The sequence below is a fragment of the Pseudomonas sp. UBA4617 genome, assembly GCF_002386445.1.
In the GTDB taxonomy this organism is placed as follows: domain Bacteria; phylum Pseudomonadota; class Gammaproteobacteria; order Pseudomonadales; family Pseudomonadaceae; genus Aquipseudomonas.
Genome location: NZ_DGIR01000039.1, coordinates 109,173 through 166,843 on the forward strand (window position 1 = coordinate 109,173; position 57,671 = coordinate 166,843).

A 57,671-nucleotide genomic window follows, 5' to 3' on the forward strand; every position below is an offset into this window, starting at 1 on the left:
CCGCTGGGCGGGTTCTTCTTCGAAGGTGCGCTGAAGCTCGACGCCAAACTGTTCGAAAGCAAGAAACTGTCGGCCGACCAGGTGCGCCAGGTGATCCAGCTGATCCTGTGGAAGCTCGAAAGCCTGCGCCAATGGGAAAAGGAGCGCATCACCGGTTGCATCCAGGCGGTAGTCGACGCGCTGGAACTGAAGCTGCGTGACGCCATGCCGCTGATGTTCGCCGCCATCACCGGCCAGGCCAGCTCGGTGTCGGTGCTCGATGCCATGGAAATCCTTGGCCCGGACCTGACCCGCTACCGCCTGCGCCAGGCCCTGGACCTGCTGGGTGGCGTGTCGAAGAAAGAAAACAAGGAATGGGAAAAGCTTCTGGCGTCCATCGCCTGAGCGCCTTTTGAAGGCACTGGCCGAACCCTGTAGGAGCTCCTTGGGTCGCGAAAGGGCCGCGAAGCGGCCACGGCATTTTTTGCCCTGGCGGCGAAATTCCCGGATCGCTTTGCGGCCCTTTCGCGACACGAGGCCGCTCCTGCACGGGCGCGGCGCTTCGATTTACCGGGGTAGGGTGGTAAGTGATTGTTATCTGTGAAAATTTTTTTGAATATTTTGAAAAATTAGTTTGACAGCCCTGCAATCCGATCTTAATATGCGCCCCGTCCACAGCGATGAACGAAAACGAAACGCCAGGCACCCAGTCAGCGCTTCGGTTCAGAGCGACATTGTGGGGCTATAGCTCAGCTGGGAGAGCGCCTGCATGGCATGCAGGAGGTCAGCGGTTCGATCCCGCTTAGCTCCACCAAATTCCGTTTGACAGCCAAGGCTGTCGAGCAAGATCGGGTCCAGCAGCCGGGTCTTGAAGGTAAGAAGGTTCGTCCCCTTCGTCTAGTGGCCTAGGACACCGCCCTTTCACGGCGGTAACAGGGGTTCGAGTCCCCTAGGGGACGCCAGTTTTGCACAAGCGATGTTTCAGGATGTCGCTGGGCCGAGAGGCTAGAAATCCGGGGCTATAGCTCAGCTGGGAGAGCGCCTGCATGGCATGCAGGAGGTCAGCGGTTCGATCCCGCTTAGCTCCACCATTTATGCCAGGGTCCACGTACGTGGGTCTTCGCGAAGGTTACGTCCCCTTCGTCTAGTGGCCTAGGACACCGCCCTTTCACGGCGGTAACAGGGGTTCGAGTCCCCTAGGGGACGCCACTTTTCCTGCGTTTTGCAGGGCTTAAAAAGGCTCGTCGATTATTGATGAGCCTTTTGTTTCGGGGCTATAGCTCAGCTGGGAGAGCGCCTGCATGGCATGCAGGAGGTCAGCGGTTCGATCCCGCTTAGCTCCACCATTTATGCCAGGGTCCACGCACGTGGATCTTCGCGAAGGTTACGTCCCCTTCGTCTAGTGGCCTAGGACACCGCCCTTTCACGGCGGTAACAGGGGTTCGAGTCCCCTAGGGGACGCCACTTTTACCCGCGTATTGCGGGACTTTTAAGGCTCATTCGCTTATTGAATGGGCCTTTTGTTTTTCTCCCCCCTAAAAAAAGCCTGGCCGACAAATGGCAGTTGAATCCACTTGCGGAAAAATATGATGAGAATAATATTACGGTCATCATATCCCATCGGCGAGTCTCTGATGAGCGACAAGAAAAACAGAACTCGTGAACGCATTCTCGAAGCGGCGCGCAGTGCCTTGATCCAGCATGGCCCGGCTGAGCCCAGCGTCAGCCAGGTGATGGGGGCGGCAGGGCTGACTGTCGGTGGTTTCTATGCCCATTTCGACAGCAAGGACGAAATGATGCTCGAGGCGTTCCGCCAGTTGCTGGTCGAGCGCCGGGCGTTGCTGGCCCAGCTCGATCCCGGCCTGGAAGGTGCCGAGCGACGGGCATTGGCCGGCGCCTTCTACCTGTCGCGCAAACATCGCGATGCCGAGGTGCATGCCTGCCCGTTGCCCAACTCACTGGGCGAAATGCAGCGCCTGCCGGAGGCTTTTCGCGAAGTGCTGGCCGAACACATCGAGTTGATGACAGCCGCCATGGTCGACCGCCCTGAAGACGCCGACAAGGCCCTGGCCGACCTGGCCCTGATGATAGGCGGCCTGGCCCTGGCCCGTGCCCTGGGCACCAGCGAGCTGTCTGACCGCATTCTACGCGCTGCCAAATCGGCGGTGCTCTGACGGGAGCATGGCGATGACGACCCTGAGCTGGATTCGTGGTGTCAATGGCACCTTGGGCCACCTGGCCCCGGAGCACGTTGCGGGCAAGATGCGCCGTGCATTCATGACCCCCCGCAACCTGCCGCCAAGGCAGTGGGAGCTGCCTGTGCTGGCCAGCGCCGAGCGCATTACCCTGCGCTTCGGCTTGTCCGCGTTGCGATGGGGCAACGGGCCCACCGTGCTGTTGATGCATGGTTGGGAAGGGCGCCCGAGCCAGTTTGCCGCCTTGATCGAGACCTTGGTCAAGGCCGGGCACACCGTGGTCTCGCTGGAAGGGCCGGGGCATGGTCGTTCACCTGGCGAGCAGGCGCATGTGGTGCTGTTTGCCCGGGCATTGCTGGAGGCTGCCGCCGAATTGCCGCCGCTGCGCGCGGTGATTGGCCATTCCATGGGCGGTGCCAGTGTGTTGCTGGCGTTGCAGATGGGCCTGCGCGCCGAAGCGGCGGTGAGTATCGCTGCGCCGGCGCAACTGCTCGGCGTACTGCGTGGTTTTGCCCATCGCCTGGGGTTGCCTGCACGGGCGCGGGCCGCGTTCATTCGCCAGGTGGAGCGCGACGTCGGCATGCAGATTGCGCGGCTCGATGTCAGTGGTTATCAGCTGGAGCTGCCGGGGCTGGTGGTGCATGCCGCCGATGACGAGCTGGTGCCTGTCAGCGAAGCCCAGGCCATTCACAAGGCCTGGTTCGACAGCCGGCTGTTGCTGCTGGAGGAGGGCGGGCACCAGCGCGTGCTGGCTGACCCGCGCCTGGGTGAAGCGGTGCTCGAACTGCTGGCCCAGGCAGCTGCGCCAGCGCGGCAAAGTGCTTGATCGACGCGCCGGGCTCCGAGGCAGGCACAGAAGCTCTGGACATTCCCCCGCAGGTCGCTGCTAAATCCACTTTTGCGTCAAGGAAGCGAACATGAGCTGGGACCTGGCAACACCATTCGTCATCGATCTGCGCGTCGGTGGCGAGGATATCGATGGCCTCGGCCACGCCAACAACGCCGTTTACGTGACCTGGCTGGAGCGCTGCGCCTGGCGCCACTCGCAACGCCTGGGCCTGGACCTGGCCGAATACCGCCGGCTGGATCGGGCCATGGCCGTGGTCCGCCACGAGATCGACTATCTGGCCGCCGCCTATGAAGACGACGAGTTGCAGCTGGCCACCTGGATCGTCGACTGGGACCAGCGCCTGCGCATGACCCGGCGCTTTCAGCTCAAGCGCCCGCGCGACGGCGTGACCCTGCTGCGCGCCCAGACCACCTTCGCCTGCATCGAACTCTCCAGTGGCAAGCCCAGGCGCATGCCGGCGGAATTCCTCGACGGTTACGGCCCGGCGCTGATCGGCGCCTGAAACGCCGGCAATCTTTGCTAGACTGCCGGCTTTTTCCGCTGAGACCCCGACATGCAAATTGCCCTGGCCCCCATGGAGGGGCTGGTCGACAACATCCTGCGCGACGTGCTGACCCGCGTCGGCGGTATCGACTGGTGCGTCACCGAGTTCATTCGCGTGTGCGACCGCCTGCTGCCGCCTGCTTCGTTCGACAAGCTGGCGCCCGAGTTGCGCAACGGCGCCCGGACTGCCGCCGGGGTACCCATGCGCGTGCAATTGCTGGGCTCCGACCCGGTGTGCCTGGCGGAAAACGCCGCGCTGGCGTGCGAGCTGGGGGCGCCGGTGATCGACCTGAACTTCGGTTGCCCGGCCAAGACTGTGAACAAGTCGCGCGGCGGCGCGGTGCTGCTCAAGGAGCCGGAATTGTTGCACGCCATTGTGCGCGAGGTACGCAGCGCCGTGCCGGCGCATATCCCGGTGACGGCGAAGATGCGCCTGGGCTTCGACAGCCCCGACGGCGCGCTGGACTGCGCCACCGCTCTGGCCGAGGGGGGGGCGGCGCATCTGGTGGTGCATGCGCGGACCAAGGTCGAAGGTTACAAGCCGCCGGCCCATTGGGAGTGGGTGGCGCGGGTACAGGATGTGGTCAAGGTGCCGGTGTTCGCCAATGGCGAGATCTGGACCGTGGACGACTGGCGGCGCTGCCGTGAAGTCAGTGGTGCCGACCACATCATGCTCGGCCGCGGGCTGGTCTCGCGTCCCGACCTTGGCCTGCAGATAGCCGCAGCGTGGGATGGGCGAGAATACCTGCCGATGGCCTGGAGCGACCTGCTGCCGTTGCTGCGCGAATTCTGGCGCCAGGCCCAGGCCAAGCTGTCGCCGCGTTATGCGCCGGGACGGATGAAGCAGTGGTTGGCGATGCTGACCCGCAGTTACCCCGAGGCGGTGGTGCTTTTCGCCGAATTGCGTCGGGAAGACGACTGCGCACGTATCAGTCGCCTGCTGGGGGGTGAAGCGCAAGCGGTGACGGCCTGCGTTGCCTGATCCGGCGCTTGCACGGGCACTGATTCAAGATTTTTTTGCTGTGCCTCTTGAAAGCCGTTCTCCCGACCCTATCTCTTGAGTACGCGATGCCGAAGTCGGGTCGCGTAGTGACTTTACTTGCTGAATCTCAGGAGTTAATGACCATGAACACTGCTTTCTCTCTCGCTCCACTGTTCCGCCATTCCGTAGGGTTCGACCGTTTCAACGACCTGTTCGAATCTGCGGCGCGCAACGAGGCCGGTAGCAGCTACCCGCCCTACAACGTGGAAAAGCATGGCGATGACCAGTACCGCATCGTGGTAGCCGCAGCCGGCTTCCAGGAGCAGGACCTCGATCTGCAGGTCGAGAAAGGTGTCCTGACCGTGTCCGGTGGCAAGCGCGACAACGGCGCCGAAGAGGTGACCTACCTGCATCAGGGTATTGCGCAACGTGCCTTCAAGCTGTCCTTCCGCCTGGCCGACCATATTGAAGTCAAGGCTGCCGGCCTGGCCAATGGCCTGCTCAGCATCGACCTGCTGCGCATCGTGCCTGAAGAAGCCAAGGCCAAGCGCATCCCGATCAACGGCGAACAGCCAGCGCTGAACTGATCGCACCGATGTGAAAAAGGGCGCCCCCTTGAGGGTGCCCTTTTTTTGTTCCACTGTTGTAAGCCTTGCGCGCAGCGTCGCGTAGGGGCGGCCATGTCAGTTTCAGTAATTTGCCGGCGCCTCCAGCAACATCTGCCGAAACTCCGGCAATGGTAACGGCCGGCTGTGCAGGTATCCCTGGTACAAGTGGCACCCCAACCGTTCCAGAAACTCCAGCTGCTCGCTCAACTCCACCCCTTCGGCAATCACTGCCAGGTCCAGGCTGCGCGCCATGGCGACGATGGCGCGGACGATTTCGGCGTCGTTGGGGTCCATCGGCGCATCGCGTACGAAGGTCTGGTCGATCTTCAGGGCGTCCACCGGCAGGCGCTTCAGGTAGGTCAGCGAAGAATAGCCGGTGCCGAAGTCGTCCATCGCGAAACTCACCCCGTGGCGCTTCAGCTCGCGCATCTTGCTGATGGTGTCCTCCAGGTTCTGGATGACGATGCCTTCGGTAATCTCCAGTTTCAGCATCTGCCGAGGCAAACGGTAGTCGTCCAGGCTGCGCAGCACCCGTCCGACAAAGTCGTTCTGGCGAAACTGTCGTGGGCTGATGTTCACGCACAGGCTGAAACTGTCTGCCTCGACCAGCCCGTCGGCCAGCATGCGGGCACAGGCGTCGCAGGCTTCATCGAGAATCCAGCTGCCGACTTCCAGGATCAGGCCGCTTTCTTCCAATACCTGAATGAATTGTGCCGGTGGCTGCTGGCCCAGTTGCGGGTGGTGCCAGCGTAGCAATACCTCGGCCCCGATGATGCGGTTGTCACGTGCATCGACTTGCGGCTGGAAGTGCAGCGCCAGTTCGCCGCGGGCCAGGGCCAGGCGCAGGTCGTTCTCCATGCGCAGGCGTTCGCTGGCGGCCTTCTGCATGGTGGTGTGGAACATTTGGGTGGTGTTGCGCCCGGAATCCTTGGCCCGGTACAGGGCGATATCGGCACGCTTGAGCAGGTCGGCCGGTGTGGCGCCGTGGTCAGGGATCAGCGCGACGCCGATGCTGGGCGTCACCTGCAGGCGCTGGCCGTCCAGTGACATCGGTTCGGCCAGCAGTTCACGCAGGGTATCGGCCAGTTCACGAACTTTTTCTTCGACCGCATCACGGCTGCCCTCCAGGCCGCTCAGCAACACCACGAATTCGTCACCACCCAGGCGTGCCACGGTGTCTTCCAGGCGTACGCTGGCTTCCAGCCGCGCGGTGATGATCTTCAGCACCGTGTCGCCCACCGGGTGGCCCAGCGAGTCGTTGATGTGCTTGAAATGGTCGAGGTCGAGGAACAGCAGCGCGCCGCGCAGGTTGTGGCGCTTGAGCAGGGCGATCTGTTGGCTCAGGCGGTCCATCAGCAAGGCGCGGTTGGGCAGGTTGGTCAACGGGTCGTGGTAGGCCAGGTGGCGAATCTGCGCTTGTGCGTTCTTCAACTGACTGACATCGCGGGCGTTCAGCAGCAGGCAGTCGACCTCGTTGAGGGTGATGGGCTCGACCGACACCTCCACGGTGAGGATATCGCCACGCTTGTTGCGCCCGAGCATCTCGCGGTGGTGCACCCGGCCGCGCTCGCGCAGTTCTGCCAGCAGGGCGCTGCGTTGCTTGTCGTCAGCCCAGATGCCCACCTCGTACACCGTGCGGCCGACCACTTCGGCGGCGCTGTAGCCAGTCAGCCGGCAGAAGCCGTCGTTGATTTCCAGGTAACGGCCGCTGTAGCGTTCGGTGATGGTGATCGCGTCGGGGCTGGAGTGGAAGGCCTTGGCGAACTTCTCCTCGCTGGACTTGAGCGCTGCCTCGGCCCGCTGCTGCTGGGTGATATCGCGCAGGGTCGTCACGCTGCAGGGCTGGCCATCGACAGTGATGAGGCGGCTGGAAATCACGCAGGTCAACGGTGCACCGTTGCGGTGGTTGACCACCACGGCTACGTTGCTCAGGGCCTGCTCACGGATCACTCGCTCGATGCGTTGCGCACGCTCGAAGGTCTCGGCCCACAAGCCGATTTCCTCGGCGGTGCGGCCAATGACCTGGTCTGCGCCCCAGCCGAAGGTCTGGGTGAACGCCGGGTTGATCTCGATGAACTGGCCGGTGTCCTGGCGGTTGACGCAGATGGGGTCGGGGCTGACCTGGAACAGGCTGGCGAACTTCTCTTCCGAAGCGCTCAGGCGCTGCTCGCGTTCCACCTGGTCGGTGATGTCGAGCAAGGTGCCGGCCATGCGCAGCGGGTTGCCCTGCTCGTCGCGGTACAGCCGGGCGCGGCTTTCGATATAGCGCGAAACGCCGTTTTCCAGTTGAACCTGGTAGGTGATCTGGTAATTGCCGGCGGGCCCTTCGCGCAGGCTGCGGTAGGCCTGGCGCATCACGTTGCGCTCCTGCTCCGGCACACCTTCGAAAAACGCGTCGAACGATTCGTGAAAGGGGATCGGCGGCAAGCCGTGCAGCTGTGCGGCGCGGGCAGAGCCATAGAGCATGCCGCTGGGGATATGCCAGTCCCAGGTACCCAGCTGTGCCGAGTCCAGGGCCAGATCGAGGCGCTCCTGGCTGTCCTTCAGGGCCTGCTCGGCGCGTTTGCGCTCGGTGGTGTCCATGAAGGTACTGAGGAGATAGGTCACACCCTCCAGCTCAATGCCCTGGGTGCAGAGGATGCCGTCATGTATCTTGCCGCCGACGGCGCGGAACTGGACTTCCAGGCTCAGCGGGCCGCTGTTGTGACGGGCCAATTCCAGCAGTTGGTGGCGCTGTTCGGGGTTGGCCCACAAGCCCAGTTCCAGGCTGGTCTTGCCGATCACCTGGCTGCCGGGCCAGCCGAACATGTTTTCGAAGTGCTGGTTGACCTCGAAAATCATGCCGTCGTCGCGACGGGTCAGCAGGATGGCGTTGGGGCTGAGGTGAAACAGGGTGGCGAAGCGCTTTTCCGAGTTGATCAGTGCCGTTTCCCGTTCGCGCTGGCGGGTGATTTCACGAATGACCCCGATCATCTGCGGGCGACCTTGCCGGTCGTGGGTCAGGCTGCCGTTGATTTCCAGCCAGTGCAGGCTGCCATCGGGCCAGCGGATGCGGTGGCGCATGGCTTTTTCTGCCGGCTCGCCGTTGACCACGGCCTGGAACAGTTGGCGGGTACGGGCGCGGTCCTCCTCCGGCAGCAGGTCGAGGTAGTCGATATCGCTGGGTAGTGGCTTGTGCGGGTCGAAGCCGAACAGCGCCTGGGTGCCACGCGACCAGCTCACCCGGCCGGTCTGTATGTCCCACAGCCAGGCGCCCAGCCGGGCCCCGTTGAGTGCGGCCAGCAGTTGCGGGGCGTTCTGCCAGGCCTGTTCCGACTCTTGGGGATCGACCGCCGGGATACGCGGCAGGCGCGGAAAACGGTTCGCTGATTTGGGCATCGGTACCAGACCTTTGGCGTATGACGCGTCCTTGGGATGAAAAAACCGGGCTGACGACCGGTCAGGCGGGCCCCGCGTGGCTGTCGAGCAAGGCCATGAAAGCCCTCGCTGCGTTCGATAGCGTACGCTCCGTGTGCAAAATGTAGCCTAGCTGGCGCGACAGCTGTATGCCCGGCAAAGCGATGGGTGCAACCTGTTCGTCGAGCATGGTGCGCGGCAGCACGCTCCAGGCCAGGCCGATCGACACCATCATCTTGATGGTTTCCAGATAATTGGTGCTCATGGCGATATTCGGGGTCAGGCCCTGGCTTTCGAACAGGCGCTGGACGATATGGTGGGTGAAGGTGTTGCCGCCCGGGAACACCGCCGGGTGACGGGCGACGTCGGCCAGGCTGACCGCCTGGTTGGCGGCCAGTGTGTGCTCAGGAGCGGCCACGAAGTCCAGGGCGTCGTCCCACACCGGGATGGCCTTGACCAGGTGGTGTGGCTCGGGCGCAAGCGTGATCACGGCAATCTCGGCGCGGCCATGCAGAATTTCATCGTAGGCCTGTTCCGAATCCATGAACTGGATATCCAGTGCCACGGCCGGGTATTGGCGGGTAAACGCCCGCAACAGCGGCGGCAGCCGGTGCAGGCCGATGTGATGGCTGGTGGCCAGGGTCAGGCGACCGCTGACTTCGCCAGTCAGGTTGGTCAGCGCACGGCGGGTATCATCGAGGACATTGAGGATCTGGTAGGCGCGGGGCAGCAAGGCGCGGCCAGCCTCGGTCAGGGTCACCTCGCGGCCCAGCCGGTCGAACAGGCGAACGTCCAGTTGCTGTTCCAGGCCGGCGATGCGCTTGCTGACCGCCGGCTGGGTCAGGAACAGGCGTTCCGCTGCCCCGGAAAAGCTGCCGGTCTCGGCAATCGCGATGAAGGCGCTCAGGTTGGCGAGGTCCATGGGCAGAATTCCTGTTGGTTATCCAAAGCATAAAAATTATGAATTTGAGTTATTCAATCTAACGCCCTAGCATCGACCGCACAAGCCAAGGGGTCTTTGGCATAGAAAGACGCTGATGAGGAACAGTCTGATGGCTGGCAAAACGCTCTACGACAAACTCTGGGAAGCCCATGAGGTCAAGCGCCGTGATGACGGCTCGTCCCTGATCTACATCGATCGCCACATCATTCACGAAGTGACGTCGCCCCAGGCCTTCGAAGGCCTGCGCCTGGCCAACCGCAAGCCCTGGCGCATCGATGCCAATATCGCCACGCCGGACCACAACGTGCCGACCACGCCGGAGCGCAAGGGCGGTATCGAAGCCATCGTCGACCAAGTGTCGCGCCTGCAGGTGCAGACCCTCGACGAAAACTGTGACGAATACGGCATCGTCGAATTCAAGATGAACGACGAGCGCCAGGGCATCGTCCACGTCATCAGCCCGGAGCAGGGCGCCACCTTGCCGGGCATGACCGTGGTCTGCGGCGACTCGCACACCTCCACCCACGGCGCCTTCGGTGCCCTGGCTCATGGCATCGGTACCTCCGAGGTCGAGCACGTGCTCGCGACCCAGTGCCTGGTCGCCAAGAAAATGAAGAACATGCTGGTGCGCGTGGAAGGCCAGTTGTCTGCCGGCGTTACTGCCAAGGACATCGTCCTGGCGGTGATCGGCAAGATCGGCACCGCCGGTGGCAATGGCCACGCCATGGAGTTTGCCGGCAGCGCCATTCGCGAATTGTCGATGGAAGGCCGCATGACCATCTGCAACATGTCCATCGAAGCCGGTGCCCGCGTAGGCCTGGTGGCGGTGGACGATACCACCGTCGCCTATGTCGAAGGCCGCCCGTACGCGCCCAAGGGCGAGCAGTGGAAGCAGGCGGTCGCAGCCTGGAAAGGTCTGGTTTCCGACGCTGACGCGGTGTTCGACACCGTGGTCGAACTCGACGCTGGGCAAATCAAGCCGCAGGTCAGCTGGGGTACCTCGCCGGAAATGGTCCTGGCCGTCGATCAGCGCGTGCCGGACCCGGCTGCCGAGCCTGACCTGATCAAGCGTGGTTCGATCGAGCGAGCCCTCAAGTACATGGGCCTGGCCGCCAATCAAGCGATCACCGACATCAAGCTTGACCGCGTGTTCATCGGCTCGTGCACCAACTCGCGCATCGAAGACTTGCGCGCCGCGGCCGCGATCGCCAAGGGCCGCAAGGTCGCTGCCAACGTCAAGCAGGCGCTGGTGGTGCCGGGCTCGGGCCTGGTCAAGGCCCAGGCCGAGCGCGAAGGCCTGGACAAGATCTTCCTCGAAGCCGGTTTCGAATGGCGTGAACCAGGCTGCTCGATGTGCCTGGCGATGAACCCGGACCGCCTGGAGAGCGGCGAGCACTGCGCGTCCACCTCCAACCGCAACTTCGAAGGCCGCCAGGGCGCCGGTGGCCGTACCCACCTGGTCAGCCCGGCCATGGCCGCCGCCGCCGCGGTGACCGGCCACTTCATCGATGTCCGCGAGTTGATCCAAGGGAGCGCAGCATGAAAGCCTTTACCCAGCACACTGGCCTCGTCGCTCCGTTGGACCGTGCCAACGTCGACACCGACCAGATCATCCCGAAGCAGTTCCTCAAGTCGATCAAGCGCACCGGTTTCGGCCCCAACCTGTTCGACGAGTGGCGCTACCTGGACGTGGGCCAACCCTACCAGGACAACAGCAAGCGCCCGCTGAACAAGGAGTTCGTACTCAACCACGAACGTTACCAGGGTGCCAGCGTGTTGCTGGCGCGGGAGAACTTCGGTTGCGGTTCCAGCCGTGAACACGCGCCGTGGGCGCTGGACGAGTACGGCTTCCGCAGCGTGATCGCGCCGAGCTTTGCCGACATCTTCTTCAATAACAGCTTCAAGAACGGCTTGCTGCCAATCATTCTCAGCGATGAGGAAGTCGACGAGCTGTTCAAGCAGGTCGAAGCCAACCCGGGCTACCAGCTGGTCATCGACCTGCAGGCGCAGGCGGTGACCCGTCCGGATGGCAAGGTGCTGCACTTCGAGATCGACGCGTTCCGCAAGCACTGCCTGCTCAACGGCCTGGATGACATCGGCCTGACCCTGCAGGACAGCGACGCGATCAAGGCCTTCGAAGGTAGCCACCGCGCAGCGCAGCCCTGGTTGTTCCGGGATGCCTGAATGATGGCGTTGGGTTTGCTGGCCTCATCGCCGGCAAGCCAGCGGCCACAGGACTACCGCAGGTTTGGATACTGTGGGTTTCCTGTGGTAGCTGGCTTGCCGGCGATAGAGGCAGTGAAGCAACCCGCAACCAAAAGGATCGAGACATGACCAGCAGTCAACACACCGATGTGGTCCAACGCCAGTTCGGCGAACAGGCCAGTGCCTACCTCAGCAGCGCCGTGCACGCCCAGGGCAGTGAATTCGCCCTGCTGCAGGCCGAACTGGCCGGGCAGGGCCACGCCCGCGTGCTGGACCTGGGCTGTGGTGCCGGTCATGTCAGTTTCCAGGTCGCCCCGCTGGTGGCGGAGGTGGTCGCCTACGACCTCTCGCAGGCCATGCTTGAGGTGGTCGCCAGTGCTGCTGCCGAGCGCGGCCTGGCCAATATCACCACCGAGCGCGGTGCTGCCGAACGCCTGCCGTTCGCCGATGCTGCGTTCGACTACGTCTTCAGCCGCTACTCCGCCCATCACTGGAGCGACCTGGGCCTGGCCCTGCGCGAAGTGCGCCGGGTGCTCAAGCCGGGCGGCGTGGCAGCCTTCATCGACGTCATGTCGCCGGGGAGCCCGTTGCTCGACACCTACCTGCAAACGGTGGAAGTGCTGCGCGATACCAGCCACGTACGTGACTACTCCGCCGCCGAATGGCAGCGCCAGGTCAGCGAGGCCGGCCTGCACGTGCGCAGCCACACCCGCCAGCCGCTGCGCCTGGAGTTCGGCAGTTGGGTCGAGCGCATGCGCACCCCCGAGCCGATGCGTGTGGCCATCCGCCAGTTGCAGCAAGCCATGGGCGAGGAAGTACGGCAGTATTACCAGATCGAGGCCGATGGTTCGTTCAGCACGGATGTGCTGGTGTTGTGGGCCGAGCGTTGAGAACTTTTCGGTGCGGCCCGCTTGGCCGCACCGCGTGAATGGATAGAGGAAAGCATGAGCAAGCAGATTCTGATTCTCCCAGGTGACGGTATCGGCCCGGAAATCATGGCCGAGGCGGTCAAGGTACTGGAACTGGCCAACGACAAGTTCCAGCTCGGTTTCAGCCTGGCCCACGACCTGATCGGTGGCGCCGCCATCGACAAGCACGGCGTGCCGCTGGCCGACGAAACGCTGGAGCGTGCGCGCAAGGCCGACGCCGTGCTGCTGGGCGCCGTGGGCGGGCCGAAGTGGGACAAGATCGAGCGTGACATCCGCCCCGAGCGCGGCTTGCTGAAGATCCGTTCGCAACTGGGGCTGTTCGCCAACCTGCGCCCGGCCATCCTCTATCCGCAACTGGCTGATGCCTCGTCGCTCAAGCCGGAGATCGTCTTGGGCCTGGACATCCTCATCGTCCGTGAACTGACCGGTGGTATCTACTTCGGTGCGCCGCGTGGCCAGCGCGAGCTGGAGGGCGGCGAACGCCAGGCCTACGACACCCTGCCATACAGCGAAAGCGAAGTGCGTCGCATTGCCCGGGTCGGCTTCGACATGGCCCGCGTGCGGGGCAAGAAGCTGTGCTCGGTGGACAAGGCCAACGTCCTGGCGTCCAGCCAGCTGTGGCGTGAAGTGGTCGAGGACGTGGCCAAGGACTACCCGGATGTCGAACTGAGCCACATGTACGTCGACAACGCTGCCATGCAGCTGGTGCGGGCGCCCAAGCAGTTCGACGTGATGGTGACCGACAACATGTTCGGTGACATTCTGTCGGATGAAGCTTCCATGCTGACCGGTTCCATCGGCATGCTGCCTTCGGCGTCGCTGGATGCCGACAACAAGGGCATGTACGAGCCGTGCCACGGCTCGGCGCCGGACATCGCCGGCCTGGGTATCGCCAACCCGTTGGCGACCATCCTGTCGGTGTCGATGATGCTGCGCTACAGCTTCAACCAGGCGGTTGCCGCCGAAGCGATCGAGAAGGCCGTGAGCGTGGTCCTGGACCAGGGCCTGCGCACCGGCGACATCTTCTCGGAAGGCTGCCGCAAGGTGGGTACGCAGGAAATGGGCGACGCAGTAGTCGCAGCGCTGCGGAATCTGTAATCTCTCTGGCCCGCCACCCCAAATTCCTGGTGGCGGCCCACTTTTAGCAAAGGTGTAGTTGCGATGAAACGTGTAGGTCTGATCGGTTGGCGCGGTATGGTCGGTTCCGTGCTCATGCAGCGGATGCTGGAGGAGCAGGACTTCGACCTTATCGAGCCGGTGTTCTTCACTACCTCCAACGTCGGTGGCCAAGGCCCGAACGTGGGCAAGGATACTGCTCCCCTCAAGGACGCTTATTCGATCGAAGAGCTCAAGACCCTCGACGTGATCCTGACCTGCCAGGGCGGCGACTACACCAACGAGGTCTTCCCCAAGCTGCGTGAAGCCGGCTGGCAGGGTTACTGGATCGATGCCGCTTCGTCCCTGCGCATGCAGGATGACGCGGTGATCATCCTCGACCCGGTCAACCGCAAGGTCATCGACCAGCAGCTGGATGCCGGTACCAGGAACTACATCGGCGGCAACTGCACCGTCAGCCTGATGCTGATGGGCCTGGGTGGGCTGTTCGAAGCCGGCCTGGTCGAGTGGATGAGCGCCATGACCTACCAGGCGGCCTCGGGTGCCGGCGCGCAGAACATGCGTGAGCTGATCAAGCAGATGGGCGCAACCCACGCTGCCGTGGCCGATGACCTGGCCAACCCGGCCAGCGCCATCCTCGACATTGACCGCAAGGTTGCCGAAACCATGCGCAGCGAAGCGTTCCCGACCGAGAACTTCGGTGTGCCGCTGGCTGGCAGCCTGATCCCGTGGATCGACAAGGAACTGCCGAACGGCCAGAGCCGCGAAGAGTGGAAGGCCCAGGCCGAGACCAACAAGATTCTCGGCCGCTTCAAGAGCCCGATCCCGGTGGACGGCATCTGCGTGCGCATCGGCGCCATGCGTTGCCACAGCCAGGCGCTGACCATCAAGCTGAACAAGGACGTGCCGCTCGCCGACATCGAAGGCATGATCAGCCAGCACAACCCCTGGGTGAAGCTGGTGCCGAACCAGCGTGAAATCAGCATGCAGGAGCTGAGCCCGACCAAGGTGACCGGCACCCTGAACATTCCGGTTGGCCGTTTGCGCAAGCTGAACATGGGGTCGCAGTACCTCGGCGCGTTCACCGTGGGTGACCAGCTGCTGTGGGGCGCTGCCGAACCGCTGCGCCGCATGCTGCGGATTCTGCTGGAGCGCTGATCGTTCCGGTTTGACCGAAAACCCGTGCTGGCGACAGTACGGGTTTTTTTATGCCTGCATTTGTGCAGCCCCTGTCAGGCTTCCGCGAAGCGGCCAGCACAGACAAAACACTACAATCCAAGTAAAGTGCCGCCCCCGCCGTTTCAGCAAAAGGATCTCCTCCATGACTGCACCTCTGGACATCGCCGTCGTAGGCGCTACTGGCAGCGTTGGTGAAGCCCTCGTACAAATCCTCGAAGAACTGGCCTTCCCGGTCGGCACGCTACACCTGCTGGCCAGCATGGAATCGGCCGGTAGCAGCGTGATGTTCGCCGGCAAGAAGCTGAAAGTACGCGAAGTGGACAGCTTCGACTTCGCCCAGGTCAAGCTGGCCTTCTTCGCCACCGGCGCCGCTGTCAGCCGCAGCTTTGCCGGCAAGGCGTTGCAGGCGGGTTGCACGGTCATCGACCTGTCCGGCGGCCTGGACGATGCCCTGGCCCTGGTGCCCGAAGCCAACGCCGATCGCCTCGCCGGTCTCGCGCTGCCTGCGCGCATCGTCAGCCCGTGCTCGGCCGCGGTGGCCGTGGCCGTTGCGCTGGCGCCGCTCAAGGGCCTGCTGGATATCGAGCGGGTGCAGGTGATGGCGGCGCTGGCGGTATCCGCGCAAGGCCGTGAAGCAGTCACCGAACTGGCCCGGCAAACCGCCGAGCTGCTCAATGCCCGGCCGCTGGAGCCGCGCTTCTTCGACCGCCAGGTGGCTTTCAACCTGCTGGCCCAGGTCGGTGCCGCCGATGAACAGGGCCATACGGCGCTGGAGCGGCGCCTGGTCAACGAATTGCGCGTGCTGCTGGGCATGCCTGAACTGAAGATTTCCGTGAGCTGTGTTCAAGTCCCGGTGTTTTTTGGCGATAGCTTCAGTGTGGCGGTGCAGAGCCGCCGCCCGGTCGATCTGGAGGCGATTCAACAGGTACTCGAGGAGGCTGACAGTGTCGAACTGGTGGAGCGCGATGATTATCCGACCCCGGTTGGTGACGCAGTGGGCCAAGACGTGGTCTATGTTGGTCGTGTACGGCACGGTGTTGATGAGCAGCAGCAGCTCAACCTCTGGCTGACCACCGACAATGTGCGCAAAGGTGCCGCGCTAAACGCTGTGCAAGTGGCGCAATTGTTGATTAAACACATGCCGTAAAAGATACTGGCGAGCACTTTTGTCCTGCTCCGCATGCAGGTTTCAGGACGCTTCATACAAGGGAAGAGGTCATGCTTCGAATTCGCAAACTGGTTCTGGCCATGGCTGCAGCATCGGCGCTGTCGTCGGGCATGGCGAATGCCCTGGGCCTGGGGGAGCTGACTCTCAAGTCGGCACAGAACCAGCCGCTGGACGCCGAGATCGAGCTGCTGGACGTGCGCGACCTTACCGCCGCCGAAGTGGCGCCCAGCCTGGCGCCGCCGGAAGAGTTCAGCAAGGCCGGGCTGGCGCTGCCACCTTACCTCGAAGACCTGACCTTCACGCCGGTGATCAACCCTAACGGCAGGAGCGTGTTGCGGGTTACCTCCAGCCAGCCGCTGCCGGGCCCGGTAGTCAAGTTCCTGGTTCAGGTGATGTGGCCGCAGGGCCGCCTGCTGCGTGACTACAGCGTGCTGCTCGACCAGGCCAAGGCCCAGGGCGACGCGCCAGCGGCGGGCAATGTCGCCCCGGCAGTGACCGCCGCCGGCAGCTACACCACCCAGCGACGCGACACCTTGTGGCAGATTGCCGCGCGCAACACCCACGGCGGCTCGATCCAGCAGACCATGATCGCGATCCAGGCGCTGAACCCGGACGCCTTCATCGGCAACAACATCAACCAGCTGAAGGTGGGGCAGGTGCTGCGCCTGCCTGATCAGCAGCAGATCCAGAGCATCCCGCAGGGCGAAGCGATCAGCGAAGTAGCCGAACAGTATGCCGCCTGGCGTGACGGCCGCCGCCTGGGGCCGCGTGCCCGACAGCTGGATGCTACCCGTCGTGGAGCCGCCGAGGCGGCACCGGCGCGTATCGCCCAGGGCGACAACCTGCGCCTGGTCAGCCCGGGCAACGCCGGTGCCGACCAGGCCAAGGCACTCAGCGACAAGCTGGCCGTGGCCGAGGAAAGCCTGGACACCAGTCGTCGCGACAACGAAGAACTCAAAAGCCGCATGGCCGACCTGCAGAGCCAGCTGGACAAGCTGCAGCGTCTGATCGAACTGAAGAACAACCAGTTGGCTCGCCTGGAGGCCCAGGGCGCAGTTGCCCCGGCCCAGCCCGCCGCCGATGCTCAACTGGTGGTCAAGCCGGCGCCAGCCGCCGTGGCTACCGCACCCGAGCCGGCGCCCGCCGCCGAGCCCGCGGCCGGCGAACAGCCTGGCAGTGTACTGGATGAAATCACCGCCAACCCGCTGCTGCTGGGGCTGATTGCCGGCAGTGCGTTCCTCGTGCTGCTGCTTCTGCTGTTGCTGCTGGCGCGCAAGCGCAAGGCCCAGCAGGAAGCCGAAAAGCACCTGCGCATGGCGCGCGCGCTGGAAGAAGAGCAGGGCCCAGGCTTCGACAACGACAGCGCCAGCCTCGATGGTGTCGACGTTTCGGCCCCGACCGTGACCCTTTCGCCAGCCGTGGTCGCCGCTTCGGCCGCCGCTGCCGCAGCAGCAGAAAAGCCGCTGGCACCCGCCGTCGAAGCGCAGCCCGAGGCACAGGCCGACCCATACGCCGCGCTGCTGGAAGAGGTCGGGCAATGCCTGGCCGCAGGCCGTCTGAACCGCGCTGCCGACCTGCTGGAGCCGGCCGTGGCTGCTGCCCCGGAGCGTGATGACCTGCGCCTGCAACTGATGGACGTGTACGCCCGCCAGGGAGACCAGAGCGCGTTCATCGAGCAGGAGCGCAAACTGCCCGCCAGCGAGCAGAACAGCGCCGCGGTCGCCGGGTTGAAAGAACGCTACCCGGCCATGCTCGGCCTGGCCGCTGCTGGCCTGGGGGCTGCGGCCCTGGCTGCCGAGATGGATGAACAGTACGTGCAAGGGTTGCTGCAGGACCAGCCCGAAAGCCCGGCAGTTACCGAGGTCGAACCTGACGATGTGTCAGCCCCCGGGCCGCAGGCGGAGAATGAACCGCAGGCTGTCGAGCCAGCGCAGCCCGAAGCAGTAGGCGAGCCGGAAGCAGGGCTGGATGCCTTCGATGAAGTGCCGACCCTCGACGTACCGGGCCTGGACGAGCAGGACCTGGACAGTACCTTCGACCTGAGCCTGGCTGATGACCTGCCGGAGGAAGGCTCGTTGGCCGCGCCGGTGCTGGACGAGCCGGTACTCGACGAGCCCTTGCCGCAAGTGGCGCAGGAAGAACAACAACCGTTTGCCGTCGATGCCGAGCTGCAGGCCGACGCCGACGCCGATTTCGAGGCCATGCTGGCCCAGGCCGAAGCACAACCCGCTGTCGACCTGTCCGATTACGACCTCGATGTCAGCGAGCCGGTTGCCCCGGCTGCCCCGGCTGCCGACGAAAACCCGGTGGATGTCGCCGCGGAACTGGCTGCTTTTGACAGCGTGCCGGCGTTCGACCCGTTGTCCGAGTTCGACCTGCCATCCGACTTCGACCTGTCGTTGTCACTGGAAGATGATTCGCCTGCGGCGAAGAACTTCGCCTCCGAACTGGACGATGTCAACGCCGAGCTGGACAAGCTGTCGCAGAGCCTCGAGTCGCCCTCGCTGGAGCCGCATTTCACCAGCGAAGACGCCGTGGCCCAGCCAGAGCCCGAGCCACTGGACGACCTGGACTTCGACTTCTTCTCCGGCAGCGACGAAGTGGCCACCAAGCTTGACCTGGCGCGTGCCTATATCGACATGGGCGACAACCAGGGGGCGCGGGACATCCTCGATGAAGTGGTCAAGGATGGCGATGAAAGCCAGCGCCAGGAAGCCGAGGACATGCTTTCCCGTCTGGTTTGAGGCAGACAAGGCTGGCCTCTTCGTGAAGTCCGCGAAGAGGTCATCAGAGGCAATGCGGATCCGACGGCAGCCCAACACGGCTGCCGTTGTCGTTATAATCCCCGCCATTCCGTACACCCACAGGTTTCCTGCTCTTGGACATCATCGACACCGCTGCCGCCGAGTCTGCGGCCGAAGGCTACTCTCGCATCGCCCTGGGCGTGGAATACAAGGGCGCGCGCTACCGCGGCTGGCAGCGCCAGGCCAGCGGCGTGCCAAGTGTCCAGCAAGCGCTCGAGCAAGCGTTGTCCAAGGTGGCCAACGAGCCGATCTCGGTCATTTGCGCCGGGCGCACCGACGCCGGCGTACACGGCTGCGGGCAGGTCGTGCATTTCGACACCCGCGCCGTGCGCGACGAGCGCGCCTGGACCATGGGCACCAACTTCAACCTGCCGCATGACATCAGTGTGGTCTGGTCGCGGCCGATGCCGGCCGACTTCCATGCCCGTTTCAAGGCCTGCGCCCGGCGTTACCGCTACGTCATCTACAACGACCCGATCCGCCCGGCGCACCTGGCCGAGGAGGTCACCTGGAACCATCGCCCGCTGGATGTCGAGCGCATGGCCGAAGCCGCGCAGTACCTGCTCGGCACCCACGACTTCAGTGCCTTCCGTGCCAGCCAGTGCCAGGCCAAGTCGCCGATCAAGCACATCTACCACCTGCGCGTTACCCGGCATGGCCAGATGATCGTGCTGGACGTACGCGCCACGGCATTCCTGCACCACATGGTGCGCAACATCGCTGGTGTGCTGATGACCATCGGCGCCGGCGAACGCCCGGTGGCCTGGGCGCGTGAGGTGCTGGAAGGGCGCAACCGCCGCGAAGGCGGGGTCACGGCGCACCCGTATGGGCTTTACCTGGTGCAGGTGGAGTACCCCGAAGAATATGCATTGCCCAGCCGTTACATCGGCCCACACTTTTTGACCGGCTACGAAGCATTGGCTGACTGACGGGCCAAACGTCATTTGTTAACATCCGGCCTTTCACTGCAACCGGCAGGGTTCGCTGTCCATGAGCAACGTTCGCAGCAAGATCTGTGGTATTACCCGCATCGAAGACGCACTGGCCGCTGCCGAGGCGGGGGCCGACGCCATCGGCCTGGTGTTCTACGCCAGGAGCCCGCGGGCAGTGGACGTGCGGCAGGCGCGGGCGATCATCGCCGCGCTGCCGCCGTTCGTGACCACGGTGGGGTTGTTCGTCAACGCCACGCGCTGCGAGCTGAACGAGATTCTCGAAGCGGTGCCGCTGGACCTGCTACAGTTCCACGGCGATGAAACGCCGCAGGACTGCGAAGGCTACCAGCGTCCCTGGATCAAGGCCCTGCGCGTGCGCCCGGGCGACGACCTGGAGGCGGCCTGCCAATTGTATGCGGGGGCCCGTGGCATTCTGCTGGACACCTATGTGGCTGGCGTACCCGGGGGTACCGGTGAGGCGTTCGACTGGTCGCTGGTGCCGGCGCGGCTGAGCAAACCGGTGATCCTGGCCGGAGGGTTGTCTGCCGACAATGTCGGCCAGGCCATCGCCCAGGTGCGGCCTTACGCGGTAGATGTCAGTGGCGGCGTGGAGCAAGCCAAGGGCATCAAGGATGCGGCGAAGATTGAGACCTTCCTGCAGGCGGTGAAACAGGCGTGATGGCAGATGTGACGGCTGGCTGCGCGCCATCGTCCATAGCTTTCGCAGCCCTGTAGGGCAGCCGTCAGCGTCTGTGGCGGCAGTACATACATTAGCGGTGGAGCGGCGCGCCGGAAGCCCCGGCGGTCGGTCCATCATCGTTCCATGAAAGATTGTGAGCTCAAGGGCAGGGCCGGCGCTAGCGGGCCCGCCTGCCGATACTGGAGAAAGAAAGCATGAGCAACTGGTTAGTCGACAAACTGATCCCTTCGATCATGCGTTCCGAGGTGAAGAAGAGCTCGGTGCCTGAAGGCCTGTGGCACAAATGCCCGGCCTGCGAGGCCGTGCTGTATCGTCCGGAGCTGGAAAAGACCCTGGATGTCTGCCCCAAGTGCAACCACCACATGCGCATTGGCGCACGTGCGCGTATCGACATCTTCCTCGACGCCGATGGCCGTGCCGAACTGGGTGCCGAGCTGGAACCGGTCGACCGCCTGAAGTTCCGTGATGGCAAGAAGTACAAGGATCGCCTGGCCGGCGCGCAGAAGCAGACCGGCGAGAAGGACGCGCTGATCTCCATGAGCGGCACCCTGATGGGCATGCCGATCGTGGTCAGTGCCTTCGAGTTCTCGTTCATGGGGGGCTCCATGGGCGCGATCGTCGGCGAGCGTTTCGTGCGCGCCGCCAACTACGCCCTGGAACACCGCTGCCCGATGGTGTGCTTCTCCGCCTCCGGCGGCGCGCGCATGCAGGAAGCGCTGATCTCGCTGATGCAGATGGCCAAGACCTCGGCCGTGCTGGCGCGCCTGCGTGAAGAAGGCATCCCGTTCATCTCGGTACTGACCGACCCGGTGTACGGTGGCGTTTCCGCCAGCCTGGCGATGCTCGGTGATGTGATCGTCGGCGAGCCGAAGGCGCTGATCGGTTTCGCCGGCCCGCGGGTGATCGAGCAGACCGTGCGCGAGAAACTGCCGGAAGGCTTCCAGCGCAGCGAGTTCCTGCTGGAGCATGGTGCCATCGACCTGATCATCCCGCGTGGTGAACTGCGCCCGCGCCTGGCTCGCCTGCTGGCGCAGATGACTGGCCAGGAAACCCCGGCGCAGGCGCGTGAGGCGGCTGCCGTCGCGTGATGACACAACGATCCCTGGGCGAATGGCTCGCCTACCTCGAGCAGTTGCACCCCACGGCCATCGACATGGGCCTGGAGCGGTCGCAGAAGGTGCTTGCCCGGCTGGCGCTGGGCAAGCTGGCGCCGCGCGTGGTAACGGTGACCGGCACCAACGGCAAGGGCTCGACCTGCGCCTTCGTGGCTTCGCTGCTGCGTGCCCAGGGGTTGAAGGTCGGCGTGTACAGCTCGCCGCACCTGTTGCGTTATAACGAGCGGGTGCTGATCGACGGCCAGGAAGCCAGCGATGAGCGCCTGTGTGCAGCCTTCGCTGCCGTCGAGGCGGCGCGGGGCGACATTTCGCTGACCTATTTCGAAATGGGTACGCTGGCCGCGTTCTGGTTGTTCTACCAATCGCAGCTGGACGCTGTGGTGCTGGAAGTGGGCCTGGGTGGCCGCCTGGATACCGTGAACGTGGTGGATGCCGACCTGGCCCTGGTGACCAGCATCGGCGTCGACCATGTCGACTACCTGGGCGATACCCGCGAGCAGGTGGCCTTCGAAAAGGCCGGCATCTTCCGTCAAGGCAAACCTGCCCTTTGTGGTGACCTGGATCCGCCCCAGCCGCTACTGGACAAGGCCGCCGAGCTGGCTGCGCCTTTGTTCCTGCGCGGGCGGGATTTCGACCTGGCCGATGCCGATGGCCACTGGAGCTGGCGCGGTACGGCCGCGACGGGTGAGCCGGTAGCGTTGCCCGACCTGCCTTTGCTCGACCTGCCGATGGAGAACGCCGCGCTTGCCCTGCAGGCCTACCTGCTGATGGGGCTGCCGTGGAGCACCGGGCAGATTCGCCAGGCGCTGCTGGATACCCGTATCACCGGGCGCCTCGATCGCCGGCAGCTGAGCTGGCAGGGCCGGCCGGTGGAGCTGTTGCTGGATGTGGGGCACAACCCGCATGCTGCCGAATACCTGGCGCGGCGCCTGGCAGCGCGACCGCTGAACGGGCGTCGCCTGGCGGTCTTCGGGCTGCTCGCGGACAAGGACCTGCACGGCGTTGTCGCGCCGCTGCAAGGCCTGGTCGACGACTGGGCGGTGGCGCCATTGGACACCCCGCGCAGCCGCCCGGCTGCGGAGTTGGTCGCGGCCTTGACGAACCTCGGCGCCGCGGTGAAGTCTTATGCCAGCGTCGACGCCGCCCTTGAAGGGCAATGCGCGCAGGCGACGGCGGATGACCAGATCTTGCTGTTCGGTTCGTTTTTCTGTGTTGCCCAGGCGCTGGAATGGCTGGAGCGGCACGCCCAGGAGGGTGGAGTAGATGGCAGTGCTGGATAAAGGGATGAAACAGCGCATGGTGGGTGCGTTGGTGCTGGTGGCGCTGGCGGTGATTTTCCTGCCGATGCTGTTCACCCGCGAGGACGAGATGCGCCAGGTGCACGTCGAGGCCCCGCAGGCACCGGCCATGCCAAGCCTGCCGGAAGTGAAGGTGGAGCCGGTCACCGTGCCGGAGCCGCAGGCCATTACGCAAGAGCCACAACAGCCACCGGTGGTGGTGGAGGAGTCCACCGCACCGGCGAGCCCGCCCAGCCAGCCAATCACCCCGTCGCCGCAGGTGCAGGTGCAGCCGCCCAAGGCGCAGGCTCCTGCGCCCAAGGTCGAGCCCAGGCCGACAGCTGCCCCAGCGCCGGCCGCAGCCGTGGCCAAGCCGGAAGCACCATCGAAGATCGACGTCAATGGCCTGCCGGTCAGTTGGTCGATCCAGCTGGCCAGCCTGTCCAACCGCGCCGGTGCCGAGAAGCTGCAGCAAACCTTGCGTAGCCAGGGCTACAACGCCTACATCCGCTCGGCGGGTGGCATGAACCGGGTGTACGTGGGGCCGTTGATCGAGCGCGCCGAGGCCGAGCGCATGCGCGATGCGATCAACCGCCAGAACAGCCTCAAGGGCTTTGTGGTGCGCTTCCAGCCCGAGCGCAGCTGATCCCGGTTGACTCGCTCCTGGGTCAACCGCGCATTTCTCTTCTGTGCGCGATCCCTGTGGGGGCGGGTTTGTCCGCGAATGATCCAGCCCCAATCAACCTGACATTCCGCTTACTCCCAGCCCGCTGCTCTGGTAAAATGCGCCGCCTCAAACGTCTGCAGGCAGCACCGTGGCATTTACCCTGGTTGATTGGGCGATCATCGCGATCATCGCCGTCTCCACACTGATCAGTCTCAAGCGCGGCTTCGTCAAGGAAGCCATGTCCCTGCTCATCTGGATCATTGCCGGTGCGGTTGCCTGGATGTTCGGCGGTTCGCTGGCGGTGTATCTTGAAAGCTACATCCAGACGCCGTCGATGCGTGTCATCGCCGGCTGCGCCATTCTTTTCGTCGCTACCTTGCTGGTAGGCGCCATGATCAACTTCCTCATCGGCGAGCTGATCCGCGTGACCGGGCTCTCCGGCACCGATCGTTTCCTGGGCATGGCCTTCGGTGCCGCGCGCGGGGCCTTGCTGGTGGTAGTGGCCATCGGGCTGATCAGCCTGGGGCCGGTTCAACAGGACACCTGGTGGCAGGAATCACGCCTGATACCACAATTTCTCTTGGTCGCCGACTGGTCGAAAAACCTGATCCTGGGGTTTACCGGCCAGTGGACACCCAGTGGGCTGATCGGCACTCCGGCTGATCTTCCGTTCAAGGAACAGTTGCTCGGGCCGGCAAAGCCCTGAGCGCTATTCACTCAAGTTTCGTCAAAGTAGGGGTTGCGTCGCATGTGTGGCATCGTCGGTATCGTCGGTAAGTCGAACGTCAATCAGGCGCTGTATGACGCGCTTACGGTCCTCCAGCACCGCGGCCAGGACGCTGCCGGTATCGTGACCAGCCATGACGGCCGGTTGTTCCTGCGCAAGGATAATGGCCTGGTGCGCGATGTCTTCCAGCAGCGCCACATGCAGCGCCTGGTCGGCAATATCGGCATCGGCCACGTGCGCTACCCGACAGCGGGCAGCTCGACCTCGGCCGAGGCCCAGCCGTTCTACGTCAACTCGCCTTATGGCATCACCCTGGCACACAACGGCAACCTGACCAATGTCGAGCAGCTGGCCAAGGAGATCTACGAGTCCGACCTGCGCCACGTCAACACCAACTCCGACTCGGAAGTGCTGCTGAACGTGTTCGCCCATGAGCTGGCCGTACGCGGCAAGCTGCAGCCGACCGAAGAGGACGTGTTCGCCGCGGTGTCCCACGTGCACAGCCGCTGTGTCGGCGGTTACGCCGTGGTGGCGATGATCACCGGCTACGGCATCGTCGGTTTCCGCGACCCCAACGGCATCCGCCCGGTGGTGTTCGGCCAGCGTCACACCGACGAAGGCGTGGAATACATGATCGCCTCGGAAAGCGTGGCCCTGGACGTGCTCGGCTTCACCCTGATCCGCGACCTGGCACCCGGCGAAGCGGTCTACATCACCGAAGAAGGCCAGCTGTACACCAAGCAGTGCGCCGACGCACCGAAACTGCAGCCGTGCATCTTCGAGCACGTCTACCTGGCTCGCCCGGACTCGATCATGGACGGCGTGTCGGTGTACAAGGCACGCCTGCGCATGGGTGAGAAGCTGGCCGAGAAGATCCAGCGCGAGCGCCCGGACCACGACATCGACGTGGTCATCCCGATCCCGGACACCAGCCGCACCGCGGCCCTGGAGCTGGCCAACCACCTGGGCGTGAAATTCCGCGAAGGTTTTGTCAAGAACCGCTACATCGGCCGTACCTTCATCATGCCCGGCCAGGCCGCGCGCAAGAAGTCGGTACGCCAGAAGCTCAACGCCATCGAGCTGGAGTTCCGCGGCAAGAACGTGATGTTGGTGGACGACTCGATCGTGCGCGGCACCACCTGCAAACAGATCATCCAGATGGCCCGCGAAGCCGGGGCCAAGAACGTCTACTTCTGCTCCGCAGCCCCTGCAGTGCGCTACCCCAACGTCTACGGCATCGATATGCCGAGCGCTCACGAACTGATCGCCCACAACCGCACCACCGAACAGGTGGCCGAGTTGATCGGCGCCGACTGGCTGGTCTACCAGGACCTGCCGGACCTGATCGAATCGGTCGGTGGCGGCAAGATCAAGATCGAGCACTTCGACTGCGCGGTGTTCAACGGTGAATATGTCACCGGCGACATCGACGAGGCCTACCTCGACCGCATCGAGCAAGCCCGCAATGACCTGGCCAAGGTCAAGAACCAGGCAGTCAGCGCGATCATCGACCTGTACAACAACTGATTCGGGAGCGACGGCATGACGGATCAATGGGATGCCGGGCGGCTGGACAGCGACCTCGAGGGTGTCGGTTTCGACACCCTGGCGGTGCGCGCCGGCCAGCACCGTACACCGGAGGCCGAGCACAGCGAAGCGCTGTTCCTGACCTCCAGCTACGTGTTCCGCACGGCAGCAGACGCCGCCGCGCGCTTTGCCGGCGAAACGCCGGGCAACGTCTATTCGCGTTACACCAACCCGTCGGTGCGCGCCTTCGAGGAGCGCCTGGCGGCCATGGAAGGCGCCGAACAGGCCGTGGGCACGTCCACCGGCATGGCCGCGATCCTCGCCGTGGTGATGTCGCTGTGCAGCGCCGGTGACCACGTGCTGGTGTCGCAAAGCGTGTTCGGTTCGACCATCAGCCTGTTCGAGAAGTATTTCAAGCGCTTTGGCGTGCAGGTGGACTACGTGCCACTGGTCGACCTGGGCGGCTGGGAAAAGGCCATCAAGGCCAATACCAAGCTGCTGATCGTCGAGTCGCCGTCCAATCCGCTGGCCGAGCTGGTCGATATCACTGCCCTCAGTGAAATCGCCCACGCCCACGGTGCCATGCTGGTGGTGGATAACTGCTTCAGCACCCCGGCGCTGCAGCAACCGCTGAAGCTGGGTGCCGACATCGTGTTCCACTCGGCCACCAAGTTCATCGATGGCCAGGGCCGCTGCATGGGCGGCGTGGTTGCCGGGCGTGCCGAACAGATGAAGGAAGTGGTCGGTTTCCTGCGTACCGCAGGCCCGACCCTCAGTCCGTTCAACGCCTGGATCTTCACCAAGGGCCTGGAAACCCTGCGCCTGCGCATGCGTGCGCACTGCGAAAGCGCCCAGCTGCTGGCCGAATGGCTGGAGCAGCAGGAGGGCGTGGAGAAGGTGCATTACGCTGGCCTGCCGAGCCACCCGCAGCACGAGCTGGCCAAACGCCAGATGAGTGGCTTCGGTGCGGTGGTCAGCTTCGAGGTCAAGGGCGGCAAAGAGGGCGCCTGGCGCTTCATCGACGCCACCCGGGTGATCTCCATCACCACCAACCTCGGTGACAGCAAGACCACCATCGCCCACCCGGCCACCACCTCCCACGGCCGTCTGACACCGCAGGAGCGTGAAGCCGCGGGTATCCGCGACAGCCTGATCCGCGTTGCCGTGGGCCTGGAAGACGTGGCTGACCTGCAGGCCGACCTGGCGCGCGGGCTGGCAGCACTGTGATCGAGATCGGCGGTGCTGCGCCCGGCCACAACGGCCGGGTTGCCCTGGTCACGGGTGCCGCCCGCGGCATCGGCCTGGGCATTGCCGCCTGGCTGATCTGCGAAGGCTGGCAGGTGGTGCTCAGTGACCTCGACCGCCAGCGTGGTGCCAAGGTGGCCAAGGCACTGGGTGACAACGCCTGGTTCATTACCATGGACGTTGCCGACGAGGCCCAGGTCAGTGCCGGGGTGTCCGAGGTGCTGGGGCAGTTTGGCCGCCTGGACGCGCTGGTGTGCAACGCGGCCATCGCCAACCCGCACAACCACACCCTGGAAAGCCTGAGCCTGGCGCAGTGGAACCGCGTGCTGGCGGTCAACCTCAGTGGCCCGATGCTGCTCGCCAAGCACTGTGCGCCGTACCTGCGCGCGCACAACGGGGCGATCGTCAACCTGACGTCGACCCGGGCGCGGCAGTCCGAACCCGACACCGAAGCCTACGCAGCAAGCAAGGGCGGCCTGGTGGCCTTGACCCATGCGCTGGCCATGAGCCTCGGCCCGGAGATCCGCGTCAATGCGGTGAGTCCGGGCTGGATCGACGCCCGCGACCCGTCGCAGCGCCGTGCCGAACCGTTGACCGAGGCCGACCACGCCCAGCATCCGACGGGCAGGGTAGGGACAGTGGAAGACGTAGCGGCCATGGTGGCCTGGCTGTTGTCGCGCCAGGCGGCATTCGTCACCGGCCAGGAGTTCGTGGTCGATGGCGGCATGACCCGCAAGATGATCTACACCTGAGCGCTTTGCCCGGGCAGTGCGGTTTTTGCCATTTTTTGAAAAAAATCCAACGGGGCTATTGACTTAGCTCCACCACCTGCGTAAATTTCGCGGCCTCAGCGAAGCAAACGCAACAAGCAACATCGCGAGGGTGATTAGCTCAGCCGGGAGAGCATCTGCCTTACAAGCAGAGGGTCGGCGGTTCGATCCCGTCATCACCCACCACTTCCTGAGAAGTTCCTGGTGCTCAAGGTTTCGCAAGAAGCCGATAGCCAGAGAGGAGCGCACTGCGCAGCGGTAGTTCAGTCGGTTAGAATACCGGCCTGTCACGCCGGGGGTCGCGGGTTCGAGTCCCGTCCGCTGCGCCATTTTTCAGTAACAGATGGGTGCCTGGCACCGGTCTGAGTCGCAAGGCAAGCTGCCTTGGGCTGATCCCAGTTTCAATCGGGCGCAAGCCTGAACGATACGCAGCGGTAGTTCAGTCGGTTAGAATACCGGCCTGTCACGCCGGGGGTCGCGGGTTCGAGTCCCGTCCGCTGCGCCATCTTCGTTTCAAGGTCCCTTGAACACCTTGAAGCAAACACAAGAGAAGCGATCCAGTCATCGCTTTTTTTGTGCCTGTCCTGAGGCCATCGAGCCGGAAGGGTAGACCCAGGTTTCAATCGGGCGCAAGCCTGAATGATACGCAGCGGTAGTTCAGTCGGTTAGAATACCGGCCTGTCACGCCGGGGGTCGCGGGTTCGAGTCCCGTCCGCTGCGCCATCTTCGCCTCGAGGCCCCTTGAACGCTTCGAAGCACGAAAAAGCGACCTCAGGGTCGCTTTTTTCGTTTCTGCACTTGGCCGTCACCGGCCTTGGCCCAGATTTACACGAATCTGACAGACTCTTCACCGATCAGCGGTTCCTGTGCCTGCCTGCTGTGTTGCACAATAGGCACCTTTCTGACTTACCCGGAATACGCAATGACCAGATCTACCGTCTTTGGTGCGCTCGGGCTGGCCCTGGTGCTGGCGGGCGTGACCGGTTGTTCCTCGAAGAAAGCCGCCGTCTACGAGCATGAAAATTTCGATGACTCGGGCACCTTCTCGCGCAGCTTCCCGGTGAGCGATGCCGGCTCTTGCGAGGCCGCCCGGCGCGCCTTGCTCAGCCAGGGCTACATCATCACCAGCAGCGGTGCCAACCAGGTGGTGGGCAACAAGAGCTTCCAGCAGAACAGCGAGAATCACCTGCAGATCAGCTTCAACGTCACCTGTGCACCGGACGTGAGCGACGAGCAGCGCTCGACCATGTTCGCCAATGCGCTGCAGGATCGTTATGCCCTGAAAAAGTCCAACACCTCGGCCAGCCTGGGCGTTGGCGTGCTGGGTTCGGTGTCGATGCCGATCGGCTCCAGCGACGACTCCATGGTCAAGGTGGCCAGCGAGACGGTGACGGCGGCGCAGTTCTATGATCGCTATTTCGCCTTGGTGGAGAGTTATCTGCCCAAGCCCAAGCCGAAGCAGGCGAGCAAGGCCGAGGCCGAGGCGCCCGTGCAGAAGGTCGAAAAGCCTGCGGCGGACCTGGGGTTGCCGGAACAGGCGGCTGTCAACCCGGCGCCTGCCCCGGCAACTGCACCTGTTACTGAGGTTGCACCAGCGCCTGCAGCCACAGCCACTGAAGCGGTAGCGGCACCAGCGGTGGATGACAGCCAAGGCTCGCAGCCGGTGGCATCGCCGGCCGAGGCTGCACCGATTGAAGTGCAGCAACAGGCCCAGCCTGCCGAGGCTGCTTCCCCCGCTCTTTGACGAAGTACCTGCTATAGACGGCCCAGCGATAACTTTCGGAACACCTGCTACGTTTACCACTCATATGCTTGTCATCGTTCCTTCATCTCACCTGCTTAGGGTGAAGGCGACGGCTATCAAGAGAAAATGAGCAAAGAGGACGCAGGGTTATGGATGAATACCAGGAAGAACTTCTCGAATACCAGGCTTATGAACTGGACCCGCCGGAACCGGCTGACGACGCCACCGAGCTCTAGCCCGCCCGCCGCTGGCTGCGGCGGAACTCGCCCGGCGTAAGGCCTGTCCAGCGCTTGAAGGCGCGCTGGAAGGCCTCGGCCGATGCAAACCCCAACAGATAGGCGATCTCGCCAAAGGCCAGTTCCGTATCGCGGATATAGGTCTCGGCCAGGTCGCGCCGTGTTTCGTTGAGCAGGTCGCGAAAACGCGTGCCTTCCTCGGCCAGTTTGCGGCGCAAGGTCCAGGGCGGCAGTTGCAGGTGCAGTGCCACTTCTTCCAGGTCCGGTTCGCGACCGCCATTGAGCAATGGGCCTAGCAGATGGGTGATGCGTTCACCCAGGCTGCGTATGCGCGTGCGTTGCAGCATCTCCGCCTCGCACAACTGCAGCAGGTGCTGCCAGGTGCTTGGGCAATGCCGCGGGTTGGCCAGCTGCAGCGTGGCGCGGCCCAGGCGCAATTGATTGCTTTCGGCGGCAAATTGCACGGGTGCGCTGCACAATGGCTGGTAACGCTCGGCGTAGGCGGGGGCTGCAAACTCGATTTCCAGACGCTCGGCCTGCACCGGTGTGCCGGCGAGGTCGCTCAACTGGGCCAGCCAGCCAGCGAGCAGGGAGTCGACGACAAAGCGGTTGTAGGCGTTGTAAGGGCTGATCGAGTAGAAGCGCAGCCAGGCGCCCTGGGCATCTTCATGGAAGCTGGAATGGCCACGGTAGTTGGCCGCATATAGCGGCTCGAAGCGCAGCAGGGTACGCGCCGCTTCGCCCACGCTGGGCGCCTGGGCCGCCGTGACCCCGGCCAGCCCGGCGTGCGCCAGGCGGCTCAGGCGCCCCATGTGCAGGCCCAGCGCAGCCTCGCCGCACAGTTCGATGGCGGCGTGCCCCAGGTGCATGTAGCGGGGTATCGACAAGCGTGCATTGGCCTCGCCCAGGCGTGCCGCGTCCAGGCCATAGCGCTGCAACAGCGGCTCTGGGTCGTGGCCAAGCTCGCGCAGGGCCTCGCTCAGCGGCTGGACAAAGCCGACCGAAAGGTCGCCCAGGCGCACATGGGGGCGGGCCACTGGCCTACAACCACAGGTTCAGCAGGCGGGCGCCAGGGCTGGGCGTTCCCGCCAGCAGTTCGCCGGCATGGCGGGCAAAGCCCTGGCCGTCGCTGCCCTGTTCCCAGAACTGCCCGCGCATGAACACGCTCATGCTGCTGACACCGGTCCCGGCGGCCTCGGTCAGGCGCTGCCAGGCGGCCTGCTCGCTGACTTCGCCGCGCTGCAAGGGCAGCTTGGAACTGGCAGGCTGATGACGGTTGCCACGCCAAGGTGCCTGCCAGCTGCCCTTGCCGCTGAGGAATACCGGGTTGGCGATCAATTCTACTGCCTGAAGGGCCAGTTGCTGGTGGTTTTCCGGGTACCAGCTATCGCTGCCCACCAGTACCCCCAGGCGCCCGGCAGGGGTCTGCACGACCTGCAGTGGCTGCTGGCGGCCATCGTGAACATAGCGGCGCATTTCGCTGTCAGGGAACTGTTGACGCTGTGGCTGGCCGAGCAGCGAGCCGTCGCCGGCGAACACCATGCTGCTGTTGAACAGAGGTCCGTTGCCGGCATGCAGCACGCCCTGTTTCACATAAGGGGCGGGAAGGACGATGGAGCCAGCCACCAGGGTTACATTGAATTCCTTGGCCAAGCCGCCGAACAGCTGCTGGTAGTCCGTGGCCATCTGTTCGGCCTTCATGCGCAAATGTGCATCGGCGCGGCGGTCGTCGCCGTCAGCACCGAGCATGGCCAGGCCATAGCGCAGCGGGTTGCTCAGCTCCAGCCATTGCAGGGCTTCACGACTTTGCGTGACTTGGTACAACTCATTCTTTTCGCCGCGCGCCCACAGCCAGGTGCCGATGTGCTCGGGCAGCACCACCACCGTGCGCGGGCCCACCAGGCCCTGGGCTCGGGCCTGTTCCAGATAGGCCGCGAGCTTGCGGTGCAGGCGTTGCAGGTTCTGGTAGTCGCCCGGGTACAGCAACGGCTCGACGCCGAGCAGGTTGCCGTGCTCGCCGGGTACGCCATGGTTCAGCGCCAGTTCGATGCGCAGGTCGGACAGGTAATGGCCTTCCGGGCGCTGCTGGGTCCAGAAACCGTAGCCACAGAGTGCGGCGGCCATCACCAGCGCCAGGGTGCTTGCCAGGAGTTTTCGCATCAAACTTCAGCTTTCACCTAAAAATGAGCCGGCAGTGCAGAAATCAAGGATGTAGTGCGGCCGGATTCATCGGCTTTGGGGTCCTTGTTGCGCTGCGTTTTGCACAATCGCATCTGGATCATACCAAAGCTGCCGGGCACTTAGGCGCATTCTCTGCTGCGCAAAGAGCCCGGGTATCACGGTTGGCAGACCAGGCGCTGGCGCTCGTAGTTGACCGCCTTGTCCCGTTCCGGCAGGTCGTAAGGTGCCGTGCACTGGCGCTCGCCCCACTTGATGGTCAGGCTGCCCTGGTCCTGCTCCAGCAGCACCAGGGCTTTACCGCTCGGGTCGGAAATTGCCAGCTGGCGGCCTTCGGCATCCTCGACCGATGCCCCGAACGGTATCAACTGGCCGCGCTCGTCGAACAGCTCGAACTGCACCCGACGCCCGCTCTTGCCGGTGTAGCGGGCAAGCACTACGGCGCCGCGGCGCGGCACCAGCTGCTGGGTGGCGTTGTCGATCTCGATGTCGCCACCGAGGTCGCGCGTGTCCAGGCTTATCCAGTTGACCCGATAGGGTTGGGCGCTGGGGATCACCGCATAGCCATTGCGTCCGGTTTCCACACCGCTGTAGCTGCTGATCTTCGCCCCCTGTACACCCGGTACTTCGGCCAGGGCGAAGGTTTCGCTGAGGGTCTGGCCGAGGTTGATGCCGCCCTGGTGGGCGACCACGGCGCCGGCAACGTTCAGGTTCTGCGAATCGTAGCCGCGCCCCTGGCTGTAGCCCAGACTGATGTCGGCGAACGAGGTGCGGGTGTTCAGGTTGGCCGAGGCCGAGCTGCCGCTGGTGCGGCTGTGGCCGCCCTGGATCGAGTAGAAGGTGTCGCTGGTTTCCGACAGGTAACCGTTGATACCGGCCTGGGTGGTGTCGTTGCCTTTCTGCGTGCTGCTGGTGACGAACGCCCGCGGTGCGCGGGCGCGGCCGCCGAGCGGGAACGAGAGCGACAGGTTGAACTGGGTATCCTGCCCCGAAAGGCCTGAGGTTCCCAGCTCCTTGGTACGACTGACGTCGAGGTTGTAGGAGATATCGCCCCAGTTGTTGCTGTAGCCGGCCGACAGGCTCTGCGATCCGCCGCGGTTCCAGTAGCGCTGGTCGCTGGCCGTCAGATACAGGCTGCCAAGTGCGCGGTCGCGGCCCAGGCTCTGGTTGATGGTCAGGTCGGTGCGGGTCTTGGAGTTGCCGCTGCGCTTGATCGCCTCGCTGCTTTGGTCCTCGATATGCTGGGTGAGGGTGCGGAAGCCCTCGGTCGAGTAGCGGTAGGCGGCCAGGGTGAAGTTGGTATCGGTGCCGGTGAAGGTCTTGGCGTACAGCGCCCGCAGGCTGTTGCCCTGGGTGGTCTGGCCCTGGGCCTTGCTCGAGGAATGGGTGACATCGAGCGAAAAGGCGCCCAGCAGCGTGTTCAGGCCGCTGCCCAAGGCCAGTGCCCTGTAGTCGTCGGTGGCTTGCAGGCCAATCACCCCGGTCACGGTGTTGGTCAGGCCGTAGGCCAGCGTCGTGCTGAGCATCTGCGGCGTGGCCAGGCCCTCGCTGTTGCTGTTGTAGCGCCCGGCGGACAGGCTGTACTTGACCTGGCCGCCACGGACCATCAGCGGCAGGCTGGAGAACGCCTGCACGCTGACCCGCCGGCGACCGTCGGCCTCGATGATGGTGATTTCCAGGTCGCCGTTGGAGCCGCTGGGGTAGATGTCGCTGATCTCGAACGGGCCGGGCGGTACATTGGCGGTGTACAGCAGGTAGCTGTTCTGGCGGATCTCGACCCTGGCGCTGGTCTGCGCCACGCCCCGCACCACGGGTGCGTAGCCGCGCTCGCTGTCTGCGCGCATACCTTCGTCCGAAGCCAGCTTCAGGCCCCGGTAGCGCACGCTGTCGAACAGGTCGCTGTCGCTGAAGATGTCGCCGGCGCTGAACTGGCCCTTGAGCGCGGTCACGTCGTGCTGCAGGTAGCTGCGGTTGCTCTTGAAGCTGTCCGGTCGCCCGGTGCCGCTGCTGAAGTTCGACTCGTTGCGCAAACGCCAACTGCCCAGGTTGATGCCGTTGCGCAAGCTCAGATTGTTGTTCAGCCGGGTCTCGGCATCAGCGGCGTTGCGGCTGGTGTTGAATTGATAGTTGACGAACGCCACAGGCACCCCCGCGTCCCAGAGTTGCGGGTCGACGTAGCCGCGCAGGCCGCGCTTCATGGCGACCTGCGGAATGCTGGCGGACAGGCGCAAGTGACCCGAGTCATAGTTCAGGCTGGCCTGGTCGATCAGCGTGGGCAAGTCGTGGCAGGCCTGCGCGGTATCCAGGCGCCCCTGTGCCCTGAGTTTGTCCATGTCGATGCCCAGCTGCTCGAGCAGTTCCAGGGTCAGGCACGGTTCCACGCGTCCGGTGTGGGGGTTGCGGTTGAAGTCGATGTCGCGCCGGCCCACCAGTACCTCGTTGCTGTACAGGTCTACCCGGTAGTTGCCCGGCAGCACACTGCTGGCCGATAGCAGTAACTGCAGGTCGACCGTCGATTGCGCACCTTGCAAAAAGGTGGTGTTGAAGCCCTGCAGCTGTGGGTCGTCCTGCGCCGCCGCGAGGCCGGGCAGCGCGCTGCACAGCAGCAATGACAGGGCGCTGAGCTTCCAGGCTGGACGAGGCGTTGCGCCATTGAGCGCACGCGCGCCTGCATTGGCACCGTCTACGGAGCGGGGGGGGAAGGACAAAGACATACTAGGAACCTATTTCATGTCCCGGCACGGGCTGGGCACGGCGAGGCCGCACACGACCGGGGCGCGCGAGGTGGGCGTTAGGCGTTCACAAGCTGATGGCGGGTTCGGCAGGCTTGGCACTACCTGGCTGGGCAGGGTTCAGCAGCACGGAATAGCCATGCTGGGCGCCATAGTCGTTGATGCTCTTGAAGGTGAGCGTCAGCGGGCCGTCCACTTGCGAAAGTGCCGAGCTGAATGTCTTTTGTTCACCGGGGGCGATCATGGTCGAATCGGCGCTGAACACGCTCTGATTACCGCGTCTGACTTCGATGTCGGCCATCGACACGTGATACAAGCTGGGGTTGTTCACGCTCAGCTTTGCCTTCCCCGATTGCTGGGTCACTTGCCAGACCAATTGTTCCGGTGCCAGCAGGGCATCGCCGGGCAAGTTGGCCGGGCGGAAGAAAATCTTGATGCGTTGGCGCACCGCCAACTGCAAGGTATTGGCCTGGGTACTGGCTTGCGGGATTTCCTGCACATTCAGCCAGACCACCGATTCGCGATCGGTCGGCAGGCCTTGGCCTTCATAAAGGATACGCAGCAGTTGTTCCTGCTTGGGCATTACCCTGGCCAAGGGTGGGGTGATGGCAAACGGCGCCTGCGCGCTGTCGCCGGCATCCACCCAGGACTGCACCAGGACTTCCTGGTTGCCATTGCGCACGATGACATTGGCTTCCTTGTGAGCACCGTCGAACACGACGCGCGTAGCGCTCAGGGAGATGCTGGCGGTTGCCTGGGCAGCGACGAGCATGCCCAGCAACCCGAAAACGGGATACAGAGAACGACGCAACATGGTTGGGGTACCTTGCGGGACGAAGAAGTGGCGAGGCTGTTCAGCCTCGCGCGGGGAGCAGGGCGAATCGATTACTCGTACTGCAGGATGAACGGCAGGGTGGCGTCACCACGACCGGCGGTGGCAGTGCCGGCAGCGCCGGTGGTCACGTAGGCTGCCGAGAAGCTCAGGGTGGCGTCACCACCCGCAGCGCCAGTGCCGTGGACCTCGCTCTGGATCTTGGCGGTGGCGGCCGAGCTCAGGTCGATCAGGTTGCCGTTCGGGTCGAGCAGGGCGATGCCGACGTTGGCTGCGGTGCCAGTGCCTTTGGTCAGGGCCAGGACCTTCTTGCCGGTGACCAGGCCGGAACCGCCGCTGTTGGCATCGAAGACCATCGCCACCTTGGTGCCGACGTTGCAGTTGACGTTGAGGTTGAAGTCCTTGCCGGTCACGCGGCCTGCGGTCGGGTTCTCGGCGGTACCCATGTCCTTGATCGAGACGGTGCCCATGTCCACGGCAATGACGCGGTCGGCATTGGCGCCGTCGACCGAACAGGCGTCATTGTTGATCACGCCGGTGAAGGAAATCTTGCCGCTGCCACCTTTGACTGGCCCGGTAGGCTCGGCAGCCAGCACGCCGGCGGAAGCGGTAATCAGCGAGAGGGTCAGTGCGGCCAGGGAGAATTTATTCATTTTGATGTCCACATGAAAGTGAGTAAGTGCTGCAACTAATTGCACGCTCACAATATGTCAGGTGGTTTCCCTAGCCCATCAGACGAATCTTAATGGTCGGCCAATCATGCTTAGTTAATTGAAGATATGACTGGCCAAGCAATAGGCCAATAATTCCTGGTCGCTGTTTACTTCAAGTTTACGCATGGCGGAAACTTTCTGCGCACTGATGGTCTTGGTACTTCGGTGTTGGCTGCGGGCAATTTCGCTGACACTTTGTCCGGCCACGAACAGGCGTAGTATTTCGAATTCCTTGGGCGATAAGTTTTCTATCCGTTGGTCGATGGCGGTGTTACGGGCCACTACCGAATGCCTTGCCCGTTCCGGCGCGCGATAGGTGCTGTTGCGCGCCACGGCATTCAAGGCCTTTTCGATTTCGCCGTGCAACTGGCTCTTCTGGATGACACCGTCCACGCCCAGTTCCTGCAGCCGCGTGAGGATCAGCGGGTTGGAAATCATCGTCAGCACGAGAATGCGAACAGTGGGATAGTGGCGCTTGAGATAGTCGATCAGTTTCAACCCGTCACCGTAAGGTGAGTCTGCCGGCATGTTGTAGTCGGAGATGACCATGTCCACGGGTTGGCGTTCGAGCAGTTCGATCAGTCCTTGCGAGCACACGGCTTCGCCGACCACGCAAAAGCGCGGGTCGCGTTCGACCAGTTCACGGACGCCGAGCAGTACGATGGGGTGATCGTCGGCGATGATGACCTTGAGTTTTTCCATAAGTGACGACCCGTTAGCCAATGCGGATGAGAGGGTGGTTTCCATGCGTTATCAGCGCTGTAGTTGTTTCTATGCAAGGCTGTCGAGCATGGCCGACAGCCGGTCCAGCACCTCCCGCATCCTGGCCGCCAGGGTAGCGTCGAGCGGCGAGTTGGCCAGCGCGTCCTCCAGTGCGCAGCACTGCTCGGACAGGGCTCGGGCCTGCACCGCGCCCAGGGCCCCGGCGACGCTGTGCAAGCGCTCGCCAAGACGCCGATGGTCGCGTTGCTCGAGGGCCAGGCGCAACTGCTGCAGATCCTCGTGCATGGTGCTGATGAACAGCGCGCGCATGCTGTTGGGCACTTGCACGGTGTCGCCGGTGGCAGGCAGGGGCGAAGTGCCATGGGTGTCCGCTTGCGCCTGGCTGGGCCCATCAACCAGTACCGGCCGGCACAGACGGAGCAGATGGCTGCGCAAGGCCTGCAGGCTCAACGGTTTGACCATCCAGGCATTCATGCCCACTTCGAGGCAGCGCTGGCCCTCTTCGCGCAGGGCATTGGCGGTAACGCCGATGATCGGCAGACGGGCGTCGTGCTGGCGCAGCGTCCTGGCCAGCTCGTAGCCATTCATCAAGGGCATGTTCACGTCGGTCAGGACCAGGTCGAACAGGCCTGGCTGCCAGCGTTGCATGGCCTGTTCGCCATTGGCCGCGACGACCGTGGTGCAGCCCAGCGCCTCAAGTTGCTCCTGCAGGATCGCCTGGTTGATCGGATTGTCCTCGGCCACCAGGATATGCAGGCGTAGAGCGGCGCGTTGCTGCTGCACGGTGTTCTGCTCATCGGGCGACCCGCCCTGGCGCACCACCTCGATGATCTGGGCGATGGCCCGCACGTCATGCAGATCCACCCGCCAGCAGCCGTCGATGAACGCGCCGGGGGTAGGGCCGTCGCTGCTGGCGCAGATCCGCTGGCCGTGCCAGTTGGCAGCATCCGCGCAGTCGAGCAGGTCTACCAGCAGTGCCTGCTGGTTGTCCCTCTCCAGGGGGGGAATGGTCAGGGTCGCGGCGATACCCAGACGCTGCAGCCAGTCGACGCCATGCTGGGCAAGCTCCGGTATCGGCGCACGTACATACACCGGGGTCGGGTCGGGCACTACGCTTGGGCAGTCGCTCAGCTCCCCCGGTGCCAGTGGCAGGCTGATGTTGAGGGAAAAGCTGCTGCCCAGGCCCGGCTCACTGACTACCTTGATCTGGCCACCCATCATGTCGGCCAGCCAGCCGCAGATCGGCAGGCCCAGGCCCGCACCGCCCTCGCTGGAAGCGTCGGCGACCTGGTAGAACAGCTCGAAGAGCCTGGCCTGCTGCGCCTGAGAAATGCCAATGCCGCTGTCGGCAACCTGCCATTGCAGGCGCACGTGGGTGTCGTCGAGCGCCAGCACGCGGGTGCGCAGCACCACCCGGCCGGTGTCGGTAAACTTGATGGCGTTGCTCAGCAGGTTGTTGAGGATCTGGCGGATGCGTATCGGATCGCCCACCACCTGCGCCGGCAGGCGGGCGTCATGGCAGGCATAGAGCAATAGGCCTTTGCGCTCGGCAAAGGCGCGATACGTGCGCACGGTGTCCTCGAGCATGTCCAGCGGGCAGAACACCACGGGTTCGAGCGCCATCTGTCCGGATTCGATCTTGGTTACATCCAGCACGTCACTGATCAGCTGGAACAGGGTTGCCGAGGAGCGCTGGATAGTGTGCAGGTATCCTTGCTGGCGTGCATCCAGGTGCGTCAGGCCGAGCAGTTCGAGGGTGCCCAGCACGCCGTACAGCGGGGTGCGGATCTCGTGGCTCATGGTTGCCAGGAACAGGGTCTTGGCGGTGTTGGCGGCGTCTGCGGCGCGCCGGGCTTCGTCAAGCGCCTGGGCGTCCTCGACGTGGCGGGTGACGTCGTTGAATGCGTATAGGCGCACGTCTTCGCCGTGGTAGCGGGTCGACACGTAGCCGACCTGCAGGTGGCGGCCTTCGACCTGCAGGTAGTGCTCGCCACTGCGCGTGCTGCCCACTGCCGAGGCGAGGGTGTTGACCAGCTCGCGGGTGCCCTGCCATTGCTGCGCCCGCTGGTTCTCCAGCAGTATTTCGTTGTCGGCGCTGCGGACCACGCACAGGCCGGTCGGGGCGGTGTCGATGACCACCCGGCTGAAGGCTTCGCTCTCGGTGATGATCTCATGGGCTGCACGCGCTGGCAGGATGACCTGGCGCTGATACCAGCGAATGGCCACCCGGCCCAGCCCGATGAGTACCAGGAACGTGGCGGCGATGCTGGCCAGCGACCAGAACGCGTAACGGAAGAAGTGCCGGTAGGTCACGGTGTAGACCGCACTCCAGCCACCGTTGGCCTGTTCATGGAGACGGAACACCAGGCCTTCGGGCTTGATGTTGAGGCCTTCACGCAGCCCCTTCAGCGGGGTAGGCGCGCCGATCAGCATCTCGCCGGATGGCGCGATGAGGTTGAAGTGGTCGTATACGGTCCAGTCCATGATTCGCTCGAAATCATCGATCTGGGCCAGGTCAAGAAGCGACGCCACTAGCGTGGCTTGGCCGTCTGCCTTGCCCGGGCGCAGGGAGACGTTGGCGTAGGCCAGCAGGCGCGGCGGGGACGCCTGATCCGGTTGCTCGACATAACTGCGCCAGATGATCCTGTTGCCTGGGCTCCAGTCCTTGCCCTGAGGCTGGCGCGCCATGACCTGCCTGATCACATCGATGAACGGTTCTTCCTCCAGCTTGCCCCGCCCGCGTCCTGCGGCGGGAACGGTAATGTCGTAACGGGCATCCGGCGAGAACAGGAACACCTGCGGCGAACGGTACGGGGAGGCCGACCAGAACATGCTGTAGAAGCTGGCGAGGTTCGCCCCCAGGGTGAAGATGTCCGATACTTCGCGGTCAGCCAGGTTGTGCGGGTCGAGCTTGAGGCTGAACGGCATGGAAAATGGAAAGATCTGGCCTTTGTAGATGTCCGGCCCTTCCTCGGGCATTGGCGTCAGCGCCGGCTCGAGCGCACGTGGGTAGTCGAGCAGCTCCCCCTTGGCGCTGCGTTGCACGAGGGCCTCCAGGAAGGTTTCCTGCTCCTGGATATTCTCCATCAGGCGGGCGAAATGGATGTTGATCGTATCGCTGTGTTCGTCGATCAGGCGCCCGAACGACCAGAGACCGAAACCGGCCAGCAGCAGCGCCAGGCCCAGCAGGACGGTCATGCCTTTGTTCAGGCGCAGGGAGCTGCGGGCCAGGTTTTCCAGCAGGGCGTTGTACTGTTTCATGCAAGGATCCGGAAGGGCGTGGGGGCATCGATACCTAACGAATATACCTTTGATGCCCGGCCGGCGCTGTGAGTTACAGCCGGTCAGTAGGCGGACGGAGGACCGTCGTTGTGCAGCAGGCGCTGGAACTGTTCCGCCGACACGGCATGGGAGATCAAAAAGCCTTGCACCTGGTTGCAGTCGACCTTGCGCAGCATTTCCAGCTCCTGAGGCGTCTCGACCCCTTCGGCGACCACGGTGAGCCCGAGCTTGCGACCCAGGGCAACGATGCTGGCCAAGGCCGAGGCCAGGCTCTCGCTTTCATCGCAACGCTGCACCAGCGCCCGGTCTATCTTCAGTTCGGTGAAAGGCGTCGAAACCAGGCTCATGTACGAGCTGTAGCCTTTGCCAAAGTCGTCCTGGGACAGGCCGAAACCTTTCATGCGCAAGCGGCAGGCGCCTGCATAGAAGTTGCTCAGCTGTTCGGGAATGGAGCATTCCATCAGCTCGAAGCACAGCTTGCCGGGCACGCCCTGGTGGTGCAGGACAAATTCCAGCAGCCGATCGGCCAGGTCATGGCTGTTCAACAGGTGGGTCGGCAGGTTGATCGAGACCGGGATGTCATAGCCCCGTTCGCGCCAGCGCGCCTGGGCATCCATGGCTTGCTTGAGCATCACCCACAGTAGCCTTTCCTCCAGGCCGAAGGCATTGATCGTTGGCAGGAAGGTGCCTGGCAGCAACACCCCTTGCTCCGGGTGCATCCAGCGCACCAGGGCCTCGGCCGCGACGATGCGACCATTGTGCAAGGACTTCTTGGGTTGGAACCAGGCCTGAAAAGCTCGGTTGTTCAAAGCATCGATCAGGGTCTGGCGTTCGAACTCGGGCGGGGTGGGTACCGCCTGGGCCGGTGCCTGATGGTGCAACTGCAATTGGTCGATCAGGCTGCGCAGCGCGGCGGGCTCGACCGGCTTGGAGATCAGCCCGAGCACGTCCACGCCGAGGTTCTTGGCCACCAGGCTCGCCGCCATGAGCATGCGCCGCGAGGCCACGCTCATGATCGCCAGGCCTGGCTTGTGGCGCAGGCCGGCCAGGTGCTGGATGAACTGTACACCGTCCATGCCGGGCATCAGCAGGTCGGTCAGGACCAGGTCGACGTCTCGCTGGCGCAGGCGCTCCAGCGCTTCCTGACCATCCCGGGCCGCTTCCAGGTTGAAGCTGCCAAGCTCGCTGAACAAGTGTTGCAGGTACATATGCTGAAAGGGGTGGTCTTCGACAATCAGGATGTTAAACGTCTTCAAGGGCTACCTCGATATGGGGCCAGGCAGTTGAACAGGACTTGCAGGTTGAAGGGCTTGATCAGGCAGCGATCCATGCCGGCGGCCAGGCACAGTTCTTCCTCGCCGCGCAGGGCATTGGCAGTGGCGCCGACGATGGGGCGGGTGCAGCCCAGCCGGCGCAGGGTCCGGGCTAGTTCGTAGCCGTTCATGCCTGGCATGTTGACGTCGCTCAGCAGCAGGTCGAAATGCTCGCGCTGCCAGGTTTGCAAGGCCTGCTCGCCATCGCTGACCAAGGTCACGCTGCAGCCGAGCTCCTCGAGCTGGTCGCGCAGGATTAACTGATTGATGACGTTGTCCTCGGCAACCAGCACGTGCAGCCCAAGCGGCTCGGTCAAGGGGGCCGGCGCGGCGGAGTCCCTGGGCCGGCGCAGCCCCTGGGCCTGGCCGACAGCATGGTGCAGGGCGCCCAAGTCGTTGAGGTTGACCTGCCAGTGACCGGCCTCGTGGCGCGCCTCCCAGCAATCCTGGGCGCTGGCCAGGATTCGCGGGCCGGGCCATTCGGCGACCAGCCAGCGTTCGACATTGCCGGGATGCAGCTCGACCAGCAATTCGCCGGGCAGGGCGCTGCCTGGCGCCGGCGCGCCGACCTGCGCGCGCGCACCCCAGCGACAAAGCCAACCACTGATGGCTTCAGCCAGTTCGTGTACTGGCGATACCACGTGAATGCGTTCGCCTAGCAGGTTGAACGGGGCGCTGGTGCGGCCTGACGCCACTTCCAAGGGTAGGGTCAGGCTGAAGCTGCTGCCCAGGCCCAGCTCGCTGACCAGGCGCAGCTGGCCGTTCATCAATTGGGTCAGGCGCTGGCAGATCGGCAGGCCGAGCCCGGTGCCGGGAATGACTTGGCTATGGCCTTCGGTCTGGTAGAACGGGTCGAAGATGAACGGCTGGTCCTGTTCAGCGATGCCCTTGCCGGTGTCCGAGACCTGCCACAACAGACAGGAGCGTTCGCCGTCGCGGTTGAGCAGCCTGGCCCGCAGCACCACGCGACCGCAATCGGTGAACTTGACCGCATTGCTCAGCAGGTTGTTGAGGATCTGGCGGATCCGGTTGACGTCGCCGATCAGGTGTTCCGGCAAGCGTGGGTCCAGGCAGCTGTAGAGCTGCAGCCCCTTGCTCCTGGCTGCCGCGCTGTAGCCCTGAACCACCTCGCGGACCAGGTCCGGGGCACTGAATTCGCTGAGTTCGAGGGCCAGCTGACCGGCCTCGATCTTGGACACGTCCAGCACGTCGCAGATCAACTGCAGCAAGGTTGACGAGGAGCCTTCGATTGCCCGCAGGTAATCGCGCTGCTGGGCGTCGAGCTCGGTGCGCGACAGCAGCTCCAGGGTGCCCAACACGCCGTACAGCGGTGTGCGAATTTCGTGGCTCATGGTCGCCAGGAACTGGGTCTTTGCTTCGTTGGCGGTGTCGGCCGCGCGCCGGGCGTCCTCCAGCGCGGCCTCGATCTGCTTGCGGGCGCTGATGTCGCTGAACGCGCAAAGCAGCACCTGCTCGCCCTTGTAGCGGGTTGGCGAGCAGCTCAGGTACAGGTGGCGCCCTTCGGCGCTTTCGAAATAGTCGCTGCACTGGCCTTCGGGTCGCTCGAAAGCCTGCTCGATCCATTGCGCGCTACGCGTACCGCGTGCCGGGTCCTGGCCCAGCCACTGCTGGGCCAGGTGGTTTTCCAGCACCACCTGGCCATCGCTACGGCGCAACACGCACAGGGCGACGGGGGCGGTTTCGATGACGTCACGGCTGAACATCTCGCTTTCCACCAGTGCACGGATGCGTTCGACCGTGGGGGTGAACAAGCGCTGGTCGAACCGCTGGATCAACACCCGTATCAAGGTGATGCTGAGCACGCAGAACAGCAGGGCACCGAGCAGTTGCTGCCACAGACCGGCAAGGATCGCGGACAGGTCGATCGCGTAGACCAGTTGCCAGTCCGAAGACATCAAAGGTTTGCTGATGACCAGGTACTCTGGCAGGAACCCCTGGCCGGCGAAGCCGAAGAAGTTGTTACCCACGGGATGGCGCAGCGAACCGTCCAGCGTCGGGCCTGGGCTATTGGTGAACACCAGCATACCATCGGCATTGAACATCATGAATTCGCCCGCGCTGGCATCTTCGAGCGACGGCGACACTGCATGGCTGTCGATTTCCAGGCCCAGCCAGCCAGAATCCTGGGCGCGTGCGTCCAGGCGCAGGAAGATGAACAGGCGCGAGCCTTGGGCGGCCTGGTCGGCCAGCCACAGTTCCCGAGGGGCCGTGGCCCGCAGCTCCGCGGCGCGCAGCTGCTCCAGCAGGGCTGGCGAAGGCAGCGAGGCCTGGGCGTCAGCGTGGTACAGCCAGCGCATGGGGGCCTGAGCTGCTGTATCGACATACAGCAGGTTGACCTGCCGGGCCTTGAGGTAGGCACACATGCGCTGGGTCAGCCACAGGCTCCAGCGTTTGCCCGGCTGGCTGCCCAGTTGCAGGTGCACTTCCTCGCCCGGTGCCAGGGGCAGCCAGTCGACACCCGGCGCCGTTTGACGCACGGCTGCGAGGCTCAGGCTCTCCAGCAGCGCTTCGCGGTTGGTGAAGAAGGTATGGGCCTCGGCGATCGCGCTGCTCATGGCGCCATGGCGCCGAGCGATATCGGTGTTGAAGGTAAAGGACAGGAAATTGTAGGCCGCACCGAGAATGCCGGCCGATAGCACGATCGCCAGCAACCGAAGCAGGCGGCGTGCTGCCTCGGGGTTGGAGAGCAGGGGGTTGATCTGTTGCAGGTAGGCTTTGAGTCGCATCCCGCAAATTTAGGTGGGCCGCTGGCAACTGGACATCAGACGATCCTTAAAGGCCGCCTGGCCGAGGGTTTACTGGTAGTACAGGTCCACCAGCGCCGTGGCTTCGAACGGACCGGGGATGGGTGCCGAGCGCCAGATCAGGTCGGCGCGGAACGGGTTGTGTACCATGCTCGGCGCGGCCAGGTCGGCCAGCTTGAACCAGGTGGCGAAAGGCACCGGCTGGTTGCTGTCTTGCTGGGTCAGGGCAATGCCGACGGAGGTGTTGTTGGCGGGTACCAGCAGCTTGTCGATGACGTTGGCGCTGCCAGCGACCGGCGTGAAACGGGCATTGACGGTGTAGGGCGTGTCGCAGGACTTTACCAGGTCGAGGCTGAAACTGGCCGAGCTGGCGACCTGGCCGACCTGTGCCGAGCTGGTCAGTGCACGGCGGAAATTGACCACCGACGGCAAGATGGTCAACTCGGGAGAGCAAGGCACGAAGCGGATGTTGTTCATCCCGGTGACGACATAGTTGAAGTTGCTGTCGGGTTTGGGGTTGAGTACGTACCCGCCGTCCAGCTGGAATACCCGGTATTCGCTCAGCGTGCTGGCTTGTCCGTCGGTTGGCGTTGTGCCGTACTTCTCGATGAACACGGTGAAGGTCAGGGTGAACCGGGCCTTGTCCCAGCCCGTGCAGTTAGCCCATTTGCAACCATAAAACGTGTTGTAACCGGTGGTGACGGCACCCGAGCTCTGGGTAATCGTCTTGGACCCATAGCGAATTCCGACCCGTATGCCGTTGCCGACGTTGGCCTTGGCTGGGTTGACATAGAAATAGATGTCCTCTTTGCCCCTTTCATAGTCATCAGCGCAAATGACCGGCACAGAGTGTGGCGCCGACTCCCAGATGATCGTGCCATCGGGCGCGTCGGCCGGTACCGCCAGCGTGGTGCCCAGGGCCTCTTTCATCACCGACGCCATGGACGGGTCCAGCTTGCAGGACAGCGCGTAGCTGGTGGCGGGGCAGCAGGCGGCGACTAGAAGCAGGCCAAGCAAGTGTTTCCGGATCAGGTTCATGAGTGGGTATCCTGTGGCGGTGTGTTCACTGCAGTGCAATGTGGTGACGCTTCTGCAGGCCGATATCGGTGAGTTCGCTGAACGCCACGCGACTTTGCGCGGGCAGGGGCGAGGGCGCCTCGAGGGTGAGCGATTCCCCCGGGCGCAGGAGGACGTAGTCCGCAAGCTGGCGCGACTGCCCGGAGCCGTCGAGCTGGAGGTTGACCAGCGAAACGTGAAAGGCACTCGGGTTGCTGACTTCGATCAGGCCAGGCTGACGTGCTCGCCATTCCAGTCCCTCGACCGCCTTGCTGGCCGAGCCTGGCAGGCCGGCGGGGCGGTAGAACAGCTTCAGGCGCTGGCGAACGGCGAATTGCAGGGTATTGGCCTGTTCGTGTCTGCGCGGGATCTCGAGGATGTTCAGCCAGAACAGTGACTCCCTGTCTTCGGGCAGGCCCTTGCCGGCGTATAGCACCCGCAGCATGTGCCGGCCGTTGGGCGGTATCAATGTCAACGGCTGGACGATGGCGAAGGGCGCATCGTCGCGTTCGTCGGTACTGCTGACCCAGCTTTGCATGACCGTGTCGAGGTCGCTGCGATTGACCACGCTGATGCTCGCCTCCTTGTCCGAGCCTGGGTAAATGAGGCGCGTGCCCTCGACTTTGAGCTGGCCCCAGGCACCGGACGCCAAGCCCATCAGGACCAGCGCCGCCATGGCTGGGTGCGAGAGGATATGAAGCAAGCGCGACATGGTCAGGGAAGGGCTCCGGTCAGGTTGGCGAGGAGGGGCCTGGCCATCCTAGAGAGCTGGACCGCCACCGGCTTTGAGACGTTTCTTAAATTGCCGCGTGATTTAAATGCTTGCTTTGTGAACGGCCTCACGCGCGCAGACGGCCCGGCCACCGCTCATCCGATAGGCTCAAACGTAGGTATCGTGGAGTGGAAACCATGAGTGGCAAGCGATTCGCATTGAGTGTTGCAATTAGCCTGGCCCTGGTCGGTCAGGCCCAGGCGGGCGGCGTAGTCGCCTCGGGCATGCTGCAGTTCACTGGCAGCATCGTCGAGCCGTCCTGCACCACCACGGTGGACAGTGCCGGTTGGCGCATGGACAACTGCCCGGCGCTGGCGCGTGACAGCGTCATCGGCATTCAGGGCGTGGACGGCCAGGCATTGCCGGCGCAGGCGGTACGCGTCGACCAGGGGGTCACGCTCGACCAGGCCTACAGGCTGGTCAATGAGTACGGCAAGCCACTGGCCCAGGGACGTTACGTGGTGGTCGTGACCTCACCTTGAAGCGATCGGCTGGCCTGTCCCTGAGTCAGTGCTGACACAATTATCGCGGGGTGGCGTTGAACGGGCGGCGCATCGGGCGCCGAAGCGCCGTTGCCTCCTGGTAGCCAAGCTGTGCCGAGACCGCTTCGACGGAATGCTCGCCAGACACGAGCAGCGCGAACCCTACCGCTGCGTCCAACTGGCTGGGCTATCCAGCCAGTCTGCCTGGCGCTGTCATGGGTGGGCTGGATAGTCGATGTAGCCTCGTTCATCGCCACCAAAGAAGGTTGCAAGGTCGGGTGTGTTGAGTTCCAGGCCATCGCGGATGCGGCGTGGCAAGTCCGGGTTGGCCAGGAACGGTCGGCCGAAAGCCACCACGTCGGCACGGCCTTCGGCAATCGCTTTTTCGGCAGAGGCTGCGTCATACCCGCCTGCGAGTACCAGGACACCTTCCCAGGCATCACGCAGCTGCAAGATGATCTCGTCCCAGCGCGGGTCGAAGTTTTCGTCCTTGACGGTGCCGACGACCGCGGGCTCGACCAGGTGCAGGTAGGCCAGGCCGTGGCGGTTCAGCGACTTGACTATGTAGCTGAAAGTTTCGAAGGGGGTGTCATCGCCCATGCCCATGAACCGCCCCATCGGGGTGAGGCGCACACCGACGCGATCTGCGCCGATTTCCTGCGTCACTGCCTGAACCACCGCCAGCAGCAGGCGCGCCCGATTCTGGTACGAGCCGCCGTAAGGGTCGCTGCGCCGGTTGCTGTTGCTGTTGATGAACTGGTCGAGCAGGTAGCCGTTGCCAGCGTGAATCTCGACGCCATCCATGCCAGCCGCGATGGCATTGAGTGCCGCATTGCGGTAGTCATCGATGACTGCCGCGATTTCTTCGATTTCCAGGGCGCGCGGGACCGGCACATCACCCCACACGCCATTGCCGTCGTGGTCGACGATGAACGTCTTGCCGGGCGCGGCGATCGCACTCGGTGCAACGGGCAGGCCATTATCTGGCTGGAAACTGGGGTGAGAAACGCGCCCGACGTGCCACAGCTGCATGAAGATGCGGCCATCCTGTGCATGCACTGCCGCGCTCACCCGCTGCCAGGCTGCGATCTGTTCAGCCGTGTAGATACCGGGCGTCCATGCATAACCTTGTCCCTGTCGGGAGATTTGCGTGGCTTCGGTGATGATCAACGCTGCGCTGGCGCGCTGGGCGTAATATTGCGCCGCCATTGCCGTCGGGATATCGCCGGGTTGGCCTGCACGGGAGCGGGTCAGTGGCGCCATGGCGATACGGTGTGGCAGTTGCAAGGCGCCCACGCGAATGGGGTTGAACAGATGACGGGCCATTACTCAGTTCCTTTGCAAGTGGTTTGAATGCGGTTGGCAAGCGCAGCGATAGCGCGGCTGTTTGCTGGAGTCAGGTTAATGGCCGGCGCCCAGACTGATAATCAGCACAACCAGGGCAAGTGCATTGCGCAACTCGCAATACCCGCGAATCTTCAAAGCGCCGTTCGCGCTTTGCCTCGATAGACCCGCAGCACATCAGCCATCACCGCCAATGCAATTTCGGCAGGGGTCCTGGCGCCGATATCCAGGCCGATGGGCATGTGCAGGCGCTCGACATCTGCAGGCGACAAGCCGCCGATCCGGCGCAATCGCTCCGCGCGTCTTTCCGAGGTCCGTTTCGAGCCCATGGCGCCGATGTAGAAGGCGGGCGTGTGCACGGCCTCCATCAATGCGAGGTCGTCGATTTTCGGATCATGGGTCAGCGCAACCACTGCCGTTGCTTCGTGGCAACCGCCGTTGGCGATGTAGATCGAGGGCAGTAGCGGAATCACCGTCACGCCCTCCAGCGCCAGCGCGGCCACTTCTTCTCGCGGGTCGCAAGCGATCACTTCAAAGCCCAGGGCCCGGGCGAATTGTGCACAGGCCTCGGCAACCGGTGAAAGGCCAGCCAGCAGCAAGCGCAGGGCAGGGCCCAGGGCAATCTCCAGGCGGCTTCCCGTGCGCACCACGGTGTCGCTGCCGTCGCTGCGGCTGCGGGTGCTGAACAGGCCGCCTTCCAGGTCGATCACCCGGGTCAGCCGACGTTGACCGCGCAAAGCGTCGAGCAACTGGCTCAGGTGGGCTCGCCATTCGGCGCTCGGGCGCCTGTGCTCGACCAGCACCTCCAGGCTACCGCCACACGGCAACTGCAGGCGACTGCGCTGTTCGGCACTGGTGCCGTAGCAGATCACCTGCGCCGGTGCCGCATGCTCGCCACGGCTTAGCGCTTCGAGAAAGGCCTCCTCGACGCAACCGCCGGACAACGAGCCGCTGTGCGTGCCGGACCGGATGGCCACCAGCATTGCCCCAGGCGAGCGCGGTGCCGAACCGAAGGTGGAAAGGACCGTGCACAGCCACACGCTTTGTCCTTCGTCAGCCCAGGCCAGCGCCTGCTCCAGGACCCTCACATCAAGGTGTTGCATCTGCCGTTACCTCTGCAAAACACGGGTTCAAGCGCCGCCGGCTCACGCCTTGCGGGTCAGCGGCAGCGCCAGCCGGCGCTGGCCGGTGGCATCCGCCACCGCGTTGCCGAGGGCTGCCGCCATCGGGCCCTGGACGATTTCGGCTGCACCGAGGAAGGGCTGGCCAGGCTGGTCGATCAGGTGCACTTCAACGTGTTTCGGAAGTTGCGGGAAGCGCAGGATCGGATAGCCACTCCAGTCATAGCTGCGTACGCCACCGGCGTCATAACTGACTGCCTCGTAGAGCGTCCAGCTGCTCGACTGGACGATACCGCCCTCGACCTGGTTGCGTAGCCCATCGGGATTGACGATCTGACCGACGTCCACCGCCGTGACCACCCGCTCGATCTCGATCTCGCCGGTTTGCGGATGCACCTGGATTTCCACTGCCACCGCGCAGTAGCCCATGATGTTCTTGTAGCGGGCGAAGCCCAGGCCGACGCCCGTGCCCGGTGCAGACGAACGCCGTGGCCAGGCGAATTCATCGCGGGCCCGTTCGACCACGGCGCGGGCCCTTGGGTCGGTGAGGTGGCTCAGGCGAAATTCGACGGCATCCACGCCCGCCTGCGCCGCCAGTTCGTCCAGGCAGGCCTCGATGGCAAACACATTGATGTGGGCACCCAGCGAGCGCATTGCCGAAGTGCGAAACGGCATTTCGCTGATGAAATGCATGTCGATATCGCTTGCGCCCGTTTGATACAGCGGGATCGCGTTGCGGTCGCCGTCGCCTTCAGGCTGGGCAATCGGCACCGACGGCGCCGAGGCGAACGGGCGGGCAAGCATGCGCGCGGGCACCAGGCGGCCGGCGTTGGTGATGCGCTCGTTATGCGGCGTGGTCCATAACTGGTACTGCCAATGGTTGAGGCGGCCGCTGCTGTCCAGGTCGGCCTGCAGCTCGGTGAGCATGGCCGAGCTGTACGGTTCCCACAGGTTCTCCTGTTCACGCATCCACTGCACGCGCACCGGCACGCCCGGCATGCGCATGGCGATGAGCGCCGCGTCGGCTGCGGCATCATCGGCGCCGTTGTGACCATAGCATCCGGAGCCTTCGGCATGGATGCAACGTACCGCTGTCAGCGGCAGGCCGAGCATTTCGGCGATGCCCGCACGCAGTGGGAAAACACCTTGGGTATGCGTCCAGACCGTCAACGTACCGTCCTTGAACCAGGCCACCGAACAGGAGGGGCCGATGGAACCGTGCATCAGATACTGTTTGGTGACGCGCGCCCGATAGGTCTTGCCACTTGAAGGCGCCGGCTGGCCTTGGTGGCGGATGGGGTAGCGCCTGGATTGCAGCTTGGGCAGCAGCTGGTGGATAACCGCCTGGTCCGGAATCACCTCGCCGGCGGTCCACGTCGCCGACCCGTAGCCCGCCCGCATGGCCTTGATGGCTTGCCATTCATCCTTGGCCACCACGGCAAGATAGTTGCCATCCTCGACCACCTTGACCACGCCCGGCAGGCGTTCGATCGCCTGGCTATCGAAGCCGGTGAGCTTGCAACCCGGCCTTGGTGGCCGGATCACCCGGGCATGGAGCATGCCCGGCAAGCGCATGTCCTGTACGAATGCCGCGCCACCGCTGACCTTGGCTGGAATATCCAGGCGTGGGATGGCGTGGCCGATGAGCTTGAACTGCTCAGGTGAAAGGTCCGGCGAGCTGGCCTTGGCGTATTGATGCAGGTCCACGCCCGCCACCGCCTCGGCATAGCTCATGCGGGCGCCGGACGGCGCCGTGATCATCGCATCGCCTGTGCGCAGCGACGACACTTCCACGCCCCAGCGCCTGGCAGCCGATTCCATCAGCATCTGCCGCACCTGCGCAGCGGCGTTGAACAGCGCCGTGCCGCTGTCGAAGAGGGTATGGCTGCCGGCCGTGTAGCCTTCGTTCGGCGTCAGCGCCGTGTCCGCCGTGAGGAAGGTCACCGCCGCCGGCGAGACGTCCAGCCGCTCGGCTGCGATCTGCAACAGCGCGGTTTTTACCCCGGTGCCCAGCTCCACTTTCCCGGTGTACACGGTGATGCCTTCCACGCCGACCCTGATCCACGCGTCGAGGTACGGGTTGGTGCGCAAGCTGCCCGGCAGGTCCGGGGCGAGCACGACAGTACCGAGGGTATCCACCTCGGTATCGGCCAGCGCCTTGCGGGCGGCCGGCAACAGCGCGAATGCCATCAGCAGGCTGCCGCCCTGCAGGAGCGCGCGACGACCGAATTCAGTTGTGGACGACATGCAGGCCACCGTTTTCGACTACGCGGGTGATCGCTTCGATGATTCGCAGGTGCGTGCCGCAGCGACACAGGTTGCTGGCCATGTGCGCGCGGATGGTGGCTGCGTCGGGCTGCGGATTGTGCTCCAGCAGGGCCTGGGCGCGCATGATCATCCCGGCGATGCAGTACCCACATTGTGCGGCCTGGGTATCGATGAAGGCTTGTTGCAGCGGGCCTGGCCGTTCAGGCGTGCCCAGGCTCTCGACAGTGCGCACGTGGCGGCCTTGCATGCCGGCACACGGCGTCACGCAGGAGAATACCGGCTGGTCGTCGACGATGACGGTGCACGCGCCACACTGGCCCAGCCCGCAGCCGTACTTGGCGCCGTTGAGTTCCAGGTGGTTGCGCAAGGCATAGAGCAGCGGCATGTCCGGATCGATATCCAGGCTGTGCAGCTTGCCATTGACTGTAAGGTTCACGTTGCTCATGGGGTCTCCTCGCGCAGAGCCTGAATAGTCGAATGCAAATCCGTCCACGGCCGATCCGGGGCGGCTTGGCCACGGACGAAGGCCGCCAGGTCAGCGAGCTGTTGGTCGCTCAGGCTGGCGGCAAACGGTGGCATTGCCGGGCCGGGCTCACCGGGGGTGGGGGCAATGCCTTCCAGTACCGTCTTGATGAAGTTGCGTGGCGCAGGGGCCTGCACCGAGGACGTCGCCGTCAGCGCTGGCCTGCCGTCGATACTGCGCATCGGTGCGGCTGCGCCGTGGCAGCCCGCGCATGCAGCCTGGAACAGGTCACCACCCAGACTGGACGATTCGGCCGAGGCCACAGCCTTTGTTTCGAACCTGGCTGGTTGATGAGGAGATGCCGGCAAACTCAGCAGATATTCCGCCATGGCTTCGACGTCGCTTCGAGGCAGCCGTGCGAGTTCCTGGCTGACCGGGCGCATGGGGCCGGCCGCAGTGCCATGGCCGTCGACGACGTTGGCTTGCAGGTAGTCCACCAGTTGGGCTTGGGTCCAGGGCGTTTCGCGACTGGCCAGGCCGAGCAGGGAAGGGGCCTCCCAGCCGTCAACCACGCCACCGGCAAGCGCCTGGCCCGTTTTCTCGGCGCCGAGCAGGTTCAAAGGGGTATGGCATCCGCCGCAGTGGCCCGCGCCTTCGACCAGATAGCGGCCACGGTTCCACTGTGGCGACGCCTGTGCTGTCGGCACGAACGGCGCTGAATGCAGGAACAGCAGGTTCCAGCCCGCGACCAGCGGGCGAAGGTTCATCGGGAACTTCATGCGGTTGGGGGTTGCCGGCTGGTCCACCGGAGGCCCGCTCATCAGGTAGGCATAGGCGTCTGCCAGGTCCTGATCGTCGAGCAGCCGGTAATGCGTGTACGGGAAGGCCGGGTAGAGGAAATGCCCATCGCGGGAAATCCCGTCGCGCATGGCTCGCTGGAACGCTTCGAGTGGCCACTTGCCGATACCGGTCTGGGCGTCAGGTGTGATGTTGGTGCTGTACAGCGTGCCAAACGGCGTCACCAGCGGCAGGCCACCCGCCAGGTACTTGCCGCCAGGGCGCGTATGACAGACCGCGCAGTCGCCGGCGGTGACGACCTTGGCACCACGCGCAATCTGTGCGGGTTCGAATAGCATGGGCCGCTCGATCGGATCGATTGCCGGTCGCCACATCAACCCGAACGCTGCGGCTACCCCGCCCACGCCCAGTGCAATAGCTGCCAATGCCCAACGCTTCCTGTGCGACATCGATACCCACCTCGTTCTGCGTCTTTAGCAACCAGCAACTCCCGGTATTGCCGGCTGCCGATCAGTTCAGGGCGAGCCTAAAGGAGCGCGGCTGGTGCGGGTATGGGGCGCTCGCGCAAGGCAGCTTTGCTCATTACGCAAGGCTGACAGCGCGTGTCGGATAGCACGTCTGTTCAATCCCGAGGTCGGGCAGGTGGCTATGCTGCAGGCTGGTGCAACCTCGACTGGTGATGCCACCAGCTTCCCTCATGGCAATCTTCGGCAGGGTCGGTCAATGGATAAGTTTCTCGCCTTGAGCATGTTCGTAGAGACGGTACGTTGCGGTGGCTACTCCGCTGCAGCGCGAAAGCTTGGCGTGGCAACATCGTCCGTGGCGCGTCAGGTTGCAGCACTGGAGGCGGAGCTGGGCACCACGCTCATTACCCGCAGCACACGCCAGAACCGCCTGACCGACCTGGGCCAAGCCTATTTCGACAACGCGGTGGGCATTCTCGATGCGCTCGCTGCAGCCGATGGCATGGTCACCGACAGGGGCAGCGAAGCCAAAGGCAAGCTGCGGGTCAGCGTGCCGGTGGAGTTTGGCCGACGCTTGATCTCTCCCCACCTGGGACGGTTTCTGGCGAGCCATCCGGAGCTGGAGGTCAGCCTCAACCTCAGCGACGAGCGGGTGGACCTTTACAAGGACCGTATCGACCTGACCGTGCGCCTGGGGTCGACCGTCTCCAGCGAAGATGTGATCTGCACCACCATCGGTCATTTCCAGCGCTGGCTGGTGGCCAGCCCGGCCTACCTGGAGCGGCACGGTGCGCCGACGCAACCGAGCGAGCTCACCCGGCATTCCTGCATGCGCTTCGATTACGGCGGGCCGATGCGCGACTGGCTGTTCGAGGTGGCTGACGAGACGGTGCCCGTAGCGGTGCAGGGCCGCATGCAGAGCAACAATGCCGACATTCTCAGGCAGGCAGCAGTCGCCGGGCAGGGCGTTGCGCTGCTGGCCGACTGGCTGGTTGCCGAGGATGTGCAACAGGGCCGGCTTACCCGCTTGCTGCCCGAATATGAAGTGAACCCGATGTCAGTCAATGCCTCGATCAATATCGTCTACCTGCCGATCAATCGCGCCTCGACGCGTATCAAGGCCTTTGCGCATTTCATGAAAGAGTTGGTCTGTGATGTCTAGCGACGTTGCGCAACGCTCTATTGCGTGCGGTGTGGCTTCTGCCTGGGCAGCTGACGACGTACGCTGGGGTGAACTACCTCACTCCGGGCCTGGACCATGCACATTCCCCCGCTCCTGGCATTCGACTTTCTTGACCCTTGGAGCTGGGTAGCGCAGCGCCGGCTTGCGCTCGCGATGAGTCAGGTCGGGCAACCCCTGAGCGTCACCTTTCAACCCTGCCGCTCGCCATGGAGCCATGCCGCCGCCGGCATGGCCTACCACGACTTTCTCGAGCGTCGCTTTGGCACCCAGGCGCTGATTCAGCTATCCCTGGTGGCTGCGGAAATGCGCCAGCTCGGCATCGAACCGGCGTTCAGCCGGATCGTCCACCTGCCCGACACGCGCCCCGCGCTGGCCGCTGTACTGTGGCTGCAGCGTAGCGGGAAACCCGCTCATCACTTTGTCGAAAGTGCGTTCGAGGCCGTGTATTGCCATGGCCAGGATATTGGTGATCCGGCGGTTCTGGAACAGCTGCTGCAGCGACAACAAGTACCTCTGGGCGAAGTCGTGCAATTCATGCACAGCGACACGTTCAGTGATGAATTGCAGGCCAGCGAAGCCACGGCTGTGGCGTGGGCGGGACGCGTCATTCCGTCTTTGCGCATCAACGGTACGGTGGTATTCGGTGCGCAGACACCGAGTGTGCTGGCGCCGATGCTTGCCTCCTGGGCACGCATGTCGTGAGGACTGTCTGAGGATCACGCGGGCAGACGGCGAATGAAGTTTCTCTTGTCGCTCGCAATGAATTTCGATTCGGACGCTTCATCCTCCAAACATGCGCATTCAAGTTCTGCTTTTTCGCCAATGCGCATGAGTACCGCACCCGCTCACTTCCTTTGCAAGGCTACCAGGTTCGTCGTCGATTTCCGCCATGCTCAGCCGCGATGTTTCAGGCAACAACAACGAGCACAGCGCGACCAATGCCAGTGCGCCAGCGCCATACCACGCCACGCCTAGCGGATCGTTGTTAGTAAGGATAAGGATTGCAGTGGCGATGCTCGATGCTGTGCCGCCTCCCAGTGCTGCACCGATCTGATAGCTGGCCGAGATTCCCGAGTAGCGCATGTCACGGGGGAACTGCTCGCCCAGAAACGACGGTATCGGACCCTGGGTTGCGCCCATCAGCAGACCGGTCAGGCTGTAGGCAAACAGGGCGATACCGAAGCTCATCATGCCTACCAGCTGGAAGAAGACGAACAGCCCGAGCGCCATCACCACGGCACCGAACACCATCACCGTGCGCCGGCCCAGACGGTCAGACAGGTAGCCGAACAGCGGCGCGGAGAACACGATGGCGATCGACAAGGTCAGGTCGAACATCAACGCCTGGGTGCTGCCGAAGCCCACCTGGGTGGCGTAAGTCAGGAAGAAGGTGCTGCCGATGTAGGCGATGGTGCAGTAGCCGAAGGCGATGCCGGTGCACAGCAGCAGCTGACGTGGACGTTGACGCAAGGCATCGGCCAACGGTGCGCGGACCGGCCTGAGCGCCGGGGCGACGACCGGCATGGCGGCTTTCAGGCGTGCATACAGGCCGATCAGCACCAGTGTGCCGCCAAGCCAGAACGGAATGCGCCAGGCAAAGTCCACCAGATTGTCGTTGAAGGCAGCACTGACGATGGCGAACACCGCAGCGCCTAGGATGCCGCCGACGCCGATGCCCATGCTGGTGAAGCTACCCCACAACCCGCGCCTGCCTGGCGGCGCCGATTCAATGCCGAACAGCGCGGCACCGCCCCACTCGCCACCAGCGGCAAAGCCCTGGATCAGGCGCAACAACACCAGCAGGATCGGGGCAGCGACGCCGATACTGGCATGGCTTGGCAAGCAACCAATAAGGAACGTGCTCAGGCCCATGAGCAGCAAGGTCGCGACCAGCACCTTCTGGCGACCGATGCGGTCACCGTAGTGGCCGAACACCAAACCACCCAGCGGACGGGCGAAGAAGCCGGCGCCAAAGGCGCTGAAGGCCACCAAGGTCGCGGTCAGGTGGTCCATCTGGGGGAAGAACACCTGGGGAAACACCAGCGCAGCCGCAGTGCCGTAGATGATGAAGTCATAGAACTCCAGCGCAGTGCCCATGCCGGAGACACAGAAGGTGCGCAGCGCAGACCGGGACGACGCAGGGTTGGAATGTTCCGCATGCATTGTTGTTGTTCTCGTTGTCAGGGGCCCCGCCCTGTTCAGGCGGCACCGGGTGGGCTCAGAAACGTTCGAAGCCAGCCTTGGCCAGTTGCAGCGGCGTGCCCGCTACGTACTCCAGCGCGCAGCGCTCGGTATCGATCCCCACGCTCAGCAGGGTTTCCCAACGCTCGGTATCGGGCATGGCCATGTCCGGGTGGAAGCAGATCGGTGCACTGTCGCCTTGCGCGCCGCACATGGCTTCGGCGCGGGCGCGCAGATCGGCGCTTCCCATCTGGCCGATCACCTGCTCCAGATGGCCCAGGCGACAGTGGGTGTCGGCGCGGTCGGCAACCTGCTCGCCCAGGCTCAGCTGTGGGTCGAGGAAGTGGTTGGTGTGTAGCAACCAGCCGTCTTCACGCGGCAGCACCAGCGCCGTGCGCTCGGGGCTGAGTTCGATGCTGACGGCGCGCGGGCTGCTGTCCGCGCGGGAAAACACGGTGAGCACGGTGGAAGCGCTGACCCGCGCCGAACGGGCCAGTTCGATGGCTTCCTCGACACTGCTGGCGGTTTCGAGCAGACGGCGGGCAATCGCGTGCACCGGCACACCTCCGCTGTCGTTGTCGCTGACGTGATGGAGGATGTTGAAATGCAGGCCCAGACCTGCGCTGTTCACTCCCAGCTTGGCCAGCATGCCGAACTCGCAGAACAGCTTGACGTTCATGCCACGCTCGGTGCACAGCGCCAGCATCAGGCCGTGGGGGCACAGGCTGTCGTGCCAGTCCCAGGTCTGCAGGGTCTGTGGCGCACGCGGGCCACGGGGCGCATGCACAGTAGTGGAGCATTCGCTGTGTCGGGTGCGCGCCGCCAGTACCTCGGTTCGGGCGTTCAGGCTTGCCAGCTGCCACAACGGCAGGTCGGCGCCGCAGGCCATACCGATCACTTCGGCCGCCAGGTTCGGGCTCCAGGCTTCCAGGGCGGCGAGGCTGTTTTCGCCGATGCGCTGCGCCTCACGCAGGGACACGCCCACCCGCGCAAAGAAGTCCAGGTACAGCTGGGTGGAATGGCGGATCTGTTCGGCGAAGCGCTCGCCGATCTGGCGACCACGCTCAGCGGGCATGCGGATATCGGTGACTAGGGTGTGGATCTTCACTGCGGGGGAACTCCTGGTACAGCAGGCTCGAGGAATCGTTGCTGTTCTGGAACGAG

46 protein-coding genes and 10 tRNA genes (1 of these 56 only partly in view) are annotated in these 57,671 nt (G+C 64.1%); 36 read left to right on the forward strand and 20 right to left on the reverse strand.

Going from position 1 to position 57,671, the window contains the following annotated elements:
• From gltX to B4L76_RS17945, 12 genes are all read left to right on the forward strand, one after another.
• Nucleotides 1–384, forward strand: the 3' end of a protein-coding gene (gene gltX, locus B4L76_RS17890; RefSeq protein ID WP_296234343.1) for a glutamate--tRNA ligase. Its footprint begins 1,098 nt before the window's first position; the window shows 384 of its 1,482 coding nt (coding positions 1,099–1,482); its start codon lies off the left edge, out of view; its stop codon occupies nucleotides 382–384.
• 333 nt (nucleotides 385–717) lie between these two features.
• Nucleotides 718–793, forward strand: a tRNA-Ala gene (locus B4L76_RS17895).
• 72 nt (nucleotides 794–865) lie between these two features.
• Nucleotides 866–941, forward strand: a tRNA-Glu gene (locus B4L76_RS17900).
• A 53-nt stretch (nucleotides 942–994) separates the two neighbouring features.
• Nucleotides 995–1,070: transfer RNA gene (locus B4L76_RS17905), tRNA-Ala, on the forward strand.
• Between the two features lie 42 nt (nucleotides 1,071–1,112).
• A tRNA-Glu gene (locus B4L76_RS17910) sits at nucleotides 1,113–1,188 on the forward strand.
• Nucleotides 1,189–1,249: 61 nt separating this feature from the next.
• Nucleotides 1,250–1,325, forward strand: a tRNA-Ala gene (locus tag B4L76_RS17915).
• Nucleotides 1,326–1,367: 42 nt separating this feature from the next.
• Nucleotides 1,368–1,443, forward strand: a tRNA-Glu gene (locus B4L76_RS17920).
• 170 nt (nucleotides 1,444–1,613) lie between these two features.
• Nucleotides 1,614–2,153 carry a TetR/AcrR family transcriptional regulator gene (locus B4L76_RS17925; RefSeq protein WP_296234344.1) on the forward strand — a complete coding sequence of 180 codons (540 nt, stop codon included), beginning with the start codon at nucleotides 1,614–1,616 and terminating at the stop codon, nucleotides 2,151–2,153.
• Nucleotides 2,154–2,166: 13 nt separating this feature from the next.
• Entirely contained in the window at nucleotides 2,167–3,000 is an 834-nt protein-coding gene (locus tag B4L76_RS17930) for an alpha/beta hydrolase (RefSeq protein ID WP_296234345.1), read from the forward strand.
• 91 nt (nucleotides 3,001–3,091) lie between these two features.
• On the forward strand, nucleotides 3,092–3,526 hold the full coding sequence (locus B4L76_RS17935; protein ID WP_296234346.1) for an acyl-CoA thioesterase: 435 nt from the start codon (nucleotides 3,092–3,094) through the stop codon (nucleotides 3,524–3,526).
• A gap of 51 nt (nucleotides 3,527–3,577) precedes the next feature.
• Nucleotides 3,578–4,549, forward strand: coding sequence for a tRNA dihydrouridine synthase (locus B4L76_RS17940; protein WP_296234348.1), 972 nt, complete (start codon nucleotides 3,578–3,580; stop codon nucleotides 4,547–4,549).
• 143 nt (nucleotides 4,550–4,692) lie between these two features.
• Nucleotides 4,693–5,136, forward strand: a complete 444-nt coding sequence (locus B4L76_RS17945) for an Hsp20 family protein (protein WP_225776893.1) — start codon at nucleotides 4,693–4,695, stop codon at nucleotides 5,134–5,136.
• Between the two features lie 102 nt (nucleotides 5,137–5,238).
• Here the strand turns inward: B4L76_RS17945 and B4L76_RS17950 are convergent, their stop codons facing one another.
• Together B4L76_RS17950 and B4L76_RS17955 are read right to left on the reverse strand one after the other, a co-directional pair.
• Nucleotides 5,239–8,535, reverse strand: a complete 3,297-nt coding sequence (locus B4L76_RS17950; RefSeq protein WP_296234350.1) for a PAS domain S-box protein — start codon at nucleotides 8,533–8,535, stop codon at nucleotides 5,239–5,241.
• Between the two features lie 61 nt (nucleotides 8,536–8,596).
• Nucleotides 8,597–9,475, reverse strand: coding sequence for a LysR family transcriptional regulator (locus B4L76_RS17955; protein ID WP_296234351.1), 879 nt, complete (start codon nucleotides 9,473–9,475; stop codon nucleotides 8,597–8,599).
• 130 nt (nucleotides 9,476–9,605) lie between these two features.
• Between B4L76_RS17955 and leuC the strand changes: the two genes are divergently transcribed.
• The 21 genes from leuC (at nucleotide 9,606) to B4L76_RS18060 (ending at nucleotide 29,601) form a co-directional block, all read left to right on the forward strand.
• Nucleotides 9,606–11,039: a 3-isopropylmalate dehydratase large subunit gene (gene leuC / locus B4L76_RS17960; protein ID WP_289129672.1), complete on the forward strand. Its 1,434-nt coding sequence runs from the start codon at nucleotides 9,606–9,608 to the stop codon at nucleotides 11,037–11,039.
• Entirely contained in the window at nucleotides 11,036–11,680 is a 645-nt protein-coding gene (leuD, locus tag B4L76_RS17965; protein WP_296234352.1) for a 3-isopropylmalate dehydratase small subunit, read from the forward strand. The genes leuC and leuD overlap by 4 nt, the downstream gene beginning before the upstream one ends.
• Before the next feature lie 146 nt (nucleotides 11,681–11,826).
• Nucleotides 11,827–12,591, forward strand: a complete 765-nt coding sequence (locus tag B4L76_RS17970; protein WP_296234353.1) for a class I SAM-dependent methyltransferase — start codon at nucleotides 11,827–11,829, stop codon at nucleotides 12,589–12,591.
• Nucleotides 12,592–12,645: 54 nt separating this feature from the next.
• Complete coding sequence (gene leuB, locus B4L76_RS17975) at nucleotides 12,646–13,728, forward strand: 3-isopropylmalate dehydrogenase (protein WP_296234354.1); 1,083 nt, start codon at nucleotides 12,646–12,648, stop codon at nucleotides 13,726–13,728.
• A 63-nt stretch (nucleotides 13,729–13,791) separates the two neighbouring features.
• Nucleotides 13,792–14,904, forward strand: a complete 1,113-nt coding sequence (gene asd, locus B4L76_RS17980) for an aspartate-semialdehyde dehydrogenase (RefSeq protein ID WP_296234355.1) — start codon at nucleotides 13,792–13,794, stop codon at nucleotides 14,902–14,904.
• A 163-nt stretch (nucleotides 14,905–15,067) separates the two neighbouring features.
• Nucleotides 15,068–16,072: an aspartate-semialdehyde dehydrogenase gene (locus B4L76_RS17985; RefSeq protein WP_296234357.1), complete on the forward strand. Its 1,005-nt coding sequence runs from the start codon at nucleotides 15,068–15,070 to the stop codon at nucleotides 16,070–16,072.
• 71 nt (nucleotides 16,073–16,143) lie between these two features.
• A complete protein-coding gene (locus B4L76_RS17990) occupies nucleotides 16,144–18,837 on the forward strand; it encodes a FimV/HubP family polar landmark protein (RefSeq protein WP_296234358.1) in 2,694 nt (897 codons plus the stop codon).
• A gap of 134 nt (nucleotides 18,838–18,971) precedes the next feature.
• On the forward strand, nucleotides 18,972–19,826 hold the full coding sequence (gene truA, locus B4L76_RS17995) for a tRNA pseudouridine(38-40) synthase TruA (protein ID WP_296234359.1): 855 nt from the start codon (nucleotides 18,972–18,974) through the stop codon (nucleotides 19,824–19,826).
• Between the two features lie 61 nt (nucleotides 19,827–19,887).
• Entirely contained in the window at nucleotides 19,888–20,508 is a 621-nt protein-coding gene (locus B4L76_RS18000) for a phosphoribosylanthranilate isomerase (RefSeq protein WP_296234360.1), read from the forward strand.
• Between the two features lie 215 nt (nucleotides 20,509–20,723).
• On the forward strand, nucleotides 20,724–21,617 hold the full coding sequence (gene accD, locus B4L76_RS18005) for an acetyl-CoA carboxylase, carboxyltransferase subunit beta (RefSeq protein WP_296234361.1): 894 nt from the start codon (nucleotides 20,724–20,726) through the stop codon (nucleotides 21,615–21,617).
• Complete coding sequence (folC, locus tag B4L76_RS18010; protein ID WP_296234362.1) at nucleotides 21,617–22,924, forward strand: bifunctional tetrahydrofolate synthase/dihydrofolate synthase; 1,308 nt, start codon at nucleotides 21,617–21,619, stop codon at nucleotides 22,922–22,924. Before accD ends, folC begins: the two co-directional genes overlap by 1 nt.
• On the forward strand, nucleotides 22,908–23,567 hold the full coding sequence (locus tag B4L76_RS18015; protein WP_296234363.1) for an SPOR domain-containing protein: 660 nt from the start codon (nucleotides 22,908–22,910) through the stop codon (nucleotides 23,565–23,567). Before folC ends, B4L76_RS18015 begins: the two co-directional genes overlap by 17 nt.
• A 169-nt stretch (nucleotides 23,568–23,736) precedes the next feature.
• Complete coding sequence (locus B4L76_RS18020) at nucleotides 23,737–24,294, forward strand: CvpA family protein (protein ID WP_296234364.1); 558 nt, start codon at nucleotides 23,737–23,739, stop codon at nucleotides 24,292–24,294.
• Between the two features lie 42 nt (nucleotides 24,295–24,336).
• The gene (gene purF / locus B4L76_RS18025; RefSeq protein WP_170028951.1) at nucleotides 24,337–25,842 is read left to right on the forward strand and encodes an amidophosphoribosyltransferase; all 1,506 of its coding nucleotides are present in this window, start codon (nucleotides 24,337–24,339) and stop codon (nucleotides 25,840–25,842) included.
• Nucleotides 25,843–25,857: 15 nt separating this feature from the next.
• Complete coding sequence (locus B4L76_RS18030) at nucleotides 25,858–27,069, forward strand: O-succinylhomoserine sulfhydrylase (protein WP_296234365.1); 1,212 nt, start codon at nucleotides 25,858–25,860, stop codon at nucleotides 27,067–27,069.
• Entirely contained in the window at nucleotides 27,066–27,839 is a 774-nt protein-coding gene (locus tag B4L76_RS18035; RefSeq protein ID WP_170028953.1) for an SDR family oxidoreductase, read from the forward strand. The genes B4L76_RS18030 and B4L76_RS18035 overlap by 4 nt, the downstream gene beginning before the upstream one ends.
• Before the next feature lie 128 nt (nucleotides 27,840–27,967).
• Nucleotides 27,968–28,043 (forward strand) — tRNA-Val (locus tag B4L76_RS18040).
• Nucleotides 28,044–28,109: 66 nt separating this feature from the next.
• A tRNA-Asp gene (locus B4L76_RS18045) sits at nucleotides 28,110–28,186 on the forward strand.
• 99 nt (nucleotides 28,187–28,285) lie between these two features.
• A tRNA-Asp gene (locus B4L76_RS18050) sits at nucleotides 28,286–28,362 on the forward strand.
• A gap of 141 nt (nucleotides 28,363–28,503) precedes the next feature.
• Nucleotides 28,504–28,580: transfer RNA gene (locus B4L76_RS18055), tRNA-Asp, on the forward strand.
• Between the two features lie 199 nt (nucleotides 28,581–28,779).
• Nucleotides 28,780–29,601 (forward strand): DUF2242 domain-containing protein, encoded by an 822-nt coding sequence (locus B4L76_RS18060; RefSeq protein ID WP_296234367.1) that lies wholly within the window; start codon nucleotides 28,780–28,782, stop codon nucleotides 29,599–29,601.
• Between the two features lie 232 nt (nucleotides 29,602–29,833).
• Here B4L76_RS18060 and B4L76_RS18065 read toward each other — a convergent pair whose 3' ends face one another.
• From B4L76_RS18065 to B4L76_RS18115, 11 genes are all read right to left on the reverse strand, one after another.
• Entirely contained in the window at nucleotides 29,834–30,874 is a 1,041-nt protein-coding gene (locus tag B4L76_RS18065; protein ID WP_296234368.1) for an AraC family transcriptional regulator, read from the reverse strand.
• 4 nt (nucleotides 30,875–30,878) lie between these two features.
• Complete coding sequence (locus B4L76_RS18070) at nucleotides 30,879–31,997, reverse strand: nitrilase-related carbon-nitrogen hydrolase (protein WP_296234369.1); 1,119 nt, start codon at nucleotides 31,995–31,997, stop codon at nucleotides 30,879–30,881.
• A gap of 176 nt (nucleotides 31,998–32,173) precedes the next feature.
• A complete protein-coding gene (locus B4L76_RS18075) occupies nucleotides 32,174–34,729 on the reverse strand; it encodes a fimbria/pilus outer membrane usher protein (protein WP_296234370.1) in 2,556 nt (851 codons plus the stop codon).
• An 85-nt stretch (nucleotides 34,730–34,814) separates the two neighbouring features.
• Nucleotides 34,815–35,561, reverse strand: coding sequence for a fimbrial biogenesis chaperone (locus B4L76_RS18080; RefSeq protein ID WP_296234372.1), 747 nt, complete (start codon nucleotides 35,559–35,561; stop codon nucleotides 34,815–34,817).
• Between the two features lie 71 nt (nucleotides 35,562–35,632).
• Entirely contained in the window at nucleotides 35,633–36,232 is a 600-nt protein-coding gene (locus B4L76_RS18085; protein WP_296234374.1) for a fimbrial protein, read from the reverse strand.
• A 114-nt stretch (nucleotides 36,233–36,346) separates the two neighbouring features.
• A complete protein-coding gene (locus B4L76_RS18090; RefSeq protein ID WP_296234562.1) occupies nucleotides 36,347–36,994 on the reverse strand; it encodes a response regulator in 648 nt (215 codons plus the stop codon).
• Between the two features lie 69 nt (nucleotides 36,995–37,063).
• Complete coding sequence (locus B4L76_RS18095) at nucleotides 37,064–40,276, reverse strand: hybrid sensor histidine kinase/response regulator (RefSeq protein ID WP_296234375.1); 3,213 nt, start codon at nucleotides 40,274–40,276, stop codon at nucleotides 37,064–37,066.
• An 83-nt stretch (nucleotides 40,277–40,359) separates the two neighbouring features.
• A complete protein-coding gene (locus B4L76_RS18100; RefSeq protein WP_296234376.1) occupies nucleotides 40,360–41,553 on the reverse strand; it encodes an EAL domain-containing response regulator in 1,194 nt (397 codons plus the stop codon).
• On the reverse strand, nucleotides 41,550–44,357 hold the full coding sequence (locus tag B4L76_RS18105; RefSeq protein ID WP_296234377.1) for an ATP-binding protein: 2,808 nt from the start codon (nucleotides 44,355–44,357) through the stop codon (nucleotides 41,550–41,552). The genes B4L76_RS18100 and B4L76_RS18105 overlap by 4 nt, the downstream gene beginning before the upstream one ends.
• Before the next feature lie 69 nt (nucleotides 44,358–44,426).
• Entirely contained in the window at nucleotides 44,427–45,413 is a 987-nt protein-coding gene (locus B4L76_RS18110) for a fimbrial protein (protein WP_296234378.1), read from the reverse strand.
• A 25-nt stretch (nucleotides 45,414–45,438) separates the two neighbouring features.
• Nucleotides 45,439–46,143, reverse strand: a complete 705-nt coding sequence (locus B4L76_RS18115; protein ID WP_296234379.1) for a fimbrial biogenesis chaperone — start codon at nucleotides 46,141–46,143, stop codon at nucleotides 45,439–45,441.
• A 197-nt stretch (nucleotides 46,144–46,340) separates the two neighbouring features.
• On the opposite strand from B4L76_RS18115, the gene B4L76_RS18120 reads away from it, so the two are divergent.
• Nucleotides 46,341–46,685, forward strand: coding sequence for a hypothetical protein (locus B4L76_RS18120; protein ID WP_296234380.1), 345 nt, complete (start codon nucleotides 46,341–46,343; stop codon nucleotides 46,683–46,685).
• A 213-nt stretch (nucleotides 46,686–46,898) separates the two neighbouring features.
• On the opposite strand, the gene B4L76_RS18125 is transcribed toward B4L76_RS18120, so the two are convergent.
• The 5 genes from B4L76_RS18125 to B4L76_RS18145 all read right to left on the reverse strand — a co-directional run bounded on the left by B4L76_RS18125 (nucleotide 46,899) and on the right by B4L76_RS18145 (nucleotide 53,128).
• Nucleotides 46,899–48,011 (reverse strand): alkene reductase, encoded by a 1,113-nt coding sequence (locus B4L76_RS18125; protein ID WP_296234381.1) that lies wholly within the window; start codon nucleotides 48,009–48,011, stop codon nucleotides 46,899–46,901.
• A 152-nt stretch (nucleotides 48,012–48,163) separates the two neighbouring features.
• The gene (locus B4L76_RS18130; protein WP_296234382.1) at nucleotides 48,164–49,132 is read right to left on the reverse strand and encodes an XdhC family protein; all 969 of its coding nucleotides are present in this window, start codon (nucleotides 49,130–49,132) and stop codon (nucleotides 48,164–48,166) included.
• Nucleotides 49,133–49,174: 42 nt separating this feature from the next.
• On the reverse strand, nucleotides 49,175–51,397 hold the full coding sequence (locus B4L76_RS18135) for a xanthine dehydrogenase family protein molybdopterin-binding subunit (RefSeq protein WP_296234383.1): 2,223 nt from the start codon (nucleotides 51,395–51,397) through the stop codon (nucleotides 49,175–49,177).
• On the reverse strand, nucleotides 51,381–51,863 hold the full coding sequence (locus B4L76_RS18140) for a (2Fe-2S)-binding protein (protein ID WP_296234384.1): 483 nt from the start codon (nucleotides 51,861–51,863) through the stop codon (nucleotides 51,381–51,383). The genes B4L76_RS18135 and B4L76_RS18140 overlap by 17 nt, the downstream gene beginning before the upstream one ends.
• Nucleotides 51,860–53,128 carry a cytochrome c gene (locus tag B4L76_RS18145; RefSeq protein ID WP_296234385.1) on the reverse strand — a complete coding sequence of 423 codons (1,269 nt, stop codon included), beginning with the start codon at nucleotides 53,126–53,128 and terminating at the stop codon, nucleotides 51,860–51,862. Before B4L76_RS18145 ends, B4L76_RS18140 begins: the two co-directional genes overlap by 4 nt.
• A 274-nt stretch (nucleotides 53,129–53,402) precedes the next feature.
• On the opposite strand from B4L76_RS18145, the gene B4L76_RS18150 reads away from it, so the two are divergent.
• A complete protein-coding gene (locus B4L76_RS18150; RefSeq protein ID WP_296234386.1) occupies nucleotides 53,403–54,305 on the forward strand; it encodes a LysR family transcriptional regulator in 903 nt (300 codons plus the stop codon).
• 96 nt (nucleotides 54,306–54,401) lie between these two features.
• Nucleotides 54,402–55,028 (forward strand): DsbA family oxidoreductase, encoded by a 627-nt coding sequence (locus tag B4L76_RS18155; protein ID WP_296234388.1) that lies wholly within the window; start codon nucleotides 54,402–54,404, stop codon nucleotides 55,026–55,028.
• 99 nt (nucleotides 55,029–55,127) lie between these two features.
• Here the strand turns inward: B4L76_RS18155 and B4L76_RS18160 are convergent, their stop codons facing one another.
• Both B4L76_RS18160 and B4L76_RS18165 read right to left on the reverse strand, forming a co-directional pair.
• Nucleotides 55,128–56,489 carry an MFS transporter gene (locus B4L76_RS18160; protein WP_296234389.1) on the reverse strand — a complete coding sequence of 454 codons (1,362 nt, stop codon included), beginning with the start codon at nucleotides 56,487–56,489 and terminating at the stop codon, nucleotides 55,128–55,130.
• A 55-nt stretch (nucleotides 56,490–56,544) separates the two neighbouring features.
• Entirely contained in the window at nucleotides 56,545–57,615 is a 1,071-nt protein-coding gene (locus tag B4L76_RS18165; RefSeq protein ID WP_296234391.1) for a C45 family autoproteolytic acyltransferase/hydolase, read from the reverse strand.
• Nucleotides 57,616–57,671: the final 56 nt, after the last annotated feature.

Coding starts and splice junctions, on each gene's coding strand:
- B4L76_RS17925 (WP_296234344.1), top strand. CDS start 1,614: ATGAGCGACAAGAAAAACAGAACTCGTGAACGCATTCTCGAAGCGGCG.
- B4L76_RS17930 (WP_296234345.1), top strand. CDS start 2,167: ATGACGACCCTGAGCTGGATTCGTGGTGTCAATGGCACCTTGGGCCAC.
- B4L76_RS17935 (WP_296234346.1), top strand. CDS start 3,092: ATGAGCTGGGACCTGGCAACACCATTCGTCATCGATCTGCGCGTCGGT.
- B4L76_RS17940 (WP_296234348.1), top strand. CDS start 3,578: ATGCAAATTGCCCTGGCCCCCATGGAGGGGCTGGTCGACAACATCCTG.
- B4L76_RS17945 (WP_225776893.1), top strand. CDS start 4,693: ATGAACACTGCTTTCTCTCTCGCTCCACTGTTCCGCCATTCCGTAGGG.
- B4L76_RS17950 (WP_296234350.1), bottom strand. CDS start 8,535: ATGCCCAAATCAGCGAACCGTTTTCCGCGCCTGCCGCGTATCCCGGCG.
- B4L76_RS17955 (WP_296234351.1), bottom strand. CDS start 9,475: ATGGACCTCGCCAACCTGAGCGCCTTCATCGCGATTGCCGAGACCGGC.
- leuC (WP_289129672.1), top strand. CDS start 9,606: ATGGCTGGCAAAACGCTCTACGACAAACTCTGGGAAGCCCATGAGGTC.
- leuD (WP_296234352.1), top strand. CDS start 11,036: ATGAAAGCCTTTACCCAGCACACTGGCCTCGTCGCTCCGTTGGACCGT.
- B4L76_RS17970 (WP_296234353.1), top strand. CDS start 11,827: ATGACCAGCAGTCAACACACCGATGTGGTCCAACGCCAGTTCGGCGAA.
- leuB (WP_296234354.1), top strand. CDS start 12,646: ATGAGCAAGCAGATTCTGATTCTCCCAGGTGACGGTATCGGCCCGGAA.
- asd (WP_296234355.1), top strand. CDS start 13,792: ATGAAACGTGTAGGTCTGATCGGTTGGCGCGGTATGGTCGGTTCCGTG.
- B4L76_RS17985 (WP_296234357.1), top strand. CDS start 15,068: ATGACTGCACCTCTGGACATCGCCGTCGTAGGCGCTACTGGCAGCGTT.
- B4L76_RS17990 (WP_296234358.1), top strand. CDS start 16,144: ATGCTTCGAATTCGCAAACTGGTTCTGGCCATGGCTGCAGCATCGGCG.
- B4L76_RS18000 (WP_296234360.1), top strand. CDS start 19,888: ATGAGCAACGTTCGCAGCAAGATCTGTGGTATTACCCGCATCGAAGAC.
- accD (WP_296234361.1), top strand. CDS start 20,724: ATGAGCAACTGGTTAGTCGACAAACTGATCCCTTCGATCATGCGTTCC.
- folC (WP_296234362.1), top strand. CDS start 21,617: ATGACACAACGATCCCTGGGCGAATGGCTCGCCTACCTCGAGCAGTTG.
- B4L76_RS18015 (WP_296234363.1), top strand. CDS start 22,908: ATGGCAGTGCTGGATAAAGGGATGAAACAGCGCATGGTGGGTGCGTTG.
- purF (WP_170028951.1), top strand. CDS start 24,337: ATGTGTGGCATCGTCGGTATCGTCGGTAAGTCGAACGTCAATCAGGCG.
- B4L76_RS18030 (WP_296234365.1), top strand. CDS start 25,858: ATGACGGATCAATGGGATGCCGGGCGGCTGGACAGCGACCTCGAGGGT.
- B4L76_RS18060 (WP_296234367.1), top strand. CDS start 28,780: ATGACCAGATCTACCGTCTTTGGTGCGCTCGGGCTGGCCCTGGTGCTG.
- B4L76_RS18070 (WP_296234369.1), bottom strand. CDS start 31,997: ATGCGAAAACTCCTGGCAAGCACCCTGGCGCTGGTGATGGCCGCCGCA.
- B4L76_RS18075 (WP_296234370.1), bottom strand. CDS start 34,729: ATGTCTTTGTCCTTCCCCCCCCGCTCCGTAGACGGTGCCAATGCAGGC.
- B4L76_RS18080 (WP_296234372.1), bottom strand. CDS start 35,561: ATGTTGCGTCGTTCTCTGTATCCCGTTTTCGGGTTGCTGGGCATGCTC.
- B4L76_RS18085 (WP_296234374.1), bottom strand. CDS start 36,232: ATGAATAAATTCTCCCTGGCCGCACTGACCCTCTCGCTGATTACCGCT.
- B4L76_RS18090 (WP_296234562.1), bottom strand. CDS start 36,994: ATGGAAAAACTCAAGGTCATCATCGCCGACGATCACCCCATCGTACTG.
- B4L76_RS18095 (WP_296234375.1), bottom strand. CDS start 40,276: ATGAAACAGTACAACGCCCTGCTGGAAAACCTGGCCCGCAGCTCCCTG.
- B4L76_RS18105 (WP_296234377.1), bottom strand. CDS start 44,357: ATGCGACTCAAAGCCTACCTGCAACAGATCAACCCCCTGCTCTCCAAC.
- B4L76_RS18110 (WP_296234378.1), bottom strand. CDS start 45,413: ATGAACCTGATCCGGAAACACTTGCTTGGCCTGCTTCTAGTCGCCGCC.
- B4L76_RS18115 (WP_296234379.1), bottom strand. CDS start 46,143: ATGTCGCGCTTGCTTCATATCCTCTCGCACCCAGCCATGGCGGCGCTG.
- B4L76_RS18120 (WP_296234380.1), top strand. CDS start 46,341: ATGAGTGGCAAGCGATTCGCATTGAGTGTTGCAATTAGCCTGGCCCTG.
- B4L76_RS18125 (WP_296234381.1), bottom strand. CDS start 48,011: ATGGCCCGTCATCTGTTCAACCCCATTCGCGTGGGCGCCTTGCAACTG.
- B4L76_RS18130 (WP_296234382.1), bottom strand. CDS start 49,132: ATGCAACACCTTGATGTGAGGGTCCTGGAGCAGGCGCTGGCCTGGGCT.
- B4L76_RS18135 (WP_296234383.1), bottom strand. CDS start 51,397: ATGTCGTCCACAACTGAATTCGGTCGTCGCGCGCTCCTGCAGGGCGGC.
- B4L76_RS18140 (WP_296234384.1), bottom strand. CDS start 51,863: ATGAGCAACGTGAACCTTACAGTCAATGGCAAGCTGCACAGCCTGGAT.
- B4L76_RS18145 (WP_296234385.1), bottom strand. CDS start 53,128: ATGTCGCACAGGAAGCGTTGGGCATTGGCAGCTATTGCACTGGGCGTG.
- B4L76_RS18150 (WP_296234386.1), top strand. CDS start 53,403: ATGGATAAGTTTCTCGCCTTGAGCATGTTCGTAGAGACGGTACGTTGC.
- B4L76_RS18155 (WP_296234388.1), top strand. CDS start 54,402: ATGCACATTCCCCCGCTCCTGGCATTCGACTTTCTTGACCCTTGGAGC.
- B4L76_RS18160 (WP_296234389.1), bottom strand. CDS start 56,489: ATGCATGCGGAACATTCCAACCCTGCGTCGTCCCGGTCTGCGCTGCGC.